Raw genomic sequence first — 57,671 nt, forward strand, 5'->3', positions numbered from 1 at the left:
GTCTTCAAAACCGAGTGTCGGGCACGTGATGTCCGAGGTGGGTTCGATTCCTACCATCTCCCGCCAACCTTTACAAGAAGTAGGTCCCAATTGTAATTTACATTACATTGGGACCTTTATTTATATTTAGAGGGGAGGAGTAGGCTTAGAGGAGAATCTGTAAGCTTCTATAAATAAATTTCTCTTATGAGCCAAGTCAAATGAGCGTAAGCATCATTTTAAGAGATTTGCCAGCCACTCAAGTTATTATAAATCATCCCGAGTTGAAAGAATGGATAAACCAACAAAGTATTCCCTCAACCCTTCTTTTGCAAATGACTAGAGAAGTACTAAACTTATGGAGAAGACGCATTAGAGATGGAGAAGTGAGAGAAGTAGTTCTCGATAAGATCATAAATGACGTAAAAGCTAGAATAGAAAATACATTAAACTTCCATCTCAAAGAGGTCATTAATGGAACAGGAATTATTCTACATACCAATTTAGGAAGAGCTGTGCTGCCTGACGAAGCCATCGATCACATGATAAAGGTGGCAGGAGGTTATTGTAATCTGGAATATAATATCGAATTGGGAGCCCGAGGCTCTAGGCATGACATAGTTGAAGATATTCTTAAGACTTTGACCGGTGCAGAGGCTGCTATGGTCGTTAACAATAATGCTGCAGCAGTATTTCTTATTCTAAGAGAAATAGCGAAAGGCAGAGAGGTGATCGTATCCAGGGGGGAAATCATAGAAATCGGCGGTTCGTTCCGTGTTTCCGAAATTATGTCCGAAAGTGGAGCGATTCTTCGCGAGGTAGGGACAACAAATAAAACTCACAAGATCGACTATGAAAATGCCATTGGAGCTCATACAGCTATGCTTATGAAAGTCCATACGAGCAACTTTTGTGTTTCAGGTTTTACCCAAGCCATATCAGTAGAGGAACTTGCGAGATTGGGTAAACAATATGATATTCCGGTCTATGAAGACTTGGGAAGCGGTGTTTTATATGATTTAAGAAAGCATGGGATTGGCCGGGAGCCGATTATTCAAGAAAGTATAAAAGATGGAGCAGACATTGTTAGCTTTAGTGGAGATAAACTTTTGGGAGGTCCGCAAGCTGGCATCATTGTTGGCAAGAAGAAGTGGATTGACAGAATGAAAAAGAACCAGCTAGCGCGCATGCTTAGGGTTGATAAAGTGACCCTTGCAGCACTAGAGGCAACACTTCATCTTTATCTGGATCCTACTAAAGCCAAACAAAGCATTCCTGCATTGCGATCGATCCTCCAGCCTATTGAAGAATTGCAGGCGCGAGCAGAACGTTTCCGTGCTTTTCTTCCAGAATATGATATAGAGTTATGCCAGATGGAAACTGAAGTAGGCGGGGGAAGCCTTCCGGATGTTACACTACCGACTGTGGTTGCTGTTTTAAGACATTCCAATCTTCCGGCACATATCGTGGAGAAAAAGCTGAGAATCGGATCGCCTTCTATTATTGGAAGAATTTCAAGAGATCAGTTCTTGTTAGATTTTCGAACCATTGAAGAAAAAGATGTATATCGAGTAGCTCAAAATATTAAACTAAGGGTACCTGAAAACACACCATTTTTGAAGGAGGCGGCGGTTGAGTGAAGCCTGAGCATGAAGTGATCGCAGCTTTATTAAAAGTTTACTTCGAATACTATGATATGTATCTTGAACTTGACGACATTAGGTATTTAAAAAGAACTCAAAATTGTGTTGAACTTATATTAGATTACTTTTCAGACAAGTCACTTTCAGCAAAGGAATTAATTTTAAATAATGATTATAAGAACGCTTACAAGATAGGGTAGATCAATTTCCTCATAATAATTAAATAGTCGCTACAGACAAACGAATCGATAATCAATAATCCTCACTCAGGTAACATCCTAGAACGAAATGACTATATAGCTAGGAAGCAGTGTTATTAACTTCTGCTACCTAGCTATTTTATTTTAATAAAACCAGTGCCGAAGGCTTTGTCCAGCCGAAGGTTTGTTCCGTTAGGGGAAATAGAAAGGAGAACAGGAAATCGCCTTGCCGAGCGGCTGCCCGGTTGCGGGGTTCTATCGAGATCACGCTGTGCTTGCCCGTTCCACAATGGGAACAAGTGAGATTGCGTGATCGAACATTAGAATAATAAATGGGCTTACGCTTCAATATTGCCAATCCTTCTTCCGCTGTCAGTCTCAAATGGGTCAAGAGGAGAGTGTGCGGGTGTCTTAATTATGACGGACGGAATTCCCTTCCAAATAAAACACTGTTTGAACTTTACAAAGCGATATTGTAGTGATACATTTTAAAAAACAATCATGTCTGATAAGCAGATAATCTTGCACGCAGGATATTAAAGCTTATGTCGAAACTATCCAAATGTATGGATTCTTGTTTACGAATAAACAGATGTTTTAGGAGAGGACCAAAAGGAAAACAACACTTGAAGCTAAACAATAAGGATATTGACTGAAGAGGGAGGTATAAGCATATGGCAGGGCCAGAGGATCTGATTAAGCGGGTAGGCCGCACGACGCTCACTCAGGAGGTAGTCAATCAGTTAGCAGAATTGATTATGAAGGGTGCTTGGAAGCCGGGGGATCGAATCCCATCGGAAAAGGAGTTGGCAGCCCGTTTTGGGGTGGGTCGCTCTACCATCCGTGAGGCACTGCAAAGCCTGGTAGTGATCGGGGTTCTGGAGACTCGCGCGGGTGGCCGATCCTACGTGCAAGAACCCACTTCCGAACTGCTTTCAGGTGCCTTCCACTGGGGTTTATTGCTCAGCCAGCGCAATTTAGGAGATTTGACTGAAGTCAGGATGCATGTAGAAGTAGAATGCGCTGGGCTGGCCGCAGAACGGCGGGACGAGCAAGATATAAGAAATTTACTTGATACCTATGAGCGTATGGCATCTAACCAGGAAAATGAATCCCTCTTCATGGAATACGATAATCTTTTTCATAGGCAGGTAGCCGAGGCCATGAAAAATAAGATCTATGTTAACCTTGTCACAACGATTCAATCTCTTGTGCGTCTATGGTATCCCTCTGTATACAGCATTGAGGAAACACACAAGCAGACGTTGGAAGAACACAGGATGATGCTGGAAGCGATCCAGAGCGGCAACGCAATGGAAGCTCGTCTGACCATGCGAAATCACATCTCATCCGCAGCTAAGCGCCTGAACAGAGTTCTTGCTCAGAGGGAAGCCCCCTCTTCCTAGACTGGGCATCTTCAAAAGCTGTACATAAATAAAAAAAGCCGATTCTTACATGTTGTGAGAATTGGCTTTTTGTTTGTTGAACAATAATTAATTAAAAAAATAATTTAAATTAAATAATCACAAAATTTTTATTGTTGCCACTTTACAAACACAAAAACCCCTGATATAGTAAACACATGAAGCAAAGCTGTCTGACAATCAGGCAGTCATGTTAGCTGAATACCTATCGATTAACTTTACGATATTATCTCAATGGAGGCGATTGTTAATGATTAAACAGGCACTAGAGGCACGGGCGTCAGCGGGGAAACCGTTGCAAGTAGGGTTTGTAGGTGCGGGACGAATGGGGACGGGAGCCATTTGTCAGATTGGGCTGATGAAAGGAATGCGCACAAGTATCATTGCTGACATAAATGTGGAACGATCGATAAGAGCTTTCGAACTTTGCGGATACAAGGGTACGGATGTGGTAGTGACAAATAACTTCTTACAAGCTGCAGATGCTTTGTTGAAGGGGCGTCCTGTAGCGACAGAAGATGCAGATCTTGTCACCATGCTTGATGTAGATGTAGTAGTGGATGCAACAGGAAGTCCGGAATTAGGCGCGCGCGTTGCATTCAGGGCAATCCAAGCGAAGAAGCATATTGTTATGTTGAATGTGGAGAGTGACGTCGTAGTGGGCCCCTTATTATATAGGATGGCACAGAATGCAGGGGTAGTGTATACCGTTTCCTCAGGAGACGAGCCTGGCTTGATCGCTGAACTCTATGATCGGTACACGTCACTCGGATTTGAGGTGGTGGCAGTGGGCAAAACGCCTTCAAGTCTTGGGACCTTTGACCGTTATGCTACTCCAGACAGTGTAGCTGAAGATGCCCGTGAGTTGGGTGTCAATCCCCATTTCCTAGTCACCTTCCGTGATGCTACAAAAACGATGATCGAGATGGCTTGTGTATCCAATTATACTGGGCTCGTGCCGGATGTACGGGGGATGCATGGTCCGGTGGCTGGAATTTATGAGATTCCGAAGATGTTCCGGCCTAAAAGCGAAGGCGGCATCCTGAACCAGCGAGGGGTTATCGACTATGCAAGGCCGCTAAAGACGGAAGATGGGAAAATCGATTTCCTTCGCAGCGTAACACCAGGCGTGTTCTTGGTGGTTCGCACGGAGCACCCGCAAATCCAGGAAGACTTAAAGTACCTCGATGTTGTTGGAGAAGACGGGTACTACAATATGTATACTCCTTACCATTTGGTGTCGAATGAGATTCCACTCTCGATTGCATCAGCTGCCCTGTTCCAACACCCGACCGTAGTACCGAGCAAAGGGTTGGTGACAGAGGTCATCGCAGCCGCCAAGCGCGACCTCAAGGCCGGCGAAACGGTGGACGGACAAGGGGGTTCGATGGTATATGCCTCCAATGATCATTACCACATCGCCAAAGAGGAAAAGCTGGTCCCGCTTGGTCTACTGGCAGGAGCGCGCCTTCGCTGCGATGTGAAGAAGGATCAGGTAATCACGTACGACATGGTTGATCTCAAGACGGACACGATGCTTTACCAATTGCGACAGTTGCAGGATGCAGGGCTCTAATTTGAACATAAGGAAAAAGAATCATTAAAGAGGAGGTCAAAGCAGGTGATAGGGTCAGAGGAATTAATTAAACCAGTCGGCAGGACGACCCTCACCCAGGAAGTGGTAAGCCAACTAGCGGAGCTGATTTTGAAGGGAGCTTGGAGCCCAGGGGAGCAAATCCCTACAGAAAAGGAGTTGGCAGCCCGCTTCGGGGTTGGCCGTTCCACCATCCGGGAGTCGCTGCAAAGCTTGGTCGTGATCGGGGTTCTGGAAACTCGTCCCGGTGGGCGCTCCTTCGTACAAGAACCGAATTCGGAACTTCTGTCAGGTGCCTTTCACTGGGGGCTTCTCCTGAGTCCGCGCAACCTCGGTGACTTGACCGAAGTCAGGATGAACGTGGAGGTAGAATGCGCCGGTCTGGCTGCCGAACGGCGGGATGAGCAGGATATGGCAAGCCTGCTTGCTACCTACGAACAAATGAAAGCTTATCAAGCCGATGAGGCTCACTTCATGGAGTATGACAACCTTTTTCACCGTCAGATAGCCGTAGCCACCAAGAACCTGATCTACGTTAACCTTGTATCGACTATCCAATCGCTTGTCCGCTTGTGGTATCCCTCCGTGTATAACATGGCAGAAACGAAAGATCGAACACTGGAGGAGCACAGGATGATGGTGGAGGCCATCGAGTCCGGCAACGGGAACGAGGCACGGGTAACGATGAAGAATCATATCCGGCATGCTGCGGAGCGTCTCAACCAGGTTCTTGCCGAGCGGCAGATCTCCTCTCACTACACAGAACCGATTGGTATGAATTGAACTTGGAAGGGAGAGTTGAAAAGATGAGCGTTTCGTTTCAAGGATTTATCCGATCCGATGGAACTGCGGGAACCAGGAATTACGTGGGTATCGTCTCTACAGTGATCTGCTCGAGTACGGTTGTTCGATCGATCGCCAAGCAGGTACCCGCAGCGATTCCCATCGTCCACACCCACGGTTGCGCCCAACTGGGCGATGACCTGATCCAAACGAAGAGCACCCTCGCCGGGGTTTCGGCCAATCCGAATATTGGTTCCGTGCTTCTTGTAGGCCTGGGCTGCGAGACAAATCAAGTCGATGAGTTGGCAGCCATGATTCCCCAAGATAAGCCAATCCGGGGTATCGGTATCCAGGCGCTGGAGGGAAGTAATCAAACGGTTTCAGCAGGAGTCGAGATCGCTAAGAAGTGGGCTGGTGAAGCGGCGAGGGAGAAACGACAACCGATGCCTCTTTCATCGCTTAGCATTGGCGTCATCGGGCTAGACTCAGACGAGCAAGCTCTTTGCACCGCCTACCCGATCATCGGCCGGGTTGTCGATAGGCTGTTGGACTACGGCGCAAATATTGTGGTTGGATTGAATAGGGGGATTGAGCCTGCAGGTGCATCGCTCGCACAGCGAGCGGCCGACCCGGTATCCGCTCGAAGGCTGGTCAAGGCGGCAAAGGGATTATATCGCCGCCGCTGGGAGAAGACAGGCCCTGGCATCGCGGATGCTCAAGGATGGACAGCCGCAGAGCTGGAACGGGCTCACAGGGAAGCAGTCATTGTAGGATCAAGACCCGTGGCTGGGGTGGTCTCTTATGGAGAACGACCATTTCAAAAGGGGATCCACCTAATGGCTGTTCCTGACAATCCAGTGGAGGCCCTTTCAGGACTCGCGGCGGGAGGGTGCAGTATGGTTCTTATTGTCAGCAGCCGAGGGTTGCTCGTCGGATCGGTAGCTGTTCCATGCTTCGTCGTAGCACCTGCTGGAACGTCTACGCCGGCGGATGATGAACTGGTTGACTGTATAGTGACCGGGGAGGACCTAGACAAGGAGGCAGAGGAACTGATACAAAACCTTCTTGAAGTGTGCTCCGGATGCCCCACTTCACTAGAGAGACTTGAACTGGGAGAGTTCGCCATTTCACGCGTTGGTACACCATTCTAAGAAATGGAGGATAGATTCATGACTGAACATAGATTGACAGGACCCAATGCAATCAGGTTAGACGATCGAGATAATGTGGCCGTTGCCCTCCGGGATGTTCAGAAAGGGGAATTCATCGTCCTCGTAACGGGGATTGTCGATCAGCTGCGGGCTGAAGGGGATATACCGTATGGGCATAAGGTTGCTTTAGAGTTTATCCCCCATGGAGGAGCGATTCTCAAATATGGAGAGTGCATGGGGGTGGCGACTGAGGACATCATATCCGGCCAACATGTTCATGTACCCAATGTGCGTGGGTTGAATGTCGAGGAACGGGATAACTTTCAATTCGTTAAGGCGGTGAAGGGATATGGCAACATTTAAGGGGTATCGGCGACCGAATGGTACCGTCGGTGTCCGCAACAGTGTAATTGTAATTAATACGGTAGGGGAGTTAGCTGGAATTACCCGGAAACTTGCTGAACTCGTACCTGGCGTTGTGCCGGTGGTGCACCAGCTCGGACGGTCTCAATTTCCGGAAGATGCGCAGCAAACCTTGCGCACCTTGTATGGCACGGCGTGCCACCCTAACGTTGCAGCCGCGCTTTTCGTCGGACTGGGGCACGATGACCCGGCGCAAGAGCTAGCCGAGATGATGCAAGAAGCAGGATGGAAAGCGCATGCGCTCTCATTTCAGCAGTTTGCCAGTGTAGGGACGCTTCTTGCTGAGGGGCGGGCCTGGTTGGAAGAGGCCCTTGCCGAGAGTCGGCAGGCTAAGCGGGAGCTGGCTGATACGTCCGAGCTGATCATTGGTTTAGAGTGCGGTGCTTCCGATGCCTGGTCCGGCATTACGGCTAACCCGGCCATCGGAGTGTTAGCGGATCTAATGGTAGCGGATGGCGGGACAGTGGTCTTGTCCGAGACCACGGAGGCGATTGGGGCCGAACACATTCTAGCCAGGAGTGCTGCGAATCAAGAAACGGCCGAGAAGTTCCTTCGTATCGTTGCTACATATGAAGCACGGATGCGGGCCATCGGAGAGGACGTCCGGGCTTGTAATCCAACGCCAGGCAATATTCGAGGCGGCCTTACCACTCTAGAGGAGAAGTCCTTGGGCTGCATCAAAAAAGGGGGAAGCACGCCGTTGGTTGAAGTCGTTGGATACGCGGAGCGTCCCACGCGCAAGGGCTTGGTATTCATGGATACACCGGGCTTCGATGCAGAGTCAGTGGCCGGACTGGCTGCCGGAGGGGCACAGATCATCCTCTTTTCCACGGGGAGAGGATCCCCGACAGGTTCTCCTATCGTCCCGGTCATCAAGATTGGGACCAATCCGAAGCTCTATGAGCGTATGCCACAACATATTGACGTCAACGCCGGTACGATCTTGGAAGGTTTAGATTCCTTAGATGGTGTAGGCCGGAAAATATATGAGCAAATTATCTCCGTTGCTGACGGTGAGCTTACGGCAGCGGAAAAACATGGTCACCATGAGTTCAGCATCTGGAGGCTTGCGGAGACGATCTGAGAACCCAGGGAGTCCCTCTGTTTATAAAGGAATGGAGGGAACTCTTTACTCTAGACAGGGCAATCTTTATCAGATAAAATAAAATATTTATATTATATTAAAACCGTGGAGGTTGGATATGAAAATTTCGAACATTATCTTCAATAATATAGAACAGCTTGGTATCGGACTGCAGGGCGGAATCGTACCCGTTTCCATACTGTCCCAAATTTCTGGGGAAACGGCGTTGCCGAAAACGGTGGACGAAGTCATTGCAGACCCTTCCAAATTGAACGATCTGCAAGCGACTTGGGAAGAATATGTGGCTGTTCTCGGGGACAAGGTTATACCGGAAGATGCAGTGCAGTTTGCGCCGTGTGTGAAGCATCCAGGAAAAATCATCTGCATAGGCTTGAACTACCGCCCTCACGTGGCAGAGACCAAATTGGACCTTCCGACTGATCCCATCGTGTTCAGTAAATTTGCAAATTCTTTAGCTGCTAGCGGCGAGAGCATTCCTATGCCGAAGAACTCGGAGAAGATTGATTATGAGGCCGAACTTTGCATTGTGCTGGGGCGCCGAGCGCAGTCAGTCACGAAGGAAAACGCGCTTGACTATGTTTTTGGTTATTGCAATGGAAACGATGTCTCTGCCCGAGACCTGCAGTTTCGTTCCCATCAATGGTTACTCGGAAAGACTTGCGACAAATTCGCTCCTATTGGACCTTACCTAGTGACCGCGGATGAAATCAAAAACCCGAATACCCTTGGCATCCGAACCTTCGTCAATGGTGAAAAGCGGCAGGATTCGAACACGGAGAACATGATTTTCTCCTGTGAAAAATTAATTGAAGACCTCTCCCGACACATGACTCTCGAACCGGGCGATATCATCATGACCGGGACGCCGGAAGGGGTAATCCTCGGCTATCCGGAAGAGAATCGCGTTTGGTTGAAGGACGGAGATGAGGTGACGGTCGAGATTGACGGCCTGGGAAGGTTGACCAATCGTTTCGAACGCAGGTAATACCGAGTAAATAATGGGGAACATGTACAGTCAGGATGTCTATTAACATGTCCCTAAATATTTCTTCAACCTCCTTGATTATTAACGGTAGGACAAATGAAGCCTTTATTGCGATGAACCCATCCTCATGAATTTTACATCAGGCCCCCGATATAGTTTGGATTTTCCCACACGTATTGGAGTCGATAATGTAACCGTTCATATAATTACGATTAAATTTAATCTGGAGGAGGAGTCTATTAAATGGAACCGCAATTAAAACCTCAATTAGAATATAGCAAGGAGGAAAGAACTGAGTATAAGGCCCCGCCGCAGCATGTTTTGCAAATGATAAAGTGGATCGGACCGGGGCTTGCCGTTGCTGCTGCCGCGGTAGGAAGCGGAGAAATTATTAACGCTACGCGCTTTGGTGCTATAGCTGGATTTGCTGTCTTGTGGGTGGTGTTTTGTGGAGTTTTTTTAAAAGGGTTTATCCAGCAGGAGATAGGAAGGTATACGCTAACGACAAAAAAGACGATTACAGAAGGCTTTTCTGATATTCCTGGCCCGAAAATTAAAGGGAAATCATGGTTTCTATGGAGCTTCATAGCTCTATTGGCCCTTGTTGTTCTGGTCATTGTTGCAGGAATTAGTGGAGCAATGGGTGGTGTAATACATACATTGTTTCCTTTCTGGTCTGCAACCACATGGGGCAATCTAGCGATGTTGTCTGTCATTCCTATGCTATTGGCTGGGACACTTGTTTCAAGGTGGAATGTGTATCGGATTTTTGAGTCTATAATGACGGTATTAGTTGTTATGATGACATTGTTTATGGTTTATGTTGCGTTCATTGCTATACCTTCCACAGGAAAATATTCTTACTCGTTGACCGAACTGTTGGGCGGGATGACTTTCAGCTTACCTAGCGGATCGACCATCATGGCTTTAGCGGTACTGGGAACTGTTGGAGCAGGAATTGAGCTAGTATTTTATTCAGCTTGGCTGACCGGCAAAGGTTATTTGGATCAAGCCTATCATCCGGAAGATTCTGAGTCACAGCAAGAGAATCGAATGAGATCCTGGATCCGCATCTTAAAGCTTGATACATGGGTAGGGGTTTTTGCAACCTTTATTGTGACCTTGGCTTATTTCATAACGGGTGCATCTGTTTTAAAAACACTCGGAGAAGTACCTAACGGAGTAGATGTTGTCAAGCAAATTTCAGTTGTTTTCACGGATGTATTGGGACCAGAGTTCTATTACCTATTTTTAATCGGTGCTTTTGCAGGACTCCTTTCGACTGCTTTAGGAGTCGCTGATGGGACAGCAAGAATGAGCACGGACATTATAAATGAAATAAGTGGACAGCGTAGATCCAACAATAATAACAAGATTTACAGCTGGGTGGTCATTGGTGTAGTCATCAGTTGGATTATCTTTTACAGCATGATCAAAGCCCCTACTTTATTAATCATGATAGGTGGAGCTGCCTTAAGTCTGCTATTCCCAATGTATGGAGCAGCCTTGCTATATTTGAACCGCCAAGTTCCGAAGAAATATCAAATGAGTACTTTCACGAAAATAGCGTTAGCTGGTTGTTTTCTGTTATTCACTTCCCTTTGGTTTGTAGAAAAGCTATTTTCCTAGAATTGTAAGCGTTTTTAGATATTTCGGTAGTCCGGGGTATTGCGTGCCTTCACAATGTAAAAAGGTGATTGCCGTACTACCCTTTCAGCCATTTTGTTACTCTATTGTTGAAAGTCATAAGGAAAGTTGTACGTTTAAATTCCTTTATATTTAAGGAGATTTTAATGGGAGTTGCATCGGTTTTAGAGTCCATTTTAATAATAGGTTTCATGATCGGGATAGGAGTTCTGTTAACCAAGTTTGTTAACTTTAATAAAGAAACAAGAAATTTACTTATTATATTAATCGTCAACATAGCAATGCCTTGTATCATATTGTCAAGTATTCTACATTTTCAGATAGACGAAAGAATTTTTAAGGATATTATTGTGATCTTTTTTCTTTCTGTAGGGGTGAATATCTTGGGGATTGCATCAGGCTGCCTATTATCTAAGGGAATAAAGGTGTCTTCACAGAAGGCGAGAGAGATTTCCATTTTATCAGGACTTGGCAATACTGGTTTCATTGGAGTACCTCTTTGCGCAGTTCTTTTTGGTGCCAAGGGAGCCTTTTTTGCAGCAGTATTTGATGCTGGTGTTGTTTTTACACTCTGGACGTTCGGGGTGATTATACTGCAGAAGCCTGTTTATTTTTCGTTTGGAGGATTAAAATCACTAATTAATCCCCCACTAGTCGCAATTGTGATTGGTCTAATAATCGCTTATTTCAACTTACAGCTTCCTGATATATTTGTTTTATTGACAGATAAACTGGCCAACTTAGCATCTCCTCTTGCAATGTTTTACATAGGTATGCTGGTTTCTGATTTATGGAAAAAAAGAAGTCATATCCCTTTACAGAATATAGGCATTCCAATAATAACCAAATTACTTCTATTGCCAATCATAACTATACTCATCCTTAAGTATTTAAAATTGGATGAAGATCTCTCTTATGTGGTTCTATTAGCGAGCACCATGCCTACTCTAACTAGTGCCTCGATTGTATTCGCCAAGTATAAAGCTGATGAAGAGATGGGTGCATCCGTAACGGTTTATTCCACGGTATTTTCTTTATTTACAATACCTGTAATAGTTTTTTTCTTAGGTATGTTGTTGTATCATTAATGCTTAGTAATCATTTATACATATTGGGGTATATTTTTTTAAAAAAAGATTAGTATTTAGAGGGAAGGTGAATTTTCATGATTCAATTGCAAGATGTTGTTTTAACTAGAAGTGATCGAGTAGTTTTGAAGGATATCAATATTTCTATTGAAAAGGGACAGCATTGGGGTATCTTAGGTAAAAACGGATCTGGAAAAACTACGATATTAGAAATGATTGCTGGTTATATATTTCCAACTAAGGGAACTGTAAGAGTTAACGGATATAAGTATGGTGAATGTGATATCAGAGAAGTAAGAAAAAAGATTGGATATATAAGTCAGTCTTTATTAGATAAACTAACATTGCGAGATCCTGTATGGGAAGTTGTAGCCACGGGTGAATTTAGTTATTTGCGTTTTTACGAAGAAATTCCAGCTGACGTGATAGATCAGAGTCTATATATCTTAGAACAACTGAATATCTTTCATCTTAAAAATCAACCGCTAGGTTCCCTTTCTCAAGGGGAAAGAAAAAAGGTATTATTGGCGAGAGCTCTAATGACCAAGCCATCAATTCTCATCTTAGATGAACCGTGCTCCGGTCTGGATATAGAAGAAAGAGAAAAATTTTTAGACCGTTTAAACATCCTAAAAGACCAAGATATGACGATCGTTTACGTTACCCATCATATCGACGAAATCCTCCCTTTATTTACACATGTTACCCTGTTAGATCAAGGACGTATTATTTCATCAGGGGAGAAGAAAAGTGTATTACAGGACAATCACTTAACTGAAGCTTTTCATACTCCAATTTCAATTGATTGGATTGATGAAAGACCATGGTTGAGAGTCCTGTCTAGGTAATTCTTATATAGTACGAAAATTTCAGAAGGGTAAATCCCTTCTTTTTTCATAGGAGTGACAAAAAAATAACCTGGGTCGCTTACATACCAGGCAAGGAGAGGGGAAGTTATTGTTGTAACCGGTGAATCAAGAACGTTAGAACATTATTTGGCTTTGCTATTTCTCTTCTTGTAAACATAGGTTCGAAGACCGTGAACTTCCTTGTATAGCCGGAAGGGTTTTGTTACAAATCTAGAGGGTAAAGAAGTGATGGTTTTAAATAGACCACTCTCAATTTCATGTTTCATTCTTTCTGGTTTGGAAAACACTCTATGGATGTACTTTTCAGTAATCTTATCGGCTAAATTTGGATTTAAAATGGTTTCCTGGTTACAATCATCGCATTTTACGCTATATATAATGTCATTAATATAAACAATGGTTTGGATTGAATCTGTAAAACATTTACTGCAGAATAGTTCACATCTCACTTCTTTCATGTTCACAATTTTCATCCCCTTGTTTTCAATTATGAATTGACAGTTTGAGTATTCTTTATTTTTTGTCAAATGAATTTTATGTTTATATAAATATTATAATATATACTTTGTGATTTAACTATTCATGAATTTGAATATTTCTAAGAAAGTGAGTATAAAATTCTATGTGCAGTGGGTTCATCGATAATAAGTGATGTGAAACAATTACCTTTAAGCGCACTTTCAATCGCCTCTGCTTTTTTTATTCCCGAAGCTACTGCAACGACACTTGGGATGTTACGCAAATCCGATATTTCGATGCCAATGACCCGGTTATTGATAGGACTCGGTATTTCTTCACCATCACGATTAATAAAACGAGAATTAATATCACCAATAGCTTTATTTTTCTTAAGTTCTAGCAAATCCTCGTGTTTTAAGTAGCCCATTTCAGCAATGGTTGAATCATAAGGATTACCGATTCCAACAATAGCTAGTTCAACTCGTTTAATTTCATTTAATAGTGAACGGATGTCTGTAGAATCCAATAATTGGTTCTTCAGACTGCTTGATTCTACAAGGGCAGGTGCATAAAGAAATTCGTATTTGCCGCCAATTTTTTGAGAAAGCTGGTAGGCCAATTGATTCGAATGGATCTCTATTCGCTGCCGGCCAATTCCACCCACAAGCGGTAGAACGGTGATATCCGCATATTTTTCATAAGGAAATTCATTGACTACATGAAAAAGTGTTTCTCCCCAGGAAATCCCAATCTTCTTCACATCTTTAATATTTCCGGCGATATAGCCTGCAGCTGCTTTCGCAACCATTTGTTTTGTCATTTCTTCGTTGGCATGGTCGTCTACGGGAACAACGATGACTTCTTTTAAAGAAAAGGTCTTTTCCAGTTGTTGTTCCAACTCAACGGTATTCGCCATTTCGTCTTTGATAATAATTTCAACAACGCCACTATCTTTGGCTTTTTGGAGCAACTTAGAGATCGCGGGACGAGAGACGCCAATTTGGCTCGCTATTTCTGCTTGAGTATGGCCTTTGAAATAATATAGTTTTGCCACCCGAACAAGTTCTCTTTTTTCAGTCCAATTCATAATTATGTTCCCTCATTTATTAACAAATATTATTCGCACGAACCGATTTCTGCATGTAGAATAGAAAAAATAACCTGGGAAAAAAGTTTGTATCCCAGGTTGTTTTTTCTATTATGAATGAATTCCTTTACCTAACCAGCTGGCTGCCACTTCCATCATGGTTTCGGAGACTGCCGGATGAGGATAGATCATATTCGCCATTTCTTCTACGGTAGCTTCCAAATGCATAAAGGCGGAAGGAGTAGCTATCATTTCCGTAACATGGGATCCAACCAGAAGTACGCCGAGTATTTCGCCATATTTTTGATCGGCAATGATTTTTACAAACCCATCGGTGTGATCGATGGCCATGGCTTTACCGTTTGCTGCGTGCTTGTAGACTTCCACTTTCACAGAGTATCCCTTTTTTCTGGCCTCTTCTTCGGTCAAACCAACGCTGGCGATCTCAGGTTGGGTATAGACGCAGCGAGGAACAACGTGATAATTGATCGGAGTGCGTTGCCCTGATGCATTCAAGGCTGCAATGGTACCTTCGGCACTGGCAACATGGGCCAGCTGCCATCCGCCAATCAGGTCACCCACTGCATAGATTCCGGGGATGCTGGTTTCCATAAAATCGTTTACTTCAACAAAAGGGCCGTTCATCTTTAATCCAAGGTCGGCAATCCCGGAGACATTAGGCCTGCGTCCCACTGCAATGAGGATTTCCTCGCAATGAAGCTGTCCAGGGTTACCTGCTGGATCCGTAATGTTCACCACATGGCCGTCTTTTCCGGTAGCCAAGGATTCCACCTTCGTTTCGGTTAAGGTGGAGATGTTCTTTTTCTGCAAGGCTTTTCGCAGAGCGGCAGAAGCATCAGGATCTTCCATAGGCACCAGACGGTCCGCCATTTCAACCACCGTAACTTTTGTCCCTAAGCTCTCGAAAATGCAGGCAAATTCGACGCCGATGACTCCGCCTCCAATGATGACGATGGATTCAGGGATCTTCGTAATGCCAAAAATCGTGTCACTTGTATGGTAAGATACTTGATCAGTACCTGGAATAGGGGGGACGAAGGGAGCTGAACCAGTTGCCAAGATAATAGATTCAGCTTTAATGGTTTGATCTTCCGTACCAGAAATGATGATGGTTTTATCCGCTTGAACCGTACCAATCCCTCGATAAACTTCTACTTTTCCAGCTTTAAGTAAACCGCCTATGCCTGCTCTCAAACGCTGAATCACTTGGTCTTTGCGAGCCATCATTTTATCCAAAGAAAGGGTGAGTGAACCCGTCTCGATGCCCCAGTTTTTCGCTGCTTTAATATCCTCAATGACTTCTGCGTGGCGAAGAAGCGTTTTGGAGGGGATACAGCCGCGATTGAGGCAAGTGCCGCCCAAGTGATCTGCTTCAATCAAAGCAACCGTTTTTCCCTCTTTTGCAGCGCGGATTGCTGCCACGTAACCGCCGGGCCCTCCGCCGACAACCGCAATTTGATAGGTTTTCATAATTTTCTTCCTCCATTCTTATTTTTGCTAAACTAATAATTGATACGGATTTTCGAGCGATTCTTTCAAAGTTTGGAGGAATTCAGCAGCTGGCGCACCGTCAATTACCCGATGGTCGAAAGAAAGGCTAAGAGTCATCATCGGACGCAGCACGATTTGTCCGTTCACCCCTACAGGTTTCTCATTAATTCGGCCTACACCTAATATGGCGGTTTCCGGCTGATTAATGATTGGAGTAAACACATCAATCGGGTACATCCCAAGGTTACTGATGGTAAACGTTCCACCCGACATATGGGCAGGCAATAATTTTCCTTCCCTTGCCAGTTTAGCGAATTGCTTGCATTCCGCGGTAAGGTCCGCTAATCCTTTTTGTTCGGTTTGCTTCACGACCGGAACTACCAATCCATTTGGTACGGCAACAGCTAAGCCGATATTGACGTTTGGATTGGAGATAATATAGTCACCCTGTAAGGAAGCATTGACTTTCGGATGCAGAACCAGAGCGTGGGACACGGCTTTCATAATGATTTCTGTATAGGAAACGCGAAGGCCCGTTTTCTTCTCGATGAGAGGGAGGAGGGCTTTTCTGGCTTCCATGGAATGGCTCATATCCACTTCGGTAGTCAGCGTTACATGAGGAGCTGTGGTTACGCTTTGTACCATACGCTGGGCGATGACTTTGCGCATGCCTTCCAGCTTCACCTTTTCCGCTTCGGCCGGCTGTTCAGAAGAAGCAGGCTGGATACTGCTGAGGACATCATCTTTACGCACTTTACCTTGGACACCTGTACCTGTGATGGAATCGAGATTAATTCCTTCGGCGTCAGCTATTTTCTTAGCCAGAGGTGTAGCCTTTACAGCGTGAGCTGGCGAGTAGTTTTCGACATCGGTTTTATGAACGCGGCCGTTCGGGCCGGATCCGTCAACTTGCTGAAGGGAAACGCCTTTATCTTTTGCTGCTTTCCGGGCAGCGGGGGTAGCGCGTACCTTATCTGAATCGTTTTGAGTTTCCACTGACTCTTGAACAGGGGCAACTGGGCTTGCGGCGGCTGCCACTTCTTCCTGTGCGCTGCCTCCGTCGAGACTTGGAGGGACATCGGGAACGGTTTCATTTTCTTGTCCGATGTATCCGATAATTTGGTTTACGGGAACCACTTCATCGGCACCAAAGTAAACCTTCAATAATTTCCCCGTCGCATAGGATTCCACTTCGATATTGATTTTGTCGGTCAAGACCTCCAAAAGGAGGTCTCCTTCTTTTACGTCATCGCCGACCTGTTTAAACCATTGTATTATGGTTCCAGTTTCCATCGTCATACTAAGCTTGGGCATGAATACGCTTGTTGCCATTGTTCCTTTCCCTCCTAGACTCGGTTTAATGTCTCTTTAACGGCGGCAATAATATCTTGTTCTTGCGGAATCGCTGCTTTTTCAAGGACAGGGTTATACGGCATTGGGATGGCTAATCCGCCGAGTCGCTTGATTGGTGCATCCAAATAATCGAAAGCTTCGCTTTCCGCGATCATGCTGGCAATCTCTCCGCCAATTCCGCAACGCTTCACCGCTTCATGAACGACCACTAGACGACCGGTTTTCTTTACCGATTCAATAATCGTTTCTTCGTCTAAGGGAACGATCGTGCGAGGATCAATAATTTCTACGCTGATGCCTTCCTTCTCCAATTCCACAGCGGCTTGAAGAGCCTTATGAACCATGATAGCCGTTGCGACGATCGTGACATCGGTCCCTTCACGCTTGATGTCGGCCTTGCCGATTGGAATCGTATAGGAACCCTCCGGAACGTGTCCTTTGGTCCGGTAAAGCAATTTATGTTCATAAAAGATGACAGGGTTATCATCGTCCATTGCAGCCTTTAAGAGACCTTTTGCATCATAGGCAGTTGAAGGCTGGATCACTTTCAATCCGGGAATATGGGCCATCCATGCTTCTAAGCTTTGGGTATGCTGGGCGGCAGCTCCGGTTCCGGAACCAGATGGCGTACGCACGACCATCGGAGTTTTCCCCTTGCCTCCAAACATATAACGGTTCTTTGCCGCCTGGTTGACCAGCTGATCCATTGCGATGGTGATAAAATCAGAGAACTGCAGTTCCATGATCGGGCGCATACCTGTCATGGCAGCCCCCACGGCCGCTCCGGCGATCGCTGCTTCCGAGATAGGAGTATTTCTTACGCGCTCCGGTCCGAATTCTTCAATCATGCCGCGAGTAACACCGAACGCTCCCCCATATACCCCGATATCTTCCCCCATAATAAATACATCCGGATTGACTCTCATTTCTTCCTGCATCGCTTCACGAACGGCTTCTAAATACGTAATTTCTCTCATTTTCTTTGCTCCTTCCTTTGATTTGAGTTTTATATATTAGGCGAATACGTCTTCTTCCAGTGTAGAGAGGGAAGGCATCGGACTCTTCTCGGCGAAGACCACCGCATCTTCAATTTCTTTTTTCGCTTGTTGTTCAATGGCGTTGGCTTGCTCCTCGGTCAAGATGCCTTCCTCAATGAGGAGAGCCTTATAGCGGGCAATGGCGTCACGGTTGTTTCTCCAATCCATTTCTTCATCACGCGTGCGGTATTTTTTGGCGTCGCTTTTGGAATGACCTTTATAGCGGTAGGTCTTGGCTTCGATCAAGGTAGGACCTTCTCCTTTTTTGGCACGTTCTATGGCTTGGGCCATGACTTCGATGACCGCAAACAAATCATTTCCATCGACGACTACCCCTGGAATACCGTAAGATCCAGCGCGGTCGGCGATGTTCTCGATGTTCACCATTTCTTTTACGGGACCGGACATGCCGTACTGGTTATTTTCGCAGAAGAAAATGACCGGCAGGTCCCAAATCGAAGCCATATTCAGTGCTTCATGGAAGCTTCCCTCATTGGTTGCCCCATCTCCAAAAAAGGACACCGTTACATACCCCAGGTTCTTCATTTTGGAAGTCAATGCCGCTCCAACTGCGATCGGGATTCCTCCTCCAACAATTCCATTTGCTCCAAGGTTTCCTTTATCTAAATCGGCAATGTGCATCGATCCGCCTTTGCCTTTGCAATAGCCGGTTTCACGCCCGAACAGTTCAGCCATCATGCGGTCTGCTTGAGCGCCTTTCGCGATACAGTGACCATGGCCGCGGTGGGTACTCGTGATTTTGTCTTCATCTGTCAGAAGAGCACAAGCCCCGACAGCAGTTGCTTCCTGGCCGACAGCAAGGTGAGTGGTTCCATGAATCAAGCCTTTGGCAAAGAACTCATCTACCTTTTCATCGAAGAAACGGATGAGCCACATTTGGTGTAGAAAGTCGGTTAGCTTTTTTTGATCCTGAATAACGCTTGGTAAACTTAATTTGGATATCATAGTTTATTCCTCCTAATTTAAGATTGCGAAATTACTATAGAAGTTTTAATGAGCTGGGGTTTTTCGCGAATTGATAGATGAAAAGTTGAAAGATACAGGTTAGAATTTTCTTTTCTTTATAACAAATGTTATTATTCGTAACCGATGTAATGAGTATACCAACAGGGTGATGTTACTGTCAATAACATATGATCAAATTTGTAACATATGTAACAGGTGATTTTATATATCTAATGTAGAAAAAAAACAATGAAATAAAAGCGTTGACAGATTGGTGAATTACCCAGTATGATTAAGCCACAAGTAGTTACACTTGATAAACCGATTATCAAATGTAAAATGTGTTTGAATACACTGATTGGTCCCAATTCCCATACTTAATGTAAAGAGGATCAGTTGAACAGGACAAGACAGTGAATATCGGATGGATAGGAACGAAAAGGGGAGGAGTTTATTTTATGGTTGAAACCGTTGTCAAGGTCATGCTTCCTTCAGGATTACATGCACGTCCAGCATCGAATTTTGTGAAGCTTGCTGGTAAATTCGGAAGTCAAGTTTTTCTTGAAAAGCAAGGGAATGTCACCAATGCGAAAAGCATTATTGGCATTATGTCCATGGCGGTTACTTCAGGTACTGAAGTTATTGTTCGCGCTGAAGGCGATGATGCACAGCAAGCGGTGCAAGAGTTAGTAGAGTTTCTTTCACGAGATGAAGAGTAAACGATATAACATATAAAAGGAGCGAGACAAATGGCTATTTACAGATTACTGAATATGCGTGAAAAAGAAGGTCAATCCATTGGAGTTGCTATTATTGGAGCGGGACAAATGGGATTTGGTTTAATCGCTCAAATTTCAAGAGTGCCTGGGATGAGAGTTTGCGGTGTTTGCGATATTAATGTGTCAGCAGCACAGAAAGCAGCTGATTATTACCTATCGCAGCTAAGCGGGGAAAAACATAAGGTAACGGTTGGAAGCGATATCAGAAAAGTGATTGAGCAAAATGAAGTGGATGTAGTCGTGGATGCGACAGGTGTGCCTGAAGTAGGAGCCAAAATCGCAATGCAAACCTTGATGGCCAAAAAGCATCTTGTTTTGCTCAATGTTGAAGTCGATGTAACAATCGGTTCTATTCTTTCTTCATTATATAAGTCGGCCAATCTTATCTACACAGGATCTGCAGGGGATGAACCCGCTTCTACGATGGAATTGGTAGAGTTCGCTAAAACGTTAGGGTTAGATGTAGTCGTTGCGGGTAAGGGAAAGAACAATCCGTTCATTCCAAATTCCAATCCAGACACATGTGCTGAAGAGGCTAGACGCAAGAATATGAGCTCGCATATGTTAGCCTCCTTCCAAGATGGAACCAAGACAATGGCGGAGATGAACCTCTTAAGTAATGCTACAGGGTTTGTGCCGGATGTATTGGGGATGCATGGAGTAAGTGCGGATGTAAAGACAGTAGGCGATAAATTGAAGCTGGTAGAAGAAGGCGGATGCTTATCCCAGTATGGTGTAGTGGAATATGTACACGGATTAGCACCGGGAGTGTTTGTGATTGTTAACAGTCCATTGCAGCCTGTAGATGATCAATTGCGTTACCTTTCTGTAGGGGAAGGGCCTTACTATACCCTCTATAGACCATATCACTTAGCTAGCTTAGAAACACCAATATCAATCGCTCGCGCGTTCTTATTGAATGATCCTACAATCGCGACGATTAGCGGACCGGTTTCAGAAACCGTATCGGTAGCTAAAAGGGACATTAAAGCAGGAGAACTCATTGATGGAATCGGCGGATGGTCCGTTCGCGGAGTGCTTGAGTCACATACAGATTCGGTCACAAACGGACATATTCCAATCGGATTGATCAGCGGAAAAGTCGTTGCCAAGCGGGATATAAGTGAGGGTCAATTCCTGACTTATGATGATGTGGAAATGGACATGTCTACAACAGTATGGCACTTGCGTCAATTACAGGACAGTTTATTCCAAGCTAAGTAATACTTGCAACAAGGAGGAGGTGAAAGAGTGGATCAATTCTATTTTATCCTATTCATCATTGTCGCTTGGCTATTGCAGTATGCGCTCACGATACTTCAAGTGAGAGACTATCGGACCGTGATGGGGCAAATGATTGAAGAATATAAAGGTTTATCCGGCTTTCACCTTTTTTCCGGCACGTCCAAGAAAGCATTGGGAAGGCGCTCAATCGTCTTATTGATTGTCGATCAAGAATATCAAGTGAGAAAGTGTCATGTACTAACCGGGATGAGTGTTTTTTCCCGATTTAAGCCTTACGCTGATTATGAAGGCAGACATGTGTGTGAAATATTGGAACAAGCATACGAAACGGTAACTGGCAAAAAGAGAGTCAAATAGGAGATCTCTTGCCATAGCCTTTCAAATGGCCGCTGAGAATGCGGTGAAATCTATCCCTGCCAAAAGGGAGCAAGCTTTGAGAAACTAGCTTTTGAAGAATTAAAAAAGGGGGCAGATTCAATGGAATGGATTCAATGGATAGGCGAGCATTTTATCGGCATGTTTAATGCCGGCGGAAAAACCTTTATGGGTTTAGTTACAGGTATTGTCCCTACTCTAGTTGTCCTGTTGACCTTTACGAATGCTGTAATCAAATTGATCGGGGAGGAGCGGACGAATCGTGCCATGATGTTTGCTTCCCGCTATATGATCTTGCGATATACCCTGTTACCGGTGATGGCTGTTCTGATCCTGACGAATCCGATGGCCTACACGTTTGGTCGATTCTTGCCAGAAAAGCAAAAACCCGCTTTTTATGATTCTGCGGTATCATTTGTCCATCCTGTAACCGCTTTCTTCCCGTACGCTAATGCGGGTGAACTGTTTGTTTGGCTAGGGATTGCGAACGGATTGCAGCAAGCAGGATATTCGATTGGACCCTTGGCCGTCCATTACTTCTTAGTCGGTATCGTCGTCATCTTTATGCGCGGAGTAGTGACTGAAATCATTACGAAATACCTTGCTGGACGAATGGAAGCGAAGCGCTCAGAAACTGCCATCGCAAAATCTGCCTAAATTTTTTAGATGAACTGGAGGGGTCAAAATGGGTAACACAATACATGTTAAAAAAGGTTCTGGCGGTTGGGGAGCCGGTTTAACCCTAGCTCCGAACGGGAAGAAGAAGAAAGTGGCATCCATCACAGGCGGCGGAATTCATCCTGTAGCCCAACGGATTGCAGAGCTTGCAGGAGCAGAAGTTGTAGATGGATTTTCAACTTCGGTGCCAGAAGATGAAATGATGTGTGTGGTTATTGATTGCGGAGGTACGGCTCGCATCGGGGTATACCCCATGAAAAGGATCCCGACCGTTTCCGTCATGCCAACATCGCCATCCGGCCCATTGGCTAAACATATTAAAGAAGATATCTTTGTTTCAGGCGTTACTGTAAATGATATTGCGGTTATTGACGCTACGGCAGAAGTCGCGGCTTCGGCTGCCCAACCGGAACTTTCTGTGGGGAAAGCGAACCTGGCCATTCCGGCAAAAGAGGATCGGCCGAATGTTAATACCGGTGCCTTATTGAAGATCTCTAAGTCGATTGGATACGTGATTAGTGTTTTGTATCAAGCTGGACGCGATTCCATAGAAATGCTGATCAGAAACATCCTGCCGTTTATGGCGTTTGTAGCGATGCTAATGGGGATTATCGAATATACAGGCTTAGGTGAGTTGTTAGCCAAGGGGTTAACGCCTCTAGCGGGATCCTTATGGGGACTAATTGTTCTCGTTCTCATTTGTACCATTCCATTCTTATCTCCCGTATTCGGACCTGGAGCAGTTATCGCACAGATTGTAGGAGTATTGATAGGTTCACAAATTGCAATGGGGAATATCCCGCCCGCGTATGCTTTGCCTGCTCTATTCGCTATTAACTCACAAGCGGGCTGTGACTTTGTTCCCGTAGGACTATCCCTGGGGGAAGCTAAGCCGGAGACGATTGAGTACGGAGTCCCAGCCGTTCTATACAGCCGCATGATTACGGGTGTAGGTTCTGTTATTATTGCTTACTTTGCAAGTTTGACACTACCATATTAAAAAATTACCGGAGGTTTCATATGATTCAATCTGTAGTATCTTTAATAGGCGAAATGGCTTTGAGTTTTGAAGAAGAAAAAGTCTTGATCTTCTTTGGTCCGAATGCACCAGAAGAATTAAAAGAAGTTTCAGTTATTCAAGAGCTTAAAGAGCATGGCGATCAACCTCTTGCTGTGGGGGATAAGTTAGTAGTAGGAGACCAAGAATACCGAGTAACCAGCTTAGGTTCTGAGGCGTACCATAATTTATTGGCCATCGGGCACATCTCGATTTACTTCACAGAGGCTCCAGCCGATGTATTGCCGGGTTCCGTTTATGTTACTCCGCATGTGCTTCCTAAGATTGAGGTTGGGACTAAGATTCAATTTATCCAAGGATAGTCCAGACAAGCCTCATTTAATACCTCAAAACCGTCTCTCGAAAAAGATGACGGTTTTGCTTTTTAACGATACTTATAATCCGGAAAGGGGCAGTTTATATGTTGCGCAACGGAATTGCAGCCGCACCTGGCTTCGCAATAGGTCGAGCCTTTGTTAAACACGAAGACCAAATCACCTATACCCGACAAACGATTTTGCAAGATGATGTAAAGGCAGAGGTAGAACGTTTCAAGAAAAGCGTTAAAGCAGCAGAGTCGGACTTGGAAGCGATCAAGAAAAAAGTGGAACAGGAGATTGGCGCAGAAGAGGCACAGATCTTTGAGGCTCATTTGATGTTTTTGGAAGATCCAGAGGTCGTAGGACAGATAGAAGCGAAAATTCAAAATGAAATGCTGAATGCGGAAGCCGCCGTGGAAGATGTAAAAGTTCAATTGGTTGCCATCTTTGAAAGTATGGATAATGAATATATGAGGGAAAGAGCGGCTGACTTGCGAGATGTTTGCCAACGCATCTTGAAGCAATTGATAGGAGCAAGCGAAGAAGTGCCAGTAGGAGACCAGGAGCCGATCATTTTAGTTGCCCACGATTTGACCCCTTCAGACACGGCACAATTAGATAAGGAAAAGGTGAAAGGGTTTGCGACCAACATCGGTGGGCGAACCTCCCATTCAGCCATTATGGCACGCACTATGGAAATCCCAGCTGTTGTAGGACTTTCTAGTATTACAGCTGAATTGCAGACAGGGGATATGGTGATCATCGACGGATTCACTGGAGAGGTACATATACGTCCGGACATCGATCTCATCAAACGTTATGAAGAAAAGGAAAAGCTGTATCTCAAACAAAAAGTAGAGTGGGCAAAATTAGTTGATCAACGAACTGAAACGGCGGATGGCCATCATGTGGAATTGGCCGCTAATATCGGAACCCCTCAGGATGCTGTGCAAGCGATTGAACAGGGAGCTGAAGGAGTAGGCTTGTTCCGGACGGAGTTTCTGTATATGGAGAGAGATCAATTCCCAAGTGAAGAGGAGCAGTTTGAAGCCTATAAGTCAGTGGCCGTCACAATGGGTCAAAATCGTCCGGTGGTGATCCGCACCTTGGATATTGGAGGAGATAAGGAATTATCTTATCTTTCGATGCAAAAGGAGCTCAATCCTTTTCTAGGTTACCGTGCGATTCGATTATGCCTAGGCAATCCGGAATTATTTAAGGTCCAATTGCGGGCGTTGCTGCGTGCGAGTGCCTTTGGAAATATCAAAATCATGTATCCGATGATCGCCACCCTAACCGAGTTAAGAAAGGCAAACCAGCTTTTGGAACAGGTAAAGGAAGAGCTTCGCCGCACAAACACGGCATTTAATGAAGAAATAGAAGTAGGCATTATGATAGAAGTGCCTGCTGCAGCAATGATTGCCGATCAATTGGCTAAGGAAGTTGACTTTTTCAGCATAGGTACCAATGATTTGATCCAATATACGATGGCTGCGGATCGGATGAATGAACAGGTTTCCTACTTGTATGAACCCTACCATCCGGCCATTCTGCGCTTGATACGCCAGGTGATTCAAGCGGCTCATCAAGAAGGAAAGTGGGTTGGCATGTGCGGGGAGATGGCTGGAGAAGAAACAGCGATTCCGATCCTGCTTGGGTTAGGATTGGATGAATTCAGTATGAGTGCAACGTCGATTCTTCGCGCTCGTCACCTGATCAAACAACTCAATTTCAGCCGATTGAAAGAAGTGGCCCACCATGTTTTATCGTTGGAGACCGGTGAGGAAATTAAAGGCTATATAGATGAAAACCTATTAAAACATAATTTGTTAGAGATTTCATAGATGGGATTTAACAGAGGCTGGGTTCATCCCGGCCTCTGTTAGGTATGGAGGGGGTATATAAATGAAGCAAGGAAAGCCAGAGTGGCTCAAAATAAAACTGAACATGAATGAAAACACGAGGCAGATCAAAAGCTTGATGCGAGGAAAAACGCTGCATACGGTTTGTGAAGAAGCCAAATGTCCCAATCTTTATGAGTGTTGGTCCAACCGTACGGCTACTTTCATGATAAACGGCAGCATTTGCACGAGGGGGTGCCGTTTTTGTGCGGTCACCACGGGACTGCCTACGGAGCTTGATCTGGCGGAACCGGAAAAAGTGGCGGAAGCTGCGGAACAGATGGGTTTGCGGCATGCCGTCATTACAGCGGTAGCTCGGGATGACTTAAGGGATGGAGGGGCGTCCGTTTTCTCCTTAACCATTCAAGCGATACGCCATCGTCTCCCCTTGTGTACGGTTGAGGTGTTGATTCCGGATTTCCAAGGGGATTGGGATTCCCTTAGAACCGTGCTTAAAGCAAATCCTAGCATTTTAAATCACAACATCGAAACAGTAGAAAGACTTTCCGATTCAGTCCGATCCAAAGCAAAATATCACCGTTCGCTTGAACTGCTTGCCAGATCCAAAGAAATCGCACCAAACATTCCTACCAAATCTAGTATCATGATCGGGGTAGGAGAAACCTGGGAGGAAATCCTGCAAACGATGAGAGATTTAAGAAAAGCGGATGTGAACATCCTCACTATCGGCCAATACCTGCAGCCAACGAAAAAGCATTTAAAAGTGCAGAAATATTGGCATCCGGATGAATTTATGTTATTAAAACAAGAAGGGATCAACATGGGTTTCGACCACGTGGAATCTGGGCCGCTGGTACGAAGCTCGTATCACGCCCATGAGCAAGCGAAATCGGCAGGGCGTGCGATTTAAAACCAACAATTTTGAATTAGAAGGGAACGAAGGGGCATGAATCTTCCTCTGATATCTTGCGATGTCATCGATGTTTCTCATACGGCTTTGGGTGATGATATTTTGTATCCTTTTGCTTTTGATGAAGTCACCTGTCGACTGATGGAAAAAAAGAAGCATACGCCCATTCTACACATTTGGCGGCACCAAAAGGCATTTGTCATGGGGCTGAGAGATCGCAGGCTGCCTAATGCTTCTGAAGCGATAGAATGGTTAGAAAGCCAGGGATACAAGGTCACTGTACGCAATTCCGGAGGAGCTGCAGTGCCGTTAGATCCAGGAGTTGTAAACATTTCCTGGATTTTGCCCAATCAAGAGGGGAGAATGGATTTCCGGTATGATTTTGAAATGATGTATTCTCTTATTCGGGAGAGCCTCATACGTTATTCGGATAAGGTGGAAAAGGGAGAGATTCAAGGTTCTTACTGCCCCGGAGACTATGATCTGAGTATCCGCGGCAAAAAGTTTTGCGGTATTGCTCAAAGGCGGCAGACTAAGGCTTTCGTTGTACAAGCCTTTATCAATGTAGAGGATAAAGAAGAAGTAAGAGGCAATTTGGTTAAAAGATTCTATGATATCGCGTCAGGGGGATTTTCATCATTAGACTATCCGGTTGTTCACCCGGACCGGATGGGGAGTCTTCAGGAGTTAGTTGGCCTTTCCGATTCGGCGGTATTTGTTGATCTTCTTAAGGATTACTTATGTAAGATGGGAGAACTTCGTGTTCACGACAAGTATCCAAACGTTTATCAAAACGATATTATTAAAACAATGGAAGAATTAAGGTCCCGCTATGTAACAAGAAGGGGAAAAGAGATTTCTAGATCTATTGAAAGCTAAAGGAGGATAATCATGTCATATGAAATCGTCTTTTTTGATATCGATGGAACACTCGTGAACGAAGAGAAAAACATTCCGGAAGATACCAAAGCGGCTGTTCAAGAGCTAAAGCAGCAGGGGGTGGAAGTAGCCATTGCAACAGGGAGAGCGCCTTTTCATTTCAAGCATATTGCAGAAGAGCTAGGGATTGAGTCATTTGTTAGCTTTAATGGTTCTTATGTCGTCTATAAGGGCCAGCCTATCTATGGCAGTCCTTTGAATATCGATTCTATAGAATGGCTAGAGATCATAGCAAACGAAAAGGGCCACCCTATGGTGTTTTTAAGCCATGAGACCTGTTATGCCAATCAGGACATGCATCCGTATGTGACCCAGTCGTTTGAAAGTTTGAAAGTACCTGCTCCCGATTATCACGCTTGCTATTGGAAAGAGCAACATATCTATCAAGCGCTATTGTTCTGTAAGGAGGAAGAAAGATCACCTTATGAGGGAATCATACCAGATCTTTCATTTGTACGGTGGCATCCGTATTCCCTTGATGTGATCCCTTCTAAAGGATCAAAGGCGATAGGGATTCAGGCGATGCTAAAGCATCTCGGTTTGTCCGCGGCGGAGGCTGTAGCCTTTGGAGATGGTTTAAATGACAAAGAAATGCTTTCCTATGTAGGTGTGGGGATTGCCATGGGAAATGCCCATGTGGAGCTCAAGCCCCTTGCCAACTTTATTACAAAACATGTGGATGAAGGCGGCATACGGTTTGGACTGGAGAAGCTGCAATTGATTTAACAAATGAAGGGGGAATCTCGGACTTTAGAGATTCCCCCTATTCGCGCTTTACATGTGATCAACTTGATTAAGATGTACAATGATAAGCCTTATTAAAATCCTGCTATCGTCCCTACTATATAAGCAACAACCACACAGATTGCGCTGGTTAATAATCGGCCGTATAATACGGCTTTTACTCCAGCCTTGACTGTGGATTGCTCACATTTGCCCATCATTAAGCCGGTTGGCAGACACAGCCGACTTGAACGTTCGTTTGCAAAAAGGGCGGGTGCAGGTAATATGATGAAAAAAGGTGGATTTCATACCACCTTTATTCTAGTTAAAGTTCGAATCACAATTTCTACTCCTAAACCTTAGGCCCAGCATCCACAATATCCTGCCCAATTCCCTCAAACTTCTGGAAGTTCCTCACAAAACGAGAAGCTAGATCCTTGGCTTTCAAATCATATTCATCCGGGTTAGACCAAGTATTTTTCGGTTGAAGTACCTCGCTTGGAACGCCGGAGATCTTTTTAGGAATTCGTAATTTGAAAATAGGATCAGCCGTTAATTCGGTGTGATCAAGTTCTCCATTGATAGCTGCCGAGACCATTCTACGAGTATAGGACAGATCCATTCGTTTTCCCACTCCGTATGCACCGCCTGTCCATCCTGTGTTCAGGAGATAAACTTGAGTATGGTGTTTTTCCATTTTTTCTCCAAGCATTTCTGCGTATACCCGCGGAGGGAGCGGCAGGAAAGGAGATCCGAAACAGGTGGAAAAGGTTGCTTCCGGTTCTGTAACTCCTCGTTCGGTGCCGGCCAGTTTACTAGTATAACCGGATAAGAAGTGGTACATCGCTTGCTCTTTGGTCAGCTTCGAAATAGGAGGCAGAACCCCGAAAGCATCGGCAGTCAAGAAGACGATGACATTAGGGTGGCCAGCCTTGCCGGGAATGACGGCACCAGGGATGAAGTCAACAGGATAGGCCGCTCTCGTGTTTTCAGTCAGTCTCGCACTATCGTAATCCGGTGTTCGAGAATCTTCATTTATCATTACATTCTCCAGTACCGTTCCAAATGTAATGGCGTTCCAGATTTGTGGTTCTTTTTCCTCTGAAAGGTTGATGCATTTCGCGTAGCAGCCCCCTTCAATATTAAACACGCCCTGATCAGACCACGCATGTTCATCGTCTCCAATTAATCGACGGTTCGGATCGGCAGATAAAGTGGTCTTGCCTGTACCCGACAACCCGAAGAATAAAGCAACGTCTCCTTGTTCCCCTACATTAGAAGAGCAATGCATGGAGAGTATGTTCTTTTCCGGAAGAAGGAAATTCATTATGCTGAAAATCGATTTCTTCATTTCACCGGCGTACTTGGTTCCACCGATTAAAACCACTTTTTTCTCAAAGCTGATAATGATGAACGTCTCCGAATTCGTCCCATGGATGGCGGGATTGGCTTCAAAACCTGGTGCCGCTACAACGGTAAATTCTGCTTGATGGGTTTTTAATTCTTGTGCAGTCGGTCTGACGAATAGCTGATGTACGAAGAGGTTATGCCAAGCGTATTCATTGATGACTCGAATCGGTAAACGATAGGAGGGATCCGCACCTGCAAAACCATCAAAGATGAATAATTCCTTACCTGCCAGATATGCCATCACATCCGCGTAGAGTCTATCAAATTTTGTTTCATCTATTGGTTTGTTTACGGTACCCCAGGAAATCTTATGATGAACAGATGGTTCGTCTACTATAAATTTATCCTGGGGAGAGCGGCCTGTATATTTTCCGGTTTCTGCCCTAAAGGCGCCTCGGTCAGTTATTATTCCTTCTTGTCTTTGAATCGCCGTTTCAACTAACTGCGGTACAGAAAGGTTAGCATGTACGGTGCTATTTGAAAGTACTTCGTTTAAATGCTGTTTGAATGGGGTAAGCATAAGAAATTCTCCCTTGTTTTTTAAATGGGTTATACTATTGATTCAAATATTGTGAACTGATTCTATAAAATGAAGTCGCTTTTCATTTCCGTACGCCAGGAAAGAATGGGTAATCTGTTTATCTGAATCCTTTTCGATTCCTTTTAATAGGATACTTTCTGTAATGCCGGTTGCAGCAAATATGCATTGATTTGAGCTGATCAATTGTTCCAAGCGAAGAGCTTCATCTACCTGGGACAATCCCATTTGTAAGCATCGATCATATTCTTCATGATTGCTAGGGAGCAGCCTTCCTTGCATGTCTCCACCCAAGCATTTCAGAGCAACCGCTGAAACGACGCCTTCCGGTGCGCCTCCTATCCCGACAAACATATCGATCCCGGTTCCCTCCAATGCCGTTGCAATCGAGTAAGTGACGTCCCCGTCACTAAAGAGCTGAACCTTCGCCCCAGCTTCTTGGATCACTTGGATGTATTTTTGATTTTTTTCCCGATCCAAGACGGCAATTGTTAAATCTGAGATGGCTTTTCCATTGGCTTCAGCAACAATCTTCATATTTTCAATTAGCGGTGTATCGATGTCTATTTTTCCGGCAGCTTTGGGACCGACTGCAATTTTTTCCATATACATGTCAGGCGCATGAAGAAGGCATCCCTTAGGAGCGACCGCGATGACTGTTATCGAATTGCCTTGGCCCTTGGCAACAAGGCTCGTTCCTTCCAACGGATCGACGGCCACATCTAATTTCAATCCTTCGCCTGTGCCCACTTTCTCGCCAATGTATAGCATGGGTGCTTCATCTAATTCCCCTTCACCGATTACGATGGTGGCATCCATGGAGATTTGATTCAATTTAGAACGCATCGCTTCCGTGGCGGCCTCATCGGCTTCATGCTTAATCCCCCTGCCAATCCATGGGGCTGAAGCCAATGCAGCCGCCTCCGTTACTCCTACAAGATCCATCATTAACTGTTTCATCTCTCTAGCCCCCGCTAATTATATTGTTTTTATTTTTAATGAATTAGATATACCAATTGGACTACTCGAACAAAATTAGGATCATTTATTATCAAATGTGACATACTGTAACTTATGTTCGAAGTATATCAACCCTATCCATTCGCTGTCAATCGTTTATTCAAACACTTTTGTATTCGTGCAAAAATTCTATCATTGACATATCCGATATCATCCACTAATATTGATTTATCAAATGTTATAATATATATCATATGTTACAAAATTGGATGCAGGGATACTTTGTGAAGCTAGACGATTCTTCATTAGGCTAGGGGGATATATATGGAAAACATCAAACGCTTTCGTAAAGTATTGGTTGCCAACCGTGGCGAGATTGCCATTCGTATTTTTAGAGCTTGTACGGAATTGAATATTCGTACCGTTGCAGTGTACTCAGAGCAGGACAATATTGCCCTTCACCGTTTTAAGGCGGACGAGGCATATCTGATTGGAGAAGGAAAAGGTGCGATTGAGGCTTACCTTGATATTGAAGGGATCCTGGAGGTGGCCAAGCGCCACGAAGTAGATGCCATACATCCCGGCTATGGATTTTTGGCAGAAAATGCGGAGTTCGCCAAGAGATGTGAAGAAGAAGGCGTGGTATTCATCGGACCATCGCCAGAGCATATTCAAATGTTTGGGGATAAGGTAGATGCCAGAGCGATGGCTATTAAGGCAGGTGTCCCTGTTATTCCTGGAACTCCTGAACCGATTCAAAGTTTACAGGAAGCCATATTGTTTGCAAAAGAACATGGATACCCCGTAATTATCAAGGCAGCTTCCGGTGGAGGCGGACGGGGGATGCGCATCGTTCATGGTCAGGAAGAGCTGCAAGACGCACTAGACCGAGCCCGCTCTGAAGCGAAAACGGCTTTTGGCAATGCTGCAGTTTATATGGAAAAATATTTAGAACGTCCTAAGCATATTGAAGTCCAAATTCTGGGCGATCACTACGGGCATACCGTTCATTTATATGAGCGTGATTGCTCTATACAACGAAGACATCAAAAAGTTGTGGAAGTGGCACCTAGTGTGTCTTTACCGGAAGAATTAAGAAACGACATTAATGAAGCTGCACTGCAGTTAATGAAAGCTGCGGGATATTATAACGCGGGAACGGTAGAATTCCTAGTGACCGCAGATCTTCGATTTTATTTCATAGAAGTGAATCCGCGGGTACAAGTGGAACATACCATTACGGAAATGATTACGGGTATTGATATTGTACAGTCACAAATTCGTATTGCAGAGGGATATGCTCTGAATAGCCCAGAAGTTGGAATTAGGGAGCAAAGTGAAATTACGACACGTGGCTTTGCTATTCAATGCCGGGTTACAACCGAAGACCCTGCTCGGGGTTTCATGCCTGAAACAGGGCGCTTGCTTGCCTTCCGCACCGGTGGAGGTTTTGGGATCCGATTGGACGCGGGGAATGGTTATTCCGGTGCGGTTATCACGCCGCATTATGACTCTCTATTAGTGAAAGTTTCAGCATGGGCGATGAATTATGAGCATGCGGCGAACAAAATGAGGCGTACTCTAAAAGAATTCAGGATTCGCGGAGTCAAGACGAACATCCCATTCCTTGAAAATGTGGTCCAGCATCCCCATTTTTTAAGCGGACATTATGATACTTCTTATATCGATTACACGCCTGAGCTGTTTGAATTCCCTGCAAGAAAAGACCGGGGTACGAAGCTTCTTACCTATATTGGACAAACGATTGTCAATGGTCATCCAGGTATAACAAAAGGGAAGAAGCCGAACTTCCCTGATCCTCGAGTTCCGGTTACTTCAGTAAATCAGCCCTACAGACCCGGTACAAAGCAGATCCTCGATCAAAAAGGGGTAAACGGTTTGGTGCACTGGATCCGTTCTGAGTCGAGACTGTTGGTGACGGATACGACATTCCGGGATGCTCATCAGTCACTATTTGCTACTCGCGCAAGGACTTATGATCTGTTAAATATATCCGAAGCGACAGGGAAATTGGCATCTGACTTATTCTCTTTAGAAATGTGGGGAGGGGCAACGTTTGATACCAGTATGCGGTTCTTGGGTGAAGACCCGTGGGAACGACTGCGAGGGCTTCGTGAACGGATTCCCAATGTATTGTTTCAAATGCTTTTCCGGGGAGCCAATGCAGTAGGCTATACGAATTATCCGGATAATGTCATTCGGAAGTTTGTCCAGTTAGCCGCAAACGCTGGTATTGATGTTTTTCGAATTTTTGACAGTTTGAATTGGATTCCGGGAATGCAGACCGCTATTGAGGAGGTTTGTAAATCCGGCAAGGTTGCGGAAGCTGCCATTTGTTACACAGGTGACATCCTGGATCCGAAGAGAAATAAATATGCTTTGAAATATTATATTGATTTGGCTAAAGAGCTTGAGAAAGCCGGGGCTCATATCTTGTGCATTAAAGATATGGCTGGACTCCTAAAGCCGTTCGCGGCATATCAGCTGGTTTACTCCCTAAAGCAAGAAATTGGCATTCCGATCCATCTGCATACCCATGATACGAGCGGGAATCAAATGGCTACTTTGCTTAAGGCTTATGAAGCTGGCGTGGATATTGTTGATGCGACCGTAAGCTCTATGTCAGGACTCACTTCCCAGCCTAGCCTGAATGGATTAGTCGCTGCGTTAAAGGGCCAGGAAAGAGAAACCTGTTTAGATGAAGCCCATTTACAAAAGCTCTCGGATTATTGGGAAGACGTCCGCCATTATTATGCGGGGTTTGAGGGTGGGTTAAAATCACCGAGTTCTGAGATCTATGTCCATGAAATGCCGGGGGGACAGTATACCAATCTTCATCAACAAGCCATAGGAGTAGGATTAGGGGACAACTGGGATGATGTGAAAAGAACATACTCCACGGTGAATCAGATGTTCGGCGATATTGTCAAGGTGACTCCGTCGTCCAAGGTCGTTGGTGATATGGCTTTATTCATGGTACAAAATCAGCTGACGGAACAGGATGTGTATGAAAAAGGGGAGCATCTCGACTTTCCGGAATCGGTTGTCCAATTTTGTCAGGGATATTTGGGACAACCCCCGGGTGGATTCCCTGAAACGCTTCGCGACACGATTCTTAAAGGAAGAGATTACTTTACGTGCCGTCCGGGAGAATTGCTTCCACCCGTTGATTTTGCAAAGGTCCAAGCTGATCTGGAAGAAAAGGTGGGTCGCAAGGTTGATGACTATGATGTGATGTCATATATCATGTACCCAAAAGTTTTCTTGGATAAAGAAAACTTATCCTCCGAGTACGGACGGATCAGTGTGTTGGATACGGCTACTTTTTTCTACGGGCTTCGTCTCGGCGAAGAAATCTCTGTGGATATTGAACAAGGGAAAACTCTTATAGTCAAGCTCATTTCCGTTGGACCGGCGGCCGAAGATGGAACCCGGATTGTCTATTTCGAATTGAATGGCTTCCCTCGTGAAGTGACTATCCGCGATATGTCCATTAAGGCAAGTGTACAGGCGAAGCGTAAGGCAGATCCTTCCGAACGGGGACAGATTGGGGCTTCGATGCCGGGTAAAGTCCTAAAAATTATGGTCGAGCCTGGAGACAAGGTCAAGAAAGGGGAGCATCTTATCGTGACGGAAGCGATGAAGATGGAAACGACTGTTCAAGCCCCATTCCATGCCGAAGTTATGGCTGTACACGTGAAACCGGGTGATACCCTTGAAACAGGCGATTTGTTGATCGAGTTAAGATATAAACCATAAGATATAGCAAAAGAGATAGGAAAAAACCCTCCATCTGGCTATGTTTGTAAGAGAATTAAGGATGGAGGGTACAATCCTGGTGGATACAGAAAAAACGATTTGACTGATCAAGTTAAGTCCATTTTTTATGCACTAATTGGGACTTTATTAGTCCATGATCACTCGATAATGTCCCATATTAAATTCCAATATCTAATAAAAGAGGTGTACTAAATGGTAGTAGTTCTTAATAAAGACGTAAATAATTATCCGTTTTGGTCAAATGGAGAATGGAAAACGAGCACGTCCAACCGCTGGATCGATATCCCTTCCCCCGCTACGGGCAGGATTGTCGGCCGCGTGCCAGCGATGACGAAGGAGGAAGTCGATAGTGCCATACAAGCGGCAGTAATAGCACAAAAGGAATGGGCAAAGCTTCCTGTTCATGAACGGGGAAGAATCCTGCTGACCTGGGCGGATGAATTAGTTTCAAGGGCAGATGAAATAGCAGAAGTGATTATGCGTGAGGTGGGCAAAAAGAAGGCAGCTGCTCGGGATGAAGTTGTAAGAACGGCTGATCTAATTCGCTATAACGTGGAGGAGGGAAAAAGACTTCATGGAGAGTTGATGAAAGGGGATTCTTTTTATGGGGGCTCGTCGAAGAAAGTAGCGATGATTGACAAGGAACCATTAGGGGTCATTTTGGCTATTTCTCCTTTCAACTACCCAGTCAACCTTTCTGCGGCTAAAATTGCTCCTGCATTGATCACAGGGAATACCGTTGTCCTTAAGCCGGCTACTCAAGGATCCATCAGTGCGCTCCTTATGATCGAAGCATTGGAGAAGGCTGGGCTGCCAAAGGGAGTACTGAATGTCGTAACGGGCAAAGGTTCGGAAATTGGTGATTATTTAGTTACGCATCCTTCAATCCAATTGATTTCTTTTACCGGAGGGACAAAAACGGGACGTGATATAGCTCAAAAAGCAGCCATGATCCCGCTGGTTTTGGAATTGGGAGGGAAAGATCCCGCCATTGTTCTTGAGGATGCTGATCTGGAACTTACGGCCAGTCAAATTGTCAGCGGTGCCTTCTCCTATTCCGGGCAAAGATGTACCGCGATTAAAAGAGTGCTTGTGATGGATACGATAGCGGATGATCTCATCGGTCGGCTGAAAGCGAAAGTAGAAAAGCTGTCAGTTGGACTGCCGGAAGAGAATGCGGATATTACGCCGCTGATTGACCAGGGATCAGCTGACTTTGTGCACGGCCTTATTGTTGAAGCTTTAGGGCAGGGCGCTGAAGTGATCACCGGAAATCAAAGAAACGGAAACCTTATCTACCCAACCGTACTTGATTATGTTACAAGCGACATGCGAGTGGCGTGGGAAGAGCCTTTTGGACCGGTTCTGCCGATCATACGGATACAAAGCGAAGCAGAAGCGATAGACCTCGCCAATCAATCGGAGTATGGGTTGCAGGCCAGTATTTTTACGCAGAATATAGATAAAGCCTTTCAGCTGGCTTCTCAGTTAGATGTGGGAAGCGTACAGTTAAATGGAAGAACGGAACGCGGTCCCGATCATTTTCCGTTCTTAGGAGTAAAGAACTCAGGGATGGGCGTACAAGGCGTTCGCAGAAGTATTGAATCGATGACAAGGGATAAAATAGTAATTTTAAATCTGTAGTTTCTAGAGTTTTAAAATAGAAAAAGAGGTTGGCTCAAAAATATGAGCCAGCCCTTCTTTTGTTTACAGATTAAGTATGAACAACTCATGCATTGGGGAAATTTAACAAATAAAACAGATAGACGGAGGAACCTTATGACTCGGCTTAGGCGACCCAAAAAGTGGAGACGGAGTTACCAAAAGGCATTAGAGGAGATGGAATGGGGCAATGATCTGTCTTCTTCCGATCCTATGGTTCTTGAGATAAGCACCGACCTTAAAGAAAACGAAAGCATCCTGAGGATGAGGTTTCAAAATTGTTCGGATGTGGTATTCCGCCCCATTCAAATCGAAGGCCAAACGCAGGTGCTTTTCATTTATATCGATGGATTAATTGACTCAAAGGTACTTGATGAGTCCGTTCTAAAGCCATTCATTTATCATGGAGTTCCCAAAGGATTAGATCAAATGGTTCAGCTGGGACAAATGCTGGAAGACCAACTGATTGCAGTCGCTCAAACGAAAACGGTTTGGGGAATGGAAGAAGTAGTACGGGCTATCGTTAATGCTAACGTAGTCGTTCTTGCCAAAGGACAGACTTGTGCTTTAATCACCGACATGAAGGGGGCGGCTTCCAGAAGTATTCAAGAGCCAGCTACGGAGCCCGTCATCCGTGGACCGAGGGACGGCTTTACGGAAACCCTACGCACAAATACCAGTCTTTTGCGCAGAAGATTGAAAAGTCCCAGAATGAAAATGGAATCCCTCCAGCTTGGGGCGATTTCCCAAACGGATGTGGTGATTACTTATATCGAAGGGATCGTCAATTCTTCGGTACTGGATGAAGTTCGGGAAAGAGTGAAGCGGATTGAGATCGATGGTATTCTGGAATCTAATTATATCGAAGAACTCATTGAGGACACCTCCTATTCACCTTTCCCCACGATTCAACATACAGAGCGTCCCGATGTAGTGGCCGGATCATTGCTGGAAGGCAAAGTGGGCATTCTTTGTGACGGTACGCCGTTTGCTCTTATTGTTCCCTTTACCTTCTTTGCCGGTTTGCAAGCAGCTGAGGATTATTACCAAGGGTTTATTTACACGACAGCTATTCGGTGGATTCGCTTTATTCTCTTTAATGCAGCCTTATTTTTTCCGTCTCTTTATGTAGCGATTACAACGTTCCACCCACAGATGATTCCCACTAGTCTGCTTTTGAGTTTTGCAGCTGCCCGAGAACCCAGTCCGTTTCCAACCTTAGTGGAAGCACTGATTATGGAGATTGTTTTTGAGGCGTTGCGTGAAGCAGGGGTTCGACTCCCAAAACCGGTAGGTTCAGCAGTAAGTATTGTCGGCGCTCTCGTGATTGGGGAGTCTGCAGTGAGGGCGGGAATTGTATCCGCCCCTATTGTCATTGTGGTAGCTGGAACCGGAATCGCTTCGTTTGCAATCCCGCGTTACAATTTGGGAATTGCTTATCGGCTTCTTCGTTTTCCACTCTTAATCTTGGCAGGTACATTAGGGTTATTTGGGATTGCTATGGGAGCGATGGCGCTGTTGCTCCATTTGGTAAGCCTTCGTTCTTTTGGCATCCCGTATATGGCCCCACTGGCACCGTTTAATATGAAGGAAATCAAGGATACATTGTGGCGTGCGCCACTCTGGATGCTTGAACTTCGTCCAAGATTCATTGCAGGTCCAAGATCCATACGTATTCCCAAAGGGCAAAAGCCAAACCCAAGAAGATAGGAAGGAATGGATATGAAGAAACCGATAAGCATTTTGATGCTTTTTAGCTCGTTTCTCTTAGTGACCACTGGTTGTTGGGATAACGTTGAATTGAATGAGCAAGCCATAATGCTTGCCATCGCGATGGATTTGGAGGAGGATGGCACTTACCAGGTAAGTGCCCAGTTTGTTATTCCATCCAAACTGGGGTCAGCCGAAGCAGGGGGAGGGGAACAAGGAGAAAATTTCTTTGTGGAAACCGGCAGGGGGAAAAATGTTTACGATGCCATCAAAAATATGCAACCCAAGCTCTCAAGAACCATATTTAGAGGGCATCGACAATCGATATATATTGGAGAACGACTGGCAAAGCACGGAATGAAGGATATCCTGGATATGATTACCCGGGATGCGGATGTTCGAATGAGGTCAGATATCTCGGTTATAAAAGGGAATCAAGCGATGGAAGCGCTGAAGATCACCTATCCTTTTGAAACCACTTCTGCGCTGGCATCTATAAAAATACACGATCAGTTTGACAAAGCAGCAAACACTGCTTTTCTGGATTTAGTGATAGCAAGTAACAGTAAGTCGACGAGTCCCAGCATTCCAGCATGGGAACTCGTGTCCGAGTCAGCATCACAAGGGGGTGAAGCAAAGAAAGAAAAACGAATGCAAGCGGCCGGCAGTGCCGTTTTTAACCGGGAATTGCAGCTGGTCGGATTCTTGGATGAAGTGGAAAGGAAGGACAAGATGTGGATCGTGGGCAATTTGTCTAATGAGACTATCACCGTGTACATTCCACAAGGCCACGGCCAAGTCAGTTTAGATATAAGGGATTTGAAAAGTAAAGTTCACCCGGTTCTGCAGGGTAACCGCATAAAAATGAACGTGGAGCTTAGCGGTGAAGGAGAAGTGAGACAGAATAATACGACGTTTGATCTCATGAAGCCACATCAAGTAGAAGTGTTGGAAGCACAATTGGAGGATTATTGCAAAAACCGTGTTTCCCAATTGATTCAAAAGGTTCAAAAGAAATATGGTGCGGATATTTTTGGATTTGGCGATACCATTTTTAGGAGGTATCCCTCTCGTGGAGAGGAAATGGTAAGTAAATGGGAGACGGAGTTTGCACAGTTGGACGTTTCGGTGAATGTAGACTTAACGATTCGTCTGATTGGTTTGACAGGACCATCTGATTAGAAGGTCCTGTTTATTTGCATCGCCATCTTTTCTGAGACTATTTTTTTTTAACTTTGGTGCGAATCCAAGTAACGATCAACAGGATACTCGGTAAGATCAAAAATAACGGCACCCACACATAAGGTACAATGATGTTCAATGCTAGCTTAGGAATATGCTCGGCTACATTTTTGGACACCGTCATTCCTAAAGCCATGGCGATGATAACAGCAGGTAAAATGAGTAAACGTTCATCCCGTAATGAAGTTAATATTTGAATGGCCCTGATGGCCGCAAATATCTTTATGAAGGTTTTGAAGAACGCGGTCACTGAAAGGTAGATTACACCAAATGGGCTTAAATTGTTAATAAAGTTTCCGATACTCACCACACCTAGAAGGGAGTACAAAGGATAAACGCTTCGCTTAAACAGGTCCTCATCAAATACAGTAATGGCCAGCGTAACCGCAACTGCAAGAAACAGTCCAGAGATTAGGGAAGAGAGAATCGTGATCTTCATGATTTGCTTGGGATTTTTGGTCTGAGTCCAAATCATGGCAAAAGCGATCGTCTCGCCATAGGTTTGAGTGATTCCGTTTGGATATACCGTTGCCCATATGGGTGACCATCCGTTCCCGAAAACGGGTAGGAGAAATTGGAAATGTATGACCTCCGAATAGAATAGTAAGATGGTTTCAATTATAAAGAGCAACACGATGATGGGCAGCGCAATTTCGCCTGCCCTGGCCAGATTTTCGATTCCTAGATATAAACCATAGGCGATAATTAACAAGAAAACGCCATTGAATACCAAAGGAGGGGTAGAGGGAAGAAGGGTGGTGGGGATTAAATCCCTTAAATCACCGACGATTCGCCCGCCATCAAATAGAAAAATAAGCGGGTACAGCCAAGCAATGGGTGTACCCACCCATCTCCCGAATTGGGCAGGGAACCATTCGACCAAAGTAAGCCCGGGATTCATTCGCATTAAGACAATGTACATGATGATGACTAAAGAACCTAGAAGACTAGATATAAGTATAGCAATCCATGCATCCCGTCCGGCACTCGCTCCGAAACCGAAGAAGATGGTTGTACCTAACTGATATAGGAATGTCATAGTGAATAATTGGTAAGAAGATATTCTCTCCATATTTAAATGCCTCTCCGGATGCATATTTCAATAATCCAGTTTAGACAAACCTCGACACTCCTAACCGCTTGTCTTTATTTTTGGCCACTTATTCTTTGGGAATTTGGTTGATAGGGATTATTTCCCTCTAAATCGCACATGTTATGATCAGATAAAAAATCCGATGAATGATTGATAAAATAAATCTTTGATCTACCCGGCTTGTAACAAATGTAATATTATATAATATGTGTTACATTCCCCCTTAGAGCTCATTCCGGAGGACAAAAGTATGAGTACCTTTTGGTTGATCTTATTGGTAATTTTCGCATGGCTTTTGCAGAATGGGCTTAGCATCATGCAGGTACGCCATTCTAGCAGGGAAATAAAGCATTTGGTTGCCCAATATCGAGGAATGGACGGCTTTTATCTTTTTTCTGGTACGTCCAGAAAGGTATGGGGATCTGGCGCAATGGTTCTGGTGGTAGTCGATAAACACTATGAAGTGAGAAAGTGTCTCGTTTTATCGGGTTATACGGTGTTCTCCAAATTTAAGCGTTTAGAGAAGTATGAAGGAAAGCATGTCGGCGAGATGTTATATGATGCTCATGAAATCATTACCCAAACACGGAGAATATCGATGAAACAGAAGGCATTGGCCCTCGCTTTCCAGATGGCTGCGGAGAATGCTCTTCTTACTATTTCCTCTAAAAGGAGGACATGTACTCCCAATTCAACTATTGTTCAGCATGGGTAAGAGAGGAGAAATCGTATGGAATGGATCGAATGGATTGGTACTCATTTTATGGGAATGTTTCAGGCAGGCGGAGAGCAGTTTGTAGGTTTAGCAACTGGAATTGTGCCAACTTTAGTCGTCTTGCTGACATTCACAAATGCGATTGTAAGACTCATCGGCGAGCAAAGAACAAACAGAGCTTTACAGTTTGCTTCACGATATATCCTCTTACGATATACGCTAATGCCTATATTGTCTTTGCTCATCTTAACAAGTCCGATGGCCTTCACGATGGGCCGTTTTTTGCCTGAAAAACAAAAACCAGCCTTCTATGATGCTACGGTATCATTTGTTCATCCTGTGACTAGCTTTTTTCCTTATGCAAATGCAGCGGAACTATTCGTTTGGCTGGGCATTGCAAATGGATTGCAGAAGGCGGGTTATTCTATTGGTCCTTTAGCGGTTCACTATTTTTTAGTCGGAATAGCCGTTATGTTGGTCCGCGGGGTTGTTACGGAAATCATAACTGAATATCTTGTGAGACGTATGGCATTAAAACGACCGGAAAATGAGGCTAGGAGGACCGCTTAAACCCATAACACAAGTCAACTCACGATTAAGTAGACAGGGGGCTCAATATGAGAAAAACTGTACTTGTCAAAAAAGGCCCCGGTGGATGGGGAGTCGGTTTAACGCTTTCTCCAAATGATAAGCGAAATAAAGTAGTATCGATGACGGGAGGAGGAATACATCCCGTTGCCCAGCGGATCGCTGAAGAAGCAGGTGTTGAGGTGGTCGACGGATTCTCTAGAGCCGTACCCGAAGACGAAATGATGTGCGTGGTCATTGATTGCGGGGGGACCGCACGAATTGGGGTATATCCGATGAAACGGATACCGACGATCTCCGTTTTGCCTTCTTCACCTTCAGGGCCACTCGCAAAATTTATTAAAGAAGATATTTTTGTCTCTGGCGTTACGCCGAATGATATTGCTCCAGCCGGTGATGAATCTAATACTACTGCAGAAGCGAAGCATGAGATCGTGAAGGAACGTGTGATATCTAAGGACAAGCCAGTTGTACATGATGCGAAGATCGGACACACTCCTTTTTTATTAAAAATAACTAAGTCGATAGGCTACATCATCAGTGTTCTTTATCAATCCGGCCGTGATTCGATTGATATGATCATAAAAAATATTCTTCCTTTTATGGCTTTTGTCAGCATGTTAATGGGAATTATCAACTATACAGGTTTGGGGGAATGGCTGGCGAAAGGCTTGGTTCCGCTTGCAGGATCATTGTGGGGATTGATTCTTATAGTTATGATCTGTACTCTCCCTATTCTTTCTCCCGTACTTGGACCGGGTGCAGTTATCTCTCAGGTGATTGGTGTCCTGGTGGGGTCCCAAATCGCGCTTGGAAATCTTCCCCCGGCTTTTGCGCTACCGGCGCTTTTTGCGATTAACGGGCAGGTGGGTTGTGATTTTGTACCGGTGGGCTTATCGCTTGCGGAAGCAAAACAAGATACCATAGAATACGGTGTACCAGCCGTATTGTATAGCCGGATGATTACCGGAGTGGTTGCCGTTTTAATCGCGTATGCGGCTAGTGTGGGTATGTATTAAATTTAAGGAGGTATATATTTATGGTTAAATCTGTTGTAACTCAAGTTGGACCGTTAGCTTTAAGTTTTGAAGAAGAGAAAGTCATTATTTTGTTTGGGCCGAGTGCGCCAGAAGAATTAAAGGAGGTCTCGGTGATTCAGGAGATTCAAGAGTCTGGGGACGAACCCATTAGTGCAGGGGATACCTTACAGATTGGAGAACAGGAGTATAAATTGGTTAAAGTAGGATCTTCCGCATACAAAAACTTGCTTGAAATTGGACATATTTCTATCTACTTTTCAGAAGCGCCTGATGAGGTTTTGCCTGGTTCCATCTACGTCACGCCTGATTTGTTTCCGATCATTAAAGAAGGGGATACCATCCTGTTTACGAAAAAGTAACCAATAGACAGTTTTGTCTATATACAGGATAAGAACGGATAAGAACGGATAAAAGAGGGGAAAAGGAATGGCGTACTCAGATGATTCGAGGATTCTGTTAAAAATAGCCCACTTGTATTATGAGGAAGGAGCTACTCAAGCCGAGATTGCTAACGTGTTAGGGGTATCTCGCCCACTAATTTCCAAGTACCTCGCTAAAGCTAGAGAAATGGGGTTAGTAGAAATCATTATCCATGATGAATTGGTTAAACCCCATACGGATCTCGAGTCAAGGCTGGAACGAAAATTCCAGCTTAGGGAAGTGGTTATCGTTTCAGAATCCGGTACAAACGCTGCTAATCGAAATCTAGGGATTGCGGCTAGCAATTATCTTTTGCGTGTAGTAAAGGAAAATCAGATTATTGGTGTTTCTTCAGGAACGACGCTTCACGAGGTATCTTCTGCAATGTCAAAAGGACACATATCCTCGTTAACCATTATTCCTCTCGTAGGGGGAGTGGGAGATGAGCGCATGGATATTCACGCCAATCAAATCGCGGCACTTATGGCCGATCGATTGGGAGCAGAATATAAACTGTTGCATGCTCCTGTAGTTGTTGATTCACCGGAAGCGAAGGAGATTTTTCTAAGGCAGAAGTTAATTGCTGATATATTCACGGTTGCCGCTCAATGTGACATTGCCGTAGTAGGGATTGGGGGATCTCCAGAACATTCCACCATGGTGAAATCTTTTTTCGGGAACGATTACGAAAGAGAATTAGCGGAGGCTGGAGTTGTCGGAGATATCTGTAATATTTTCATCAATTCTTCTGGAAGAGCATGTGAGATTTCCTGGAATTCTCGGGTAATTGCTATCTCTCTAGATAGTCTTAAAAACATACCTTTAGTTATTGGTGTGGCACAAGGATCAGAGAAGGTTGAAGCGATTCGTGCCGCTCTCACTGGACGTTTAGTAAATGTATTAGTGACAGATGAGGTAACGGCGGAGTATCTGCTTCAAGATGAATAAAATTTATGTTGGTTTTTGGGTAATGCATGATGGAGACTTCTTCACGAACTTTGGACACCCTGATCATAGGAACTTCATTCATTGATATTCGTGTAAATGGAAGCTAAGATTTTAATACTTGACAACTTAAGATAAGGTAAACCAAACCAGTCCCCATTTTGTCAAAATGGGGACTGGTCTATTTTCTAGTAAAATAATATTGTGTAAGTGGTCTTCGTGATCACATGAACTAGTCATTCATTTGATGCAAAAAAAAGCGTATTGAACGCTTTAATTTTTGACATACCTTTTAATTATAAGTCCTATCCAATTGTGATGGGTATTATTTTATCAAATTCAAATACTGAAGACCGTAGGCAATTCCGCCATTGTCAACAGAATTGGTTATAAAGTCGGCATGAGCCTTCAACTCCTCATGCGCATTTCCCATTGCCACTCCCATCCCTACGTAAGATAGCATCTCGCGATCATTTAATCCGTCCCCAAATGCAACAGCTTTAGAGCGATCAATGCCAAGTTGGTCTAATAGAACTTCAATTCCTTTGGCTTTCGAACTCCCATGAGGGATTCCATCCATAGAATACTCATGCCATCGAACAAAACGGAATGCTTCCAATGGTTGGTATAGATGTTCCTCCTGTTGGGTGCAGTAAACCAATGCCTGAAAAATATCGAATTCCTTCCAAGCAGCAGGGTGATATGCTGGAGGCGGATATTTCAATTCTTTAAAGCATTCAAGGATGTAGGGATGCTCAGGCTGGTTGGAAAAAGAGCCCTCACGCGCAAAATAAGATAGCGCATGGCCATTCTTTGCTGCTTGTTCTTCCAATTCGGCTAGGGCTTCTTTCTCGAAGATGTGTCTGTGGATAACCTTCCCTTTATGAATGACCAAAGAACCGTTAATGGAAACGAATGTTTCTATTCCCAATTTCTTGGCAATAGGATGAAACATATATGGCGGCCTTCCTGTAGCAATCGCTACGATGATCCCACTCTTTTTTAATTTATCGATCGCTTCAATGGTGTCCTGCGGGATTTCCTTTTCCTTATTGACTAAAGTGAAGTCGATATCAAAAAACACGACCTGGTATGACATTTTTTACCCCCGTAATTTAAGAATTTTCTTTAGTTATATAATGGACATCAGGATAACTTCATAGCCATATGCCCATAACATACTTAGTCATGATTTCACTGGTGTCAGCCAGGAGGAATCATTTATCATGGTAAATCAATTTCTTTGTATGATTCTCCTTAAACTTTTTGGGTGATTCACCGGTCATTTTTTTAAACAACAAGGTGAAGTAGTTGGCATTTTCATATCCTACGATTTTAGCTATTTCCCAAACTTTCATATCCGTGGAGACAAGTAATCTTTTGGCTTCTCCGATGCGTCGATTGATCAAGTAATTGATGGGTGAATAATTCATTTCTTTCTTGAAAACATGAGAGAGGTAATACGGATTAACATGCAGCTTTTCAGCAATGTCATTAAGGTTAATATTTTTTGTGAAGTTTTTATCAATAAATTCTTTTACCCGATGGGCAAGGGAATAGGAGTCAGCGGCGACATTGTTCATATGATCTAATTTGATGATTCGGATAATGGTAGTAATCAAGGATGTGAGTATGTTATGGCAAATAATTTCATAGCCTGGTGCTCGCAAAGAGGATTCTTCAAAAATATCGGACATGTATGATTCGATTTTTTGAGAGTATTTATTTTTGCGAATGACAGGTTCAATTTCTGATGGAATGATATGAAGTTCCTTCATCCCTTCAATAGAAAGATTGGAAACTCCACAAAAATAAGTTTTCAGGGGATTAGAAGGGTTAGAATATTCTTCATGAATAACCCCTTTATTATAAATGAGGATGTCTCCTTGTTCTGCCGTGTAGGTTTTATTGTTAATAATAAAAGTCCCTTCTCCCTCGCATATAAAAATAATCTCACTTAAATCATCATGCTTATGACTTGGAAATTTCCACTCCGGATTGTCACTGATTTGACCAGCATAGACCAGGTAAGGCGGTTTTTGAAACTTTATGATTTCTTTTACCCTGCCTCGCTCTGGACCTGGATACCTCATATGATTTTTATCTTCTATGCGACTCATCCTTTCCCTCCCTTTCTCCTTAAAGGAACAGCAAGATATTATAGTTTTTTATTGAGAAAAGCAAGATCCTTATAGTCTCCATGAATGATAGACATTCCCCCTTATGATCCGTATTTTCAACTAAACCCCTTTACTTCAGCCTTTCCTATATTGCTATACTATCATTTTAACAGATCGCGGCATATTTTTTTCTATATAAAAAGCAAGATGTTATAGAATTTATCCAGGTAAAACAAGATGCTTAATTGTATAGTCATAGTGATAACGGTAATATTCAATTATCAAGTTCATCCTCAATCTAACTTAGAAATTAAAAGAAAGGAGGTGAGATAAAAATGAATAAGCTGGGTGAGTATACTCTTGATGGAGTGAGAGAATTAAACCGGAGGGATACGCATTTCCGGGAGATCCTCGCAATTGGGAACAGGTAAAATATGATAGGGCTACCCTCACTGAATTAGGCGAAAAGCTGCTGGGGCTTAAGAAGTGGTAAAGGAAAGCTAGATATATAGAGGAAGCTAATTATGAGAGCAACTTGAAGAGAAGAGATTCAAGTTGCTCTCATAGCATATATGTGCGCAAAACTTTCATATCGCTTATTGAGTTGTCGAAGATGCTGGGTGGAAGTGGTCGGAAGTGAATGGAATGGGCATTGGCCTGCCAGGCTTTTTGGACTCCCAAACTGGAGTTGTAGAACGCTGTGTAAACCTAGGTTGGAAAAATACTCCTAGTACTTCTATACTAAAATAAACTTAAACAAATTAAATCTTATTAGGAGCTAGTAACATAATGAATTCAGAAAAAGATAAAATGTTAAACGGTGAACTGTATAACGCGGGTGACAAAGAATTAGTTAGAGAGCGTCAAAACGCTAGATGGCTAACTCGATCATATAATCAAACTTTAGAAACAGAAGATGCCAAACGCATGCAAATTCTAAAAGAACTTTTCGGCTCAACGGGAGAAAATTTATACGTCGAACCGAGTTTTCGGTGTGATTATGGCTATAACATTCACGTTGGGGAAAACTTCTATGCGAATTTTGATTGTGTTATCCTAGATGTTTGTGAAGTGCGAATCGGGGACAACTGCTTTATGGCTCCCGGTGTACATATATATACTGCTACACATCCTATAAATCCACATGAGCGTATTTCTGGAGCCGAATACGGTAAACCAATTAAAATCGGAAACAATGTGTGGATTGGGGGGAGAGCCATTATAAACCCCGGTATCAAAATAGGCGATAATGTAGTGATTGCATCTGGTGCAGTCGTAAGCAAAGATATACCTGATAATGTAGTTGTCGGTGGTAATCCTGCGAAAGTGATTAAACACATAGAAGTATAAAAAGAGGGTATCTCAAAAGGTCGATAAAATCGATTACTTGAGGATAGCCTCTTCTTTTTTTGGGGGATAGGCTCCTGGTTAAAGCCCAGGTTGTGTTTGATCTGATGATAAGTCCACCCTAATCCTGAACCCAAACTCACGATTTTTGAAAAATACTCCCAAACAGGCTCACTTTGATCACGGAAGGGCGATCGAAACTTCTGAAGCTGTAACCATTTCAGATAACTGCCCCCAGACCCCTTTTTGGGCACCTTACCCCAGCATTACCTCGGATTTAGCTAGACTAGTGCATTTTCCCCAAAGAAAAAAGGCATGCCCCAAAAAAGTCAGCTTTTATTGACTCTTTTGGGACACCCCCTTCGTTTGAAGTGCTCGGCATGGGCAATGTTTTAATGTGAAAGTTTAACTCCCTCGATACCCAAAACACTCCGATATCTCCTTGCTCATCTGAATTAAGTACTGGCTGAACTCCTCCTCTTCGTTGTGTGGGATGGTTTCAGTGAATCCAACAATAATGATGGTCCCTATTAACCCCCTGTTGTAGTTCAATATCGGAACAGCCACGGAGGAAATGGAAGGAACGATGGGTTCTCGAGCAAAGGAAATCCCTTTTTTGCGAATCGCCAGAGACTCTTCTTGCAGCTTCAAATGTTTGTCCGAGGAGGAAGCTTCCATTTCCTTTTCTAGCCAGGAACGGATAGATGTCTCTTCCATAAAAGCGGCAAAGATCTTGCCTCCGGAAGAAAAAAGGGGCAGCATCGTTCCGATTTGCGCTCCTATGTTGAGTCCTTGGCTGTTGTTAAAGATCCTGATTACCATGGGGCCGTTCAAGGTCCATGTCGAATATAGCAAGGTGTTTGTGCTTCGGTCACTGATTTTCTGCAGATAAGGCGAGATGCGTTCCATGACATTTTCATGGCCAATGGCTTTCATGCCATATTGAATCATCTTGCTTCCCAGGATATAGGTCCCCGATTCCTTATCCCGGTAGAGGAGGCCTAATAGAGTTAAAGTATTGAGATATTTATATAAGTTGCTTTTCGTCACTTGCGTGATTTTTAGAATGTCTGAAAATTTCAGCGGCCGGTCTTGCTCGGCGATAGCATCCATAATCCCCATTCCTATTTGTAAGGATTGGATGGTTGTAGCGTTTTTGACAATTTCCATCGGTCTCTCCTTACGAAAATTCATTTAAGATCCTTGTAAAAAGGAAGGGATCCACATGACTAGCTGGGGCCAATACGTGACAATGAAGAGAGTCAAGATCGAAACCGCTAAAAATGGCCCAATAGACTTCGTTAAGTGTTCTAATTTGACGTTTGCTATAGATGAAGCAATGTACAAGCCCGCTCCGACGGGAGGGGTAAGAAGACCAATCGTTAAATTCAGACAAATGATAACCCCGAAATGGACAGGATCAATCCCAAATTGGGCTAACAGAGGGGTAAAGATGGGTACCAAGATAATCAGGGCAGGGATTCCATCCATTACCATACCGACCAACAGCAAGAACAGATTGACCAGCAAAAGGAACACAAGGGGATTTTCCGTAAGGGAAACCATCCATTCAGCAATCAGCTGGGGAATGCGCTCAAAGGAAAGCATCCATCCAAACAGGTTGGCCATCGCGATCAAAAGAGTCACCGTAGCTGTCGTGGTCACGGTATTGACCATGATGGACGGAAGATCTTTTAAATTTAATTCCCTATAGAAAAAGAATCCGACAATAAGAGCAAGCGTACAGGCAATGGCCGCCGATTCCGTTGGGGTAAAAATACCGCTAAGAATTCCGACAATGATAATGAGCGGTACCATAAGAGCTGGGATGACCTGCAGGAAAGAGCGCCCCATTTCACCCCAAGTGGCCTTCTTTGAGCCTTTCCATTTCTGTTTTGCCCCGGTATAAGCAATCAAGCCCATGATCCCGATCGCAAGAAGGATTCCCGGCATGATTCCAGCCAAAAACATCGTACCGATGGAAGCGCCGGAAGACACGCCGTAGATGATAAACAGCATGCTTGGGGGAATAATCGGTCCCAAAAGCCCCGCCGTGGCCGTAGTTGAAGAGCTGAATTCCTTGGAGTACCCCTCTTTTTCCATAGCCGGGACCATGGTGCGGCTCATCATGGCAATTTGTGCCGTAGCGGAACCGATAATGGAAGCAAGAAACATATTCGAGATGACATTGACGTAAGCGAGACCGCCTCGGTAATGTCCGACGATGGTTTTTGAAAAATCAATCAGTCGCTTGGTTATCCCTCCGGAGTTCATGAGCTCCCCGGCCAGCATAAAGAGGGGGATGGCTAACAAGCCATAGCTCTCGAGCCCGGAGTAGAGGCGCTGCGGAGCCGTATCCAGCAATCCCATGTTATTGCTGATTATGATATAGATAATGGTTGTAATCCCTAGTACAAAGGAAATCGGAACTTGAAGCAATAGCAATAAAATAAAAATAATGAAAGCTGTTACCATATCCCTACGCCTCCTTCTCAGTGGTCCGGAATGTTTTCAGCACGAGGTCTAAAGAATGGATCAAGATAAAGAAAAAACCGACAGGGACACTTAAATAAGGGATAATCATAGGCAGCTGCAAAGAATTCGATTTTTGAAAGAGAATCGTTGGAGACATAATCCACTTCACAGACAAAGCAAAGATATAACAGCCAAACAGAAAGACAGCTAAAGTACTTATAACTAGCAGCACGGTCTTCAGGCGCCCCTGTACCTTATCCATAAGAATGGTCACTGCAGCGGAGCGCTGCAGTTTAATTCCCATGCTTCCTCCAATAAAGGTGAGCCAAACCAGGGAGAAAATCGCGATCTCGTCGGACCAGCTCAAGGGTGAGTTCAGGAAGTATCGAAAAGCTACCCCTGCAAATAAGGTGACTAGCAAAATTCCACAGAAAACCACAGCCAACACTTTTTCAAATTTAAAAATCAAGTCACTAAGCCTGTGAATCAGGACCACAATTTCTCCTCCTTTTATTGGTTAGCTTCTAAGAAAGCCTTGATCAAAGGATCTTTTTCAGCATATTTTCTTTGGATGTCATCTTTGACCTGATTAAAGGCGGAAGTATCGTCCAATTCTTTAATCTCAATCCCCAGCTTCTGCAATTCTTCTAAATTCTTTGTTTCCCGTGCAATCGCTTCCTGTACACCCCAATCTACTGCTGCTTTCATCGCACCATTAACGATTTGCAGGTCTTCTTGGGATAGCATAGCTTGGCTTGCCTTACTCATGACAACGACCGATGGAAAGGTCATATGATTCGTTAAAGTCAAATGTTTGGCCGTTTCATAATATTTTTCGGTAACCAACGCATCTAAGTCGATGTCAATTCCATCAATGACGCCAGTTTGAAGGGAGGTATACATTTCAGGCAAAGGCATTGGCGTAGGGCCCGCTCCCAAAGCGGTCCAGAAATCTTGAATAGCCGGGCTGCCCAAGATACGGACTTTTTTCCCCTTGGCATCTTCAGGAGTACTTACGCTGGATTGTTTCATGAGGATATGGCGGTTTCCGGCAAACATAAAATCCATTCCAACCATTCCTTGGTTATCCAATGCTTTTAGCATTTCTTTAGCGGGCTCTGATGTTCTTGCTTTCGTCGCATCTTCTAAGTTGTCAAATACAAAAGGCATAAACCAAGCATTTAAAGATTCTAGGCGAGTGCTCATATACCCATTGGTAATGAAGCCAAAATCGATAGCACCTGTTTCAATTTGCTGAACCATGTCTTTTTCTGGACCTAATTGACCGGCAGGATAAATCTCTACCGTCATTCGACCTTGTGAACGAGTTTTAAGCTCATCCGCAAATTTTTCTGCTGTTGCATGCCATACATGAGAAGGCTGGGTAATATGGGTTAACTTAAACTTATACTCGGAGCTGCTGGAACCGCTTGAATCGGATGTCGTGCTCGGTTCGCTTCCACTGCCGCAAGCTGTAAGAAATAGAGAGGCGCAAAGGCAAGTAGAGATAAGAGAAGTAAATTTTCTTCTTGATATTTTCATAGTAATTCCCCTCCTGATTGGTTTTCTGTTTAGAAATGTAATCCCTTACAGACGTCTAATTGCTTAATGACGTACTGATCTCCCCCTTAATCTTCATCTTTTTATCGAAATGGTAAATCAAGTTCTCTAAAATTATAATACAATCTGTGGATTTTTTGTCAACAGCATTGTTAGGAAGTTTTTTAAGGTTTCTATATTAGTAAATTGGGATAACAATCAGATAAAGTTAAAAAATAAAGTGTCAAAAAAGTATTTATGTTTCCCTATTGACAATTGTGGCTAGATAATTTTAGAATTAAATCATAAATAGTAAACGTTGTTCACTATTTAGATAATAATGTGATAGGTGAACAACACGACCTTTAAAATAGAAAAAACAATTGGAGTGATCACATGAAGAAATACCTTGTTTTCATTGAACGAAAGGAAACCTTCACGGGTAATTCCATTCCAGAGCACCGCACTTTTATTCAGAACCTGCGCGAGAGCGAGGCTTTGATATCTGCCGGCGGATTTTCGGATCAATCTGGAGGAGCTTATATTGTTCGAGCTGATAACCTGGATCAGGCATTAGAAATGGTTCAGAAAGATCCAATGTATCAGGAGGGTGCATGTACTTATAAAGTGAAAGAATGGCTAGCCTAGGCTACTATCTTATACATTAAAAAAACATGAAAAAGGAGATTAGAAACGATGAAATTAGTGAGCTTTAGTTATGAAGGGAATACAAGAATTGGCACGATTGTAGAGGACGAGAGAGTGATTGATTTAAACTATGCTTACCTTGCCCAGCTTGAGGCAGAAGGACAAATCAGGGCAAAACAGATTGCGGAAGCTTTCGTTCCTTCCGATATGGTTGAGTTTTTGCAAGGTGGAGATCAGAGTTTAGAATTAGCTAAAAATGCGGTTCAGTTTATTAAAGAAAATCCGCAAGCTTCCAGCCGTAAGATCATTCACCAAGTGTCCGGCGTAAAAATAGAAGCTCCTGTTTTAAATCCTGGAAAAATGATCTGTGTGGGTCATAATTACCGCGAACATATTCTTGAGATGGGTCGCGAAATTCCTCCGTATCCAGTGGTATTTGCGAAATTCAGCAATACAGTCATTGGACCTCAAGACGACATTCCGTTCTTCCCTATTTCTGAACAGCTAGATTACGAGGCCGAATTCGCCTTTGTTATCGGCAAACGGGCGAGAAATGTTTCTCAAGAGGAAGCATTGAATTATGTAGCCGGTTACACCATTGTCAATGATGTAACTTACCGTGACATCCAGCGCAGAACGCTTCAATGGCTGCAAGGGAAGACCGTGGAAGGAAGCGCTCCTATGGGTCCATGGTTAATTACCCGAGATGAACTTCAAAATCCTTCTGGATTGGGTGTTGTGTTAACTGTAAATGGAGAAGAGCGTCAGCGTACCAATACAGAAAACTTAGTGTTTACGGTTCCTTATTTAGTTCAATTCCTATCCGAATTGATGACCCTTGAACCAGGTGATGTGATTCTGACAGGGACACCAGGTGGAGTTGGGGTAGCGCGGAATCCTCAAGTGTTCTTAAAAGATGGAGACGTTGTCCGCATTGAAATCGATCAAGTTGGAGCATTGGAAAACCGCGTAAGAAAAGTAGGGGAGGGCAACTAAGCATGAGGGTACAAGAGGCCATTCAATCTATAAACTCTACCGTGGACGAAATTCTTGAGGTGTCTAAAAACGTGGAAGAATCAGCCCTCCAATGGAAGCCGACCCAAGAGGCCTGGTCCATCATGGAAGTACTCTGTCATGTGGAAGAGGCCACTCCCTATTGGCTAAACGAGATACAGCAAGTCGTTGCCGCCCCGGGCTCGGAATGGGGAAGGGGATTGCAGCACGAAGGAAGGTTGGCTGCTGTGGCTCAAGCAAGCGGCCGTTCCCTAAAGGAAGTTTTGCAAGGAATTGAAGCTTCCAAGCAAAGAGTGCAAGAGATCCTTGCTTCCATTAGTGAGGAACATTTAATCGCAGAATCCCCTAGCCGCAACCCGCGATTTGGCACGAAACCGGTAAAATTTATCGTTGATCATCTCTTAGTTGAACATTTAATCACTCATCTCAAGCAAATTAATAGAAATATTCAGCAGTTTAAAGAAGCCAACCAAACGGCATAAGGAGGGAGAGTGTTGTATGGCAGAAAAAAATGAGTTTTTTCAAAGTCAGATGGTACAAGATTTTAATAGGGACATCGAGAGGTATCATTTAGGGCCTCTCTGGAATGCGATTCCGGATTTGATGCATCAACAGCCCACGCCGCAAGCGGTTCCTTACCTTTGGAAGTGGGAGACCCTTCATGCCAAGCTGATGGAGGCGCGTGAAATTTTTACCCCTGATCGCGGAGGGGAAAGAAGAGCCATCTATTTGCAGAACCCGGGCTTGAAAGACCGCCAGCCTTGGGGCTGGGCTTCTACAACCCAAACTCTTTATGCCGCTGTTCAATTGATTTTGCCAGGAGAAACCGCTCCATCTCATCGCCATACGCAAAATGCGCTAAGATTTATTACCAATGGGTCAGGTGCTTATACCATCGTACAAGGTGAGCGGATTTTCATGGAGGAAGGGGATTACCTGATCACTCCAGGCGGATTATGGCATGGCCACGCGCATCCTGGAAACGAACCCATGATTTGGATGGATGCATTGGACATTCCGACGATGTATGCCATTGGAGGGACATTCTTCGAACCTTATCCGGACAGAATCGAACAGCCAAGCGTACCTGATAATTTTTCCTCCCAGCGGTATGCAGGCGGAATGGTTCGCCCGATCTCCGATCGTCATCCCAAAGTGGCGCCGCTAGGGTCTTATAAGTGGGCACAAACATTGGCTGCCATCGAAGGGTTAAGCCAATATGACCCGGATCCCTGCGATGGGTATGCGGTGGAGTATATGAATCCGTCGAACGGAAAAACGGCCAATCCGAATATAGCCGCTTGGATGCAAAAGCTTCCTGGAGGTTTTCATTCCAAAGCTCATCGCCATACAAGCTCTACCATCTATCAAGTGTACCAAGGATCAGGCTACTCCGTTATTAATGGGGTTCGGTTTGATTGGTCAAGAGGCGATTATTTCGTGGTGCCAAATTGGGCATGGCATGAGCATGTCGCTTTTGGCGATTCCTATTTATTCTCTGTAAGCGATCTGCCTATCATGGAGAAATTTGACGTTCAGCGCGAAGAAAGCTATGAGCAAAATCAAGGATTCCAACAAATTACGGATGAGTTCAAACCACTCCTGCCTTAACTCGGCAGGAGGATAAAATAACATTTGAAGGGAGTCAACAGATATGTCAACAAAAAGAGAATTACCATTTGTAGTCGTCGGCGGCGGCATCGGTGGCCTAGCCACAGCTTTAGGGGTAGCGGAAACAGGGCGCTCTGTCTATGTACTGGAGCAAGCCCCGGAAATTACGGAGGTGGGTGCAGGGATTCAGCTGGCACCGAATGCGACGGCGGTATTGTCTCGCTTGGGAGTAATGGACGAAATCAATAAAGTTGCGGTATATCCAGAACGTTTGGTGTTGATGGATGCCCTAACCGGAAAAGAGATTACCGCTCTTGATTTAGGGGATTCCTTTAAACAGCAATACGGCCATCCTTATATCGTACTGCATCGCGCGGACTTACAGCAGGTTTTGCTTGACGCTTGTCTAGCCAATGACAGAATCACAGTGTTAACTAACCAAGCGGTTGACAAAGTAGAGGATTTGGGTGAGAAGGCTCAGATTACTCTGGCAGATGGCACGACCTATCTATCCGACGTTGTGATCGGGGCCGACGGTATCCACTCCAAGACCCGTAAGCTGTTCAGTGACGACCAGACCGTAGCTTCTCAATATGTGGCTTATCGCGGTACCATCCCTATGAGCGAGATGACTGCCCAAGCAGGTACGAACATGGACGATGTGATCATGTGGATTGGGCCAAACCTGCACTTGGTTCAGTATCCCGTACGTCGCGGTGAGTTGTATAATCAGGTGGTGGTATTCAAGAGCACCCGCTATACGCCGGATTCCGACGATTGGGGCACTCCGGAAGAAATTGATGAGCATTTTGGCAAATGCTGCGCACCCGTCCAGCATGCTGTGACCTTTATTTCTCGTCAGCGTCGTTGGCCAATGTATGACCGTGAACCGATTGGAAATTGGTCGATAGGCAGAGTAGCTCTCCTTGGAGATGCGGCTCATCCGATGTTGCAATACATGGCTCAGGGAGGGTGTCAGGCTTTAGAGGACGCCGCTTGCTTAAGCGATTTTCTTCATGAATACGGGGATGATTACGAAACCGCTTTCAAATATTATCAGCAGGAGCGTATTCCTCGCACGGCTCGCGTGCAGCGAAATGCTCGCCTATGGGGAGAAATTCTCCACGCGGAAGACCCGATTGCTATCTTCTTGAGAAACAACATTATGGAACAGCGCGATGCGAAAGACACCAGCCATGTGGATTGGCTGTACTCCCGTCGTTATGGTGCGGCGAAGGTACGCTAAGACAATAGAATTGTAAGGGCTAGCCCTTAGTCATAAAAATGACTGAGGGCTAGCCCTTTCTGTTTACTCGTTTTTCTTCCCGATCGAAAGCAGGACCGCAATGAGAACAAATCCGATAAAAGCCAAGAACGGGATGGTAATAAAGCCAAGCCAATTGATGTATTGTCCACTGCATGGAACACCCTGGGTACAAGGAAGGATCTCTTGCATCGCCGGAACTTTCTGCTGTGCATAATGGAATAAGGAAATCCCGATTCCAATGATGCTTAATGTTTTCGCATAAGGAATAATCCCATGGTCGTTCTTGTAGGTCGCAATCCCAAGCAGGATGACCAGCGGATACATGAAGATGCGTTGAAACCAGCATAGCTTGCATGGCTCGAAGCGCATGATTTCGCTAAAATAAAGACTGCCCGCCAGTGCAATGACGGAAACTAGCCAAGCTAAATATAGTCGATATTCGGTAATGAAGCGGATCAGATTATGGTGCTTCATTGCCGGATCCAACACTTGCTTCCTGGATAATTTTTTTCAGGGATTCATAATTGAAAGTATCCTGCACAGCGACTACCTTTCCATTGACATAGATCGTCGGCGTTCCATTGACGCCGATCTGATTGGCAATGGCTTCATCGTCATTTACATCCTGGGCAAATGCTTCATTATCAATATCCTTTTTTAACTGATCGAAATCCAGCTTCAAATCAGCTTGTTTGGCAATATCAACGAGAAAATCTGATGTGGCCCAAGTAGTCCGCTCGTCCTTTTGCTGTGCATACACGGCACTATAAAACTTCCAAAACTCTTCAGGACTTTGACGGTAGACGGCTTCTGCAGCCAATGCCGCGGTTCGGGAATCTCCATTAGGACTAATGACAGGATAGTTCATGAAATACAGCTGAACTGTTCCGTTATCAACAAAGTCCTTCTTTAACTGCGTAAGAATGGTATCATTGAACTGTTTACAAGAAGGGCATTTAAAGTCTGCAAATTCAACGATCTTCACAGGGGCATCCTGTGATCCTAAGACGGGCTGCTTTTCATACTGGAATGTTTCTGCTGGGATGGTTTCAGTGGCCTTTGGTCCAGAAACGGCTTTAACAATGATCAACCCAATACAAATAACGAAAATAACGGCAAGTGTCCATCCCATCAATCGCTGCGTATTTTTTGCTTTTTCGTTTTTCACTTGCATTTGTTGTTTTTTAAGCTTCTTTGCTTCATTCTTCCTTGCCATATGTTCCTCCTACTTTAACATTGGTCTATCTCTTCTTTAATTAGTTTATCAACTATTATTATGAATGCAACACTATCTTTTGTAGTGAAGAATAAAAAGACAGCTGACTCCCTTTAT

Annotated in this window: 55 protein-coding genes; 37 read left to right on the top strand and 18 right to left on the bottom strand. The window is 44.4% G+C overall.

The annotated features are described in order from the left end of the window. The first annotated feature begins 200 nt into the window (after positions 1-200). Together selA and ABLT31_RS18935 are read left to right on the top strand one after the other, a co-directional pair. Positions 201-1,619 carry an L-seryl-tRNA(Sec) selenium transferase gene (gene selA / locus ABLT31_RS18930; protein ID WP_367754493.1) on the top strand — a complete coding sequence of 473 codons (1,419 nt, stop codon included), beginning with the start codon at positions 201-203 and terminating at the stop codon, positions 1,617-1,619. Beyond that, on the top strand, positions 1,616-1,822 hold the full coding sequence (locus ABLT31_RS18935) for a hypothetical protein (protein ID WP_367754495.1): 207 nt from the start codon (positions 1,616-1,618) through the stop codon (positions 1,820-1,822). The genes selA and ABLT31_RS18935 overlap by 4 nt, the downstream gene beginning before the upstream one ends. A 139-nt stretch (positions 1,823-1,961) precedes the next feature. Here ABLT31_RS18935 and ABLT31_RS18940 read toward each other — a convergent pair whose 3' ends face one another. Further along, positions 1,962-2,171, bottom strand: coding sequence for a hypothetical protein (locus ABLT31_RS18940; RefSeq protein WP_367754497.1), 210 nt, complete (start codon positions 2,169-2,171; stop codon positions 1,962-1,964). A 325-nt stretch (positions 2,172-2,496) separates the two neighbouring features. Between ABLT31_RS18940 and ABLT31_RS18945 the strand changes: the two genes are divergently transcribed. The 10 genes from ABLT31_RS18945 to ABLT31_RS18990 all read left to right on the top strand — a co-directional run bounded on the left by ABLT31_RS18945 (position 2,497) and on the right by ABLT31_RS18990 (position 12,870). Then, positions 2,497-3,228 carry a FadR/GntR family transcriptional regulator gene (locus ABLT31_RS18945; protein ID WP_367754499.1) on the top strand — a complete coding sequence of 244 codons (732 nt, stop codon included), beginning with the start codon at positions 2,497-2,499 and terminating at the stop codon, positions 3,226-3,228. A gap of 268 nt (positions 3,229-3,496) precedes the next feature. Then, the gene (locus tag ABLT31_RS18950; protein WP_367754501.1) at positions 3,497-4,822 is read left to right on the top strand and encodes an NAD(P)H-dependent oxidoreductase; all 1,326 of its coding nucleotides are present in this window, start codon (positions 3,497-3,499) and stop codon (positions 4,820-4,822) included. A 45-nt stretch (positions 4,823-4,867) separates the two neighbouring features. Further along, positions 4,868-5,623, top strand: a complete 756-nt coding sequence (locus tag ABLT31_RS18955; RefSeq protein ID WP_367754503.1) for a FadR/GntR family transcriptional regulator — start codon at positions 4,868-4,870, stop codon at positions 5,621-5,623. 23 nt (positions 5,624-5,646) lie between these two features. After that, complete coding sequence (locus ABLT31_RS18960) at positions 5,647-6,774, top strand: UxaA family hydrolase (protein ID WP_367754505.1); 1,128 nt, start codon at positions 5,647-5,649, stop codon at positions 6,772-6,774. An 18-nt stretch (positions 6,775-6,792) separates the two neighbouring features. Then, positions 6,793-7,137 (top strand): UxaA family hydrolase, encoded by a 345-nt coding sequence (locus ABLT31_RS18965; protein ID WP_367754507.1) that lies wholly within the window; start codon positions 6,793-6,795, stop codon positions 7,135-7,137. Continuing rightward, entirely contained in the window at positions 7,124-8,281 is a 1,158-nt protein-coding gene (locus ABLT31_RS18970; RefSeq protein ID WP_367754509.1) for a UxaA family hydrolase, read from the top strand. Before ABLT31_RS18965 ends, ABLT31_RS18970 begins: the two co-directional genes overlap by 14 nt. Positions 8,282-8,399: 118 nt before the next feature. Beyond that, positions 8,400-9,287: a fumarylacetoacetate hydrolase family protein gene (locus ABLT31_RS18975; RefSeq protein ID WP_367754511.1), complete on the top strand. Its 888-nt coding sequence runs from the start codon at positions 8,400-8,402 to the stop codon at positions 9,285-9,287. A 243-nt stretch (positions 9,288-9,530) separates the two neighbouring features. Continuing rightward, the gene (locus tag ABLT31_RS18980) at positions 9,531-10,916 is read left to right on the top strand and encodes an Nramp family divalent metal transporter (RefSeq protein WP_367754513.1); all 1,386 of its coding nucleotides are present in this window, start codon (positions 9,531-9,533) and stop codon (positions 10,914-10,916) included. A gap of 164 nt (positions 10,917-11,080) precedes the next feature. Beyond that, the gene (locus ABLT31_RS18985) at positions 11,081-12,022 is read left to right on the top strand and encodes an AEC family transporter (RefSeq protein WP_367754515.1); all 942 of its coding nucleotides are present in this window, start codon (positions 11,081-11,083) and stop codon (positions 12,020-12,022) included. 77 nt (positions 12,023-12,099) lie between these two features. Then, positions 12,100-12,870: an ABC transporter ATP-binding protein gene (locus ABLT31_RS18990; protein WP_367754517.1), complete on the top strand. Its 771-nt coding sequence runs from the start codon at positions 12,100-12,102 to the stop codon at positions 12,868-12,870. A 619-nt stretch (positions 12,871-13,489) separates the two neighbouring features. On the opposite strand, the gene ABLT31_RS18995 is transcribed toward ABLT31_RS18990, so the two are convergent. The 5 genes from ABLT31_RS18995 to ABLT31_RS19015 form a co-directional block, all read right to left on the bottom strand. Continuing rightward, a complete protein-coding gene (locus ABLT31_RS18995; RefSeq protein WP_367754519.1) occupies positions 13,490-14,437 on the bottom strand; it encodes a sugar-binding transcriptional regulator in 948 nt (315 codons plus the stop codon). A gap of 111 nt (positions 14,438-14,548) precedes the next feature. Further along, positions 14,549-15,928: a dihydrolipoyl dehydrogenase gene (lpdA, locus tag ABLT31_RS19000; RefSeq protein WP_367754521.1), complete on the bottom strand. Its 1,380-nt coding sequence runs from the start codon at positions 15,926-15,928 to the stop codon at positions 14,549-14,551. Positions 15,929-15,955: 27 nt separating this feature from the next. After that, positions 15,956-17,281: a dihydrolipoamide acetyltransferase family protein gene (locus ABLT31_RS19005; RefSeq protein ID WP_367754523.1), complete on the bottom strand. Its 1,326-nt coding sequence runs from the start codon at positions 17,279-17,281 to the stop codon at positions 15,956-15,958. 14 nt (positions 17,282-17,295) lie between these two features. After that, positions 17,296-18,279 carry an alpha-ketoacid dehydrogenase subunit beta gene (locus ABLT31_RS19010; RefSeq protein ID WP_367754525.1) on the bottom strand — a complete coding sequence of 328 codons (984 nt, stop codon included), beginning with the start codon at positions 18,277-18,279 and terminating at the stop codon, positions 17,296-17,298. 36 nt (positions 18,280-18,315) lie between these two features. Then, positions 18,316-19,305, bottom strand: a complete 990-nt coding sequence (locus ABLT31_RS19015) for a thiamine pyrophosphate-dependent dehydrogenase E1 component subunit alpha (protein WP_367754527.1) — start codon at positions 19,303-19,305, stop codon at positions 18,316-18,318. Positions 19,306-19,763: 458 nt separating this feature from the next. On the opposite strand from ABLT31_RS19015, the gene ABLT31_RS19020 reads away from it, so the two are divergent. The 10 genes from ABLT31_RS19020 to ABLT31_RS19065 all read left to right on the top strand — a co-directional run bounded on the left by ABLT31_RS19020 (position 19,764) and on the right by ABLT31_RS19065 (position 28,196). Further along, a complete protein-coding gene (locus ABLT31_RS19020) occupies positions 19,764-20,024 on the top strand; it encodes an HPr family phosphocarrier protein (protein WP_367754529.1) in 261 nt (86 codons plus the stop codon). A 30-nt stretch (positions 20,025-20,054) separates the two neighbouring features. Next, positions 20,055-21,308, top strand: coding sequence for an NAD(P)H-dependent oxidoreductase (locus ABLT31_RS19025; RefSeq protein WP_367754531.1), 1,254 nt, complete (start codon positions 20,055-20,057; stop codon positions 21,306-21,308). Positions 21,309-21,335: 27 nt separating this feature from the next. Beyond that, positions 21,336-21,686, top strand: coding sequence for a transcriptional regulator GutM (locus tag ABLT31_RS19030; RefSeq protein WP_367754533.1), 351 nt, complete (start codon positions 21,336-21,338; stop codon positions 21,684-21,686). A 120-nt stretch (positions 21,687-21,806) separates the two neighbouring features. After that, on the top strand, positions 21,807-22,361 hold the full coding sequence (srlA, locus tag ABLT31_RS19035) for a PTS glucitol/sorbitol transporter subunit IIC (protein WP_367754535.1): 555 nt from the start codon (positions 21,807-21,809) through the stop codon (positions 22,359-22,361). Between the two features lie 28 nt (positions 22,362-22,389). Next, positions 22,390-23,382 (top strand): PTS glucitol/sorbitol transporter subunit IIB, encoded by a 993-nt coding sequence (gene srlE, locus ABLT31_RS19040; RefSeq protein WP_367754537.1) that lies wholly within the window; start codon positions 22,390-22,392, stop codon positions 23,380-23,382. 20 nt (positions 23,383-23,402) lie between these two features. Beyond that, complete coding sequence (locus ABLT31_RS19045) at positions 23,403-23,762, top strand: PTS glucitol/sorbitol transporter subunit IIA (RefSeq protein ID WP_367754539.1); 360 nt, start codon at positions 23,403-23,405, stop codon at positions 23,760-23,762. A 98-nt stretch (positions 23,763-23,860) separates the two neighbouring features. Beyond that, a complete protein-coding gene (gene ptsP / locus ABLT31_RS19050; protein WP_367754541.1) occupies positions 23,861-25,603 on the top strand; it encodes a phosphoenolpyruvate--protein phosphotransferase in 1,743 nt (580 codons plus the stop codon). Between the two features lie 61 nt (positions 25,604-25,664). Continuing rightward, positions 25,665-26,531: a lipoyl synthase gene (gene lipA, locus ABLT31_RS19055; protein WP_367754543.1), complete on the top strand. Its 867-nt coding sequence runs from the start codon at positions 25,665-25,667 to the stop codon at positions 26,529-26,531. Between the two features lie 36 nt (positions 26,532-26,567). Beyond that, a complete protein-coding gene (locus tag ABLT31_RS19060) occupies positions 26,568-27,410 on the top strand; it encodes a lipoate--protein ligase family protein (protein WP_367754545.1) in 843 nt (280 codons plus the stop codon). Positions 27,411-27,422: 12 nt separating this feature from the next. Continuing rightward, on the top strand, positions 27,423-28,196 hold the full coding sequence (locus tag ABLT31_RS19065) for a Cof-type HAD-IIB family hydrolase (RefSeq protein WP_367754547.1): 774 nt from the start codon (positions 27,423-27,425) through the stop codon (positions 28,194-28,196). Between the two features lie 92 nt (positions 28,197-28,288). Here ABLT31_RS19065 and ABLT31_RS19070 read toward each other — a convergent pair whose 3' ends face one another. From ABLT31_RS19070 to glpX, 3 genes are all read right to left on the bottom strand, one after another. Beyond that, positions 28,289-28,483, bottom strand: coding sequence for a hypothetical protein (locus ABLT31_RS19070; RefSeq protein ID WP_367754908.1), 195 nt, complete (start codon positions 28,481-28,483; stop codon positions 28,289-28,291). A gap of 62 nt (positions 28,484-28,545) precedes the next feature. Continuing rightward, complete coding sequence (gene pckA / locus ABLT31_RS19075; RefSeq protein ID WP_367754549.1) at positions 28,546-30,123, bottom strand: phosphoenolpyruvate carboxykinase (ATP); 1,578 nt, start codon at positions 30,121-30,123, stop codon at positions 28,546-28,548. A gap of 42 nt (positions 30,124-30,165) precedes the next feature. Beyond that, positions 30,166-31,101: a class II fructose-bisphosphatase gene (gene glpX / locus ABLT31_RS19080; RefSeq protein ID WP_367754551.1), complete on the bottom strand. Its 936-nt coding sequence runs from the start codon at positions 31,099-31,101 to the stop codon at positions 30,166-30,168. Between the two features lie 324 nt (positions 31,102-31,425). Between glpX and pyc the strand changes: the two genes are divergently transcribed. From pyc to ABLT31_RS19100, 4 genes are all read left to right on the top strand, one after another. Further along, entirely contained in the window at positions 31,426-34,881 is a 3,456-nt protein-coding gene (gene pyc, locus ABLT31_RS19085) for a pyruvate carboxylase (protein WP_367754554.1), read from the top strand. Positions 34,882-35,094: 213 nt separating this feature from the next. After that, on the top strand, positions 35,095-36,546 hold the full coding sequence (locus ABLT31_RS19090) for an NADP-dependent glyceraldehyde-3-phosphate dehydrogenase (RefSeq protein ID WP_367754556.1): 1,452 nt from the start codon (positions 35,095-35,097) through the stop codon (positions 36,544-36,546). A gap of 135 nt (positions 36,547-36,681) precedes the next feature. Beyond that, a complete protein-coding gene (locus ABLT31_RS19095) occupies positions 36,682-38,274 on the top strand; it encodes a spore germination protein (protein WP_367754558.1) in 1,593 nt (530 codons plus the stop codon). A gap of 12 nt (positions 38,275-38,286) precedes the next feature. Continuing rightward, positions 38,287-39,456, top strand: coding sequence for a Ger(x)C family spore germination protein (locus ABLT31_RS19100; RefSeq protein WP_367754560.1), 1,170 nt, complete (start codon positions 38,287-38,289; stop codon positions 39,454-39,456). A gap of 37 nt (positions 39,457-39,493) precedes the next feature. On the opposite strand, the gene ABLT31_RS19105 is transcribed toward ABLT31_RS19100, so the two are convergent. Continuing rightward, positions 39,494-40,612, bottom strand: a complete 1,119-nt coding sequence (locus ABLT31_RS19105; protein WP_367754562.1) for a GerAB/ArcD/ProY family transporter — start codon at positions 40,610-40,612, stop codon at positions 39,494-39,496. A gap of 247 nt (positions 40,613-40,859) precedes the next feature. On the opposite strand from ABLT31_RS19105, the gene ABLT31_RS19110 reads away from it, so the two are divergent. From ABLT31_RS19110 to ABLT31_RS19130, 5 genes are all read left to right on the top strand, one after another. Next, complete coding sequence (locus tag ABLT31_RS19110; protein ID WP_367754565.1) at positions 40,860-41,324, top strand: transcriptional regulator GutM; 465 nt, start codon at positions 40,860-40,862, stop codon at positions 41,322-41,324. A gap of 15 nt (positions 41,325-41,339) precedes the next feature. Beyond that, positions 41,340-41,894 carry a PTS glucitol/sorbitol transporter subunit IIC gene (gene srlA / locus ABLT31_RS19115; protein WP_367754567.1) on the top strand — a complete coding sequence of 185 codons (555 nt, stop codon included), beginning with the start codon at positions 41,340-41,342 and terminating at the stop codon, positions 41,892-41,894. A gap of 47 nt (positions 41,895-41,941) precedes the next feature. Beyond that, entirely contained in the window at positions 41,942-42,931 is a 990-nt protein-coding gene (gene srlE, locus ABLT31_RS19120; protein WP_367754570.1) for a PTS glucitol/sorbitol transporter subunit IIB, read from the top strand. A 20-nt stretch (positions 42,932-42,951) separates the two neighbouring features. Then, positions 42,952-43,311 (top strand): PTS glucitol/sorbitol transporter subunit IIA, encoded by a 360-nt coding sequence (locus tag ABLT31_RS19125; RefSeq protein ID WP_367754572.1) that lies wholly within the window; start codon positions 42,952-42,954, stop codon positions 43,309-43,311. Between the two features lie 67 nt (positions 43,312-43,378). Next, positions 43,379-44,320, top strand: coding sequence for a sugar-binding transcriptional regulator (locus ABLT31_RS19130; protein ID WP_367754574.1), 942 nt, complete (start codon positions 43,379-43,381; stop codon positions 44,318-44,320). 322 nt (positions 44,321-44,642) lie between these two features. On the opposite strand, the gene ABLT31_RS19135 is transcribed toward ABLT31_RS19130, so the two are convergent. Then, positions 44,643-45,416: a Cof-type HAD-IIB family hydrolase gene (locus ABLT31_RS19135; protein ID WP_367754576.1), complete on the bottom strand. Its 774-nt coding sequence runs from the start codon at positions 45,414-45,416 to the stop codon at positions 44,643-44,645. Between the two features lie 118 nt (positions 45,417-45,534). Beyond that, positions 45,535-46,437: an AraC family transcriptional regulator gene (locus ABLT31_RS19140; RefSeq protein WP_367754578.1), complete on the bottom strand. Its 903-nt coding sequence runs from the start codon at positions 46,435-46,437 to the stop codon at positions 45,535-45,537. Positions 46,438-47,226: 789 nt separating this feature from the next. On the opposite strand from ABLT31_RS19140, the gene ABLT31_RS19145 reads away from it, so the two are divergent. Continuing rightward, positions 47,227-47,787, top strand: coding sequence for a sugar O-acetyltransferase (locus ABLT31_RS19145; protein ID WP_367754581.1), 561 nt, complete (start codon positions 47,227-47,229; stop codon positions 47,785-47,787). 402 nt (positions 47,788-48,189) lie between these two features. Here ABLT31_RS19145 and ABLT31_RS19150 read toward each other — a convergent pair whose 3' ends face one another. Genes ABLT31_RS19150 through ABLT31_RS19165 form a run of 4 tightly spaced genes read right to left on the bottom strand, consistent with a single transcriptional unit; the run spans position 48,190 to position 51,801 of the window. Further along, a complete protein-coding gene (locus ABLT31_RS19150; RefSeq protein WP_367754583.1) occupies positions 48,190-48,954 on the bottom strand; it encodes an IclR family transcriptional regulator in 765 nt (254 codons plus the stop codon). A 24-nt stretch (positions 48,955-48,978) separates the two neighbouring features. Continuing rightward, complete coding sequence (locus ABLT31_RS19155) at positions 48,979-50,259, bottom strand: TRAP transporter large permease (protein WP_367754586.1); 1,281 nt, start codon at positions 50,257-50,259, stop codon at positions 48,979-48,981. 4 nt (positions 50,260-50,263) lie between these two features. Next, positions 50,264-50,755, bottom strand: a complete 492-nt coding sequence (locus tag ABLT31_RS19160; protein WP_367754588.1) for a TRAP transporter small permease — start codon at positions 50,753-50,755, stop codon at positions 50,264-50,266. A gap of 14 nt (positions 50,756-50,769) precedes the next feature. Next, the gene (locus ABLT31_RS19165; protein WP_367754590.1) at positions 50,770-51,801 is read right to left on the bottom strand and encodes a TRAP transporter substrate-binding protein; all 1,032 of its coding nucleotides are present in this window, start codon (positions 51,799-51,801) and stop codon (positions 50,770-50,772) included. 393 nt (positions 51,802-52,194) lie between these two features. Between ABLT31_RS19165 and ABLT31_RS19170 the strand changes: the two genes are divergently transcribed. The 5 genes from ABLT31_RS19170 to ABLT31_RS19190 are packed head-to-tail and all read left to right on the top strand — an operon-like array spanning position 52,195 to position 56,317. After that, positions 52,195-52,446, top strand: a complete 252-nt coding sequence (locus ABLT31_RS19170; RefSeq protein WP_367754592.1) for a YciI family protein — start codon at positions 52,195-52,197, stop codon at positions 52,444-52,446. Between the two features lie 48 nt (positions 52,447-52,494). Continuing rightward, positions 52,495-53,442, top strand: a complete 948-nt coding sequence (locus tag ABLT31_RS19175; RefSeq protein WP_367754594.1) for a fumarylacetoacetate hydrolase family protein — start codon at positions 52,495-52,497, stop codon at positions 53,440-53,442. Between the two features lie 2 nt (positions 53,443-53,444). Next, entirely contained in the window at positions 53,445-53,942 is a 498-nt protein-coding gene (locus ABLT31_RS19180; protein ID WP_367754596.1) for a DinB family protein, read from the top strand. 16 nt (positions 53,943-53,958) lie between these two features. Beyond that, complete coding sequence (locus ABLT31_RS19185) at positions 53,959-55,071, top strand: cupin domain-containing protein (RefSeq protein WP_367754598.1); 1,113 nt, start codon at positions 53,959-53,961, stop codon at positions 55,069-55,071. Between the two features lie 43 nt (positions 55,072-55,114). After that, positions 55,115-56,317, top strand: coding sequence for an FAD-dependent monooxygenase (locus ABLT31_RS19190; RefSeq protein ID WP_367754600.1), 1,203 nt, complete (start codon positions 55,115-55,117; stop codon positions 56,315-56,317). A 63-nt stretch (positions 56,318-56,380) separates the two neighbouring features. Here ABLT31_RS19190 and ABLT31_RS19195 read toward each other — a convergent pair whose 3' ends face one another. Together ABLT31_RS19195 and ABLT31_RS19200 are read right to left on the bottom strand one after the other, a co-directional pair. Further along, the gene (locus tag ABLT31_RS19195) at positions 56,381-56,812 is read right to left on the bottom strand and encodes a disulfide oxidoreductase (protein ID WP_367754602.1); all 432 of its coding nucleotides are present in this window, start codon (positions 56,810-56,812) and stop codon (positions 56,381-56,383) included. Further along, positions 56,799-57,554 (bottom strand): DsbA family protein, encoded by a 756-nt coding sequence (locus ABLT31_RS19200; protein WP_367754604.1) that lies wholly within the window; start codon positions 57,552-57,554, stop codon positions 56,799-56,801. The genes ABLT31_RS19195 and ABLT31_RS19200 overlap by 14 nt, the downstream gene beginning before the upstream one ends. Positions 57,555-57,671 lie beyond the last annotated feature (117 nt).

The sequence above is a fragment of the Ammoniphilus soli genome (assembly GCF_040813775.1).

Bases quoted from the DNA above. Each gene is read 5' to 3' on its own strand.
- ABLT31_RS18995 (WP_367754519.1), bottom strand. From the start codon at position 14,437: ATGAATTGGACTGAAAAAAGAGAACTTGTTCGGGTGGCAAAACTATAT.
- lipA (WP_367754543.1), top strand. From the start codon at position 25,665: ATGAAGCAAGGAAAGCCAGAGTGGCTCAAAATAAAACTGAACATGAAT.
- ABLT31_RS19135 (WP_367754576.1), bottom strand. From the start codon at position 45,416: ATGTCATACCAGGTCGTGTTTTTTGATATCGACTTCACTTTAGTCAAT.
- pyc (WP_367754554.1), top strand. From the start codon at position 31,426: ATGGAAAACATCAAACGCTTTCGTAAAGTATTGGTTGCCAACCGTGGC.
- ABLT31_RS19065 (WP_367754547.1), top strand. From the start codon at position 27,423: ATGTCATATGAAATCGTCTTTTTTGATATCGATGGAACACTCGTGAAC.
- pckA (WP_367754549.1), bottom strand. From the start codon at position 30,123: ATGCTTACCCCATTCAAACAGCATTTAAACGAAGTACTTTCAAATAGC.
- ABLT31_RS19095 (WP_367754558.1), top strand. From the start codon at position 36,682: ATGACTCGGCTTAGGCGACCCAAAAAGTGGAGACGGAGTTACCAAAAG.
- srlE (WP_367754570.1), top strand. From the start codon at position 41,942: ATGAGAAAAACTGTACTTGTCAAAAAAGGCCCCGGTGGATGGGGAGTC.
- srlA (WP_367754535.1), top strand. From the start codon at position 21,807: ATGGAATGGATTCAATGGATAGGCGAGCATTTTATCGGCATGTTTAAT.
- ABLT31_RS19130 (WP_367754574.1), top strand. From the start codon at position 43,379: ATGGCGTACTCAGATGATTCGAGGATTCTGTTAAAAATAGCCCACTTG.
- ABLT31_RS18950 (WP_367754501.1), top strand. From the start codon at position 3,497: ATGATTAAACAGGCACTAGAGGCACGGGCGTCAGCGGGGAAACCGTTG.
- ABLT31_RS19175 (WP_367754594.1), top strand. From the start codon at position 52,495: ATGAAATTAGTGAGCTTTAGTTATGAAGGGAATACAAGAATTGGCACG.
- ABLT31_RS19180 (WP_367754596.1), top strand. From the start codon at position 53,445: ATGAGGGTACAAGAGGCCATTCAATCTATAAACTCTACCGTGGACGAA.
- ABLT31_RS19020 (WP_367754529.1), top strand. From the start codon at position 19,764: ATGGTTGAAACCGTTGTCAAGGTCATGCTTCCTTCAGGATTACATGCA.
- ABLT31_RS19170 (WP_367754592.1), top strand. From the start codon at position 52,195: ATGAAGAAATACCTTGTTTTCATTGAACGAAAGGAAACCTTCACGGGT.
- ABLT31_RS19150 (WP_367754583.1), bottom strand. From the start codon at position 48,954: ATGGAAATTGTCAAAAACGCTACAACCATCCAATCCTTACAAATAGGA.
- ABLT31_RS19185 (WP_367754598.1), top strand. From the start codon at position 53,959: ATGGCAGAAAAAAATGAGTTTTTTCAAAGTCAGATGGTACAAGATTTT.
- ABLT31_RS19145 (WP_367754581.1), top strand. From the start codon at position 47,227: ATGAATTCAGAAAAAGATAAAATGTTAAACGGTGAACTGTATAACGCG.
- ABLT31_RS18980 (WP_367754513.1), top strand. From the start codon at position 9,531: ATGGAACCGCAATTAAAACCTCAATTAGAATATAGCAAGGAGGAAAGA.
- ABLT31_RS18990 (WP_367754517.1), top strand. From the start codon at position 12,100: ATGATTCAATTGCAAGATGTTGTTTTAACTAGAAGTGATCGAGTAGTT.
- ABLT31_RS19105 (WP_367754562.1), bottom strand. From the start codon at position 40,612: ATGCATCCGGAGAGGCATTTAAATATGGAGAGAATATCTTCTTACCAA.
- lpdA (WP_367754521.1), bottom strand. From the start codon at position 15,928: ATGAAAACCTATCAAATTGCGGTTGTCGGCGGAGGGCCCGGCGGTTAC.
- ABLT31_RS19100 (WP_367754560.1), top strand. From the start codon at position 38,287: ATGAAGAAACCGATAAGCATTTTGATGCTTTTTAGCTCGTTTCTCTTA.
- srlE (WP_367754537.1), top strand. From the start codon at position 22,390: ATGGGTAACACAATACATGTTAAAAAAGGTTCTGGCGGTTGGGGAGCC.
- ABLT31_RS19010 (WP_367754525.1), bottom strand. From the start codon at position 18,279: ATGAGAGAAATTACGTATTTAGAAGCCGTTCGTGAAGCGATGCAGGAA.
- ABLT31_RS19110 (WP_367754565.1), top strand. From the start codon at position 40,860: ATGAGTACCTTTTGGTTGATCTTATTGGTAATTTTCGCATGGCTTTTG.
- ABLT31_RS18975 (WP_367754511.1), top strand. From the start codon at position 8,400: ATGAAAATTTCGAACATTATCTTCAATAATATAGAACAGCTTGGTATC.
- ABLT31_RS19195 (WP_367754602.1), bottom strand. From the start codon at position 56,812: ATGAAGCACCATAATCTGATCCGCTTCATTACCGAATATCGACTATAT.
- ABLT31_RS18985 (WP_367754515.1), top strand. From the start codon at position 11,081: ATGGGAGTTGCATCGGTTTTAGAGTCCATTTTAATAATAGGTTTCATG.
- ABLT31_RS18970 (WP_367754509.1), top strand. From the start codon at position 7,124: ATGGCAACATTTAAGGGGTATCGGCGACCGAATGGTACCGTCGGTGTC.
- ABLT31_RS19045 (WP_367754539.1), top strand. From the start codon at position 23,403: ATGATTCAATCTGTAGTATCTTTAATAGGCGAAATGGCTTTGAGTTTT.
- ptsP (WP_367754541.1), top strand. From the start codon at position 23,861: ATGTTGCGCAACGGAATTGCAGCCGCACCTGGCTTCGCAATAGGTCGA.
- ABLT31_RS19025 (WP_367754531.1), top strand. From the start codon at position 20,055: ATGGCTATTTACAGATTACTGAATATGCGTGAAAAAGAAGGTCAATCC.
- ABLT31_RS19155 (WP_367754586.1), bottom strand. From the start codon at position 50,259: ATGGTAACAGCTTTCATTATTTTTATTTTATTGCTATTGCTTCAAGTT.
- ABLT31_RS18945 (WP_367754499.1), top strand. From the start codon at position 2,497: ATGGCAGGGCCAGAGGATCTGATTAAGCGGGTAGGCCGCACGACGCTC.
- ABLT31_RS19125 (WP_367754572.1), top strand. From the start codon at position 42,952: ATGGTTAAATCTGTTGTAACTCAAGTTGGACCGTTAGCTTTAAGTTTT.
- ABLT31_RS19200 (WP_367754604.1), bottom strand. From the start codon at position 57,554: ATGGCAAGGAAGAATGAAGCAAAGAAGCTTAAAAAACAACAAATGCAA.
- ABLT31_RS19005 (WP_367754523.1), bottom strand. From the start codon at position 17,281: ATGGCAACAAGCGTATTCATGCCCAAGCTTAGTATGACGATGGAAACT.
- ABLT31_RS19015 (WP_367754527.1), bottom strand. From the start codon at position 19,305: ATGATATCCAAATTAAGTTTACCAAGCGTTATTCAGGATCAAAAAAAG.
- ABLT31_RS19190 (WP_367754600.1), top strand. From the start codon at position 55,115: ATGTCAACAAAAAGAGAATTACCATTTGTAGTCGTCGGCGGCGGCATC.
- ABLT31_RS19090 (WP_367754556.1), top strand. From the start codon at position 35,095: ATGGTAGTAGTTCTTAATAAAGACGTAAATAATTATCCGTTTTGGTCA.
- glpX (WP_367754551.1), bottom strand. From the start codon at position 31,101: ATGAAACAGTTAATGATGGATCTTGTAGGAGTAACGGAGGCGGCTGCA.
- selA (WP_367754493.1), top strand. From the start codon at position 201: ATGAGCGTAAGCATCATTTTAAGAGATTTGCCAGCCACTCAAGTTATT.
- ABLT31_RS19165 (WP_367754590.1), bottom strand. From the start codon at position 51,801: ATGAAAATATCAAGAAGAAAATTTACTTCTCTTATCTCTACTTGCCTT.
- ABLT31_RS18965 (WP_367754507.1), top strand. From the start codon at position 6,793: ATGACTGAACATAGATTGACAGGACCCAATGCAATCAGGTTAGACGAT.
- ABLT31_RS19140 (WP_367754578.1), bottom strand. From the start codon at position 46,437: ATGAGTCGCATAGAAGATAAAAATCATATGAGGTATCCAGGTCCAGAG.
- srlA (WP_367754567.1), top strand. From the start codon at position 41,340: ATGGAATGGATCGAATGGATTGGTACTCATTTTATGGGAATGTTTCAG.
- ABLT31_RS19060 (WP_367754545.1), top strand. From the start codon at position 26,568: ATGAATCTTCCTCTGATATCTTGCGATGTCATCGATGTTTCTCATACG.
- ABLT31_RS18960 (WP_367754505.1), top strand. From the start codon at position 5,647: ATGAGCGTTTCGTTTCAAGGATTTATCCGATCCGATGGAACTGCGGGA.